The 57,671-nt window shown below is 35.3% G+C and carries 53 protein-coding genes, 1 tRNA gene and 13 pseudogenes (1 of these 67 running past the window's edge); 38 read left to right on the top strand and 29 right to left on the bottom strand.

The genetic code is table 11. The features are described from left to right. The 5 genes and pseudogenes from AC3WVZ_RS33435 to AC3WVZ_RS33455 form a co-directional block, all read left to right on the top strand. Positions 1-297, top strand: a 297-nt coding sequence (locus AC3WVZ_RS33435; protein ID WP_492310919.1) for a hypothetical protein, incomplete at its 5' end; no start/stop codon positions are given. 320 nt (positions 298-617) lie between these two features. Beyond that, entirely contained in the window at positions 618-1,079 is a 462-nt protein-coding gene (locus tag AC3WVZ_RS33440) for a hypothetical protein (RefSeq protein WP_233937137.1), read from the top strand. A gap of 76 nt (positions 1,080-1,155) precedes the next feature. Then, positions 1,156-1,491 (top strand): hypothetical protein, encoded by a 336-nt coding sequence (locus tag AC3WVZ_RS33445; RefSeq protein ID WP_233937138.1) that lies wholly within the window; start codon positions 1,156-1,158, stop codon positions 1,489-1,491. Positions 1,492-1,596: 105 nt separating this feature from the next. Beyond that, positions 1,597-2,988 carry an alkaline phosphatase gene (locus AC3WVZ_RS33450; RefSeq protein WP_233937139.1) on the top strand — a complete coding sequence of 464 codons (1,392 nt, stop codon included), beginning with the start codon at positions 1,597-1,599 and terminating at the stop codon, positions 2,986-2,988. A 138-nt stretch (positions 2,989-3,126) separates the two neighbouring features. Continuing rightward, positions 3,127-3,315 (top strand): annotated as a pseudogene (locus AC3WVZ_RS33455) (helix-turn-helix domain-containing protein); the annotation flags it as partial. Between the two features lie 233 nt (positions 3,316-3,548). On the opposite strand, the gene AC3WVZ_RS33460 reads toward AC3WVZ_RS33455, so the two are convergent. Both AC3WVZ_RS33460 and AC3WVZ_RS33465 read right to left on the bottom strand, forming a co-directional pair. Next, on the bottom strand, positions 3,549-4,421 hold the full coding sequence (locus AC3WVZ_RS33460) for a tyrosine-type recombinase/integrase (RefSeq protein WP_233937140.1): 873 nt from the start codon (positions 4,419-4,421) through the stop codon (positions 3,549-3,551). Between the two features lie 136 nt (positions 4,422-4,557). Continuing rightward, positions 4,558-6,459 (bottom strand): annotated as a pseudogene (locus AC3WVZ_RS33465) (Tn3 family transposase); the annotation flags it as partial. Between the two features lie 102 nt (positions 6,460-6,561). Here AC3WVZ_RS33465 and AC3WVZ_RS33470 point away from each other — a divergent pair. Then, positions 6,562-7,170, top strand: a pseudogene (locus AC3WVZ_RS33470) (DUF6444 domain-containing protein); the annotation flags it as partial. 63 nt (positions 7,171-7,233) lie between these two features. On the opposite strand, the gene AC3WVZ_RS33475 reads toward AC3WVZ_RS33470, so the two are convergent. Then, entirely contained in the window at positions 7,234-7,941 is a 708-nt protein-coding gene (locus tag AC3WVZ_RS33475; RefSeq protein ID WP_100910607.1) for an IS6 family transposase, read from the bottom strand. 92 nt (positions 7,942-8,033) lie between these two features. On the opposite strand from AC3WVZ_RS33475, the pseudogene AC3WVZ_RS33480 reads away from it, so the two are divergent. After that, a pseudogene (locus AC3WVZ_RS33480) lies at positions 8,034-8,450 on the top strand (IS6 family transposase); the annotation flags it as partial. Here the strand turns inward: AC3WVZ_RS33480 and AC3WVZ_RS33485 are convergent. Beyond that, entirely contained in the window at positions 8,439-8,627 is a 189-nt protein-coding gene (locus AC3WVZ_RS33485) for a hypothetical protein (protein ID WP_233937142.1), read from the bottom strand. The pseudogene AC3WVZ_RS33480 and the gene AC3WVZ_RS33485 sit on opposite strands and share 12 nt — an antisense overlap. 339 nt (positions 8,628-8,966) lie before the next feature. Between AC3WVZ_RS33485 and AC3WVZ_RS33490 the strand changes: the two genes are divergently transcribed. Continuing rightward, the gene (locus tag AC3WVZ_RS33490) at positions 8,967-9,239 is read left to right on the top strand and encodes a hypothetical protein (RefSeq protein ID WP_078188157.1); all 273 of its coding nucleotides are present in this window, start codon (positions 8,967-8,969) and stop codon (positions 9,237-9,239) included. Positions 9,240-9,730: 491 nt separating this feature from the next. Next, positions 9,731-10,438, top strand: coding sequence for an IS6 family transposase (locus AC3WVZ_RS33495; RefSeq protein WP_100910607.1), 708 nt, complete (start codon positions 9,731-9,733; stop codon positions 10,436-10,438). Positions 10,439-10,499: 61 nt separating this feature from the next. Here AC3WVZ_RS33495 and AC3WVZ_RS33500 read toward each other — a convergent pair. After that, positions 10,500-10,799: pseudogene (locus AC3WVZ_RS33500) on the bottom strand (IS6 family transposase); the annotation flags it as partial. 91 nt (positions 10,800-10,890) lie between these two features. Here AC3WVZ_RS33500 and AC3WVZ_RS33505 point away from each other — a divergent pair. From AC3WVZ_RS33505 to AC3WVZ_RS33515, 3 genes and pseudogenes are all read left to right on the top strand, one after another. After that, a pseudogene (locus AC3WVZ_RS33505) lies at positions 10,891-11,142 on the top strand (hypothetical protein); the annotation flags it as partial. 116 nt (positions 11,143-11,258) lie between these two features. Next, positions 11,259-11,966: an IS6 family transposase gene (locus AC3WVZ_RS33510; RefSeq protein WP_100910607.1), complete on the top strand. Its 708-nt coding sequence runs from the start codon at positions 11,259-11,261 to the stop codon at positions 11,964-11,966. 73 nt (positions 11,967-12,039) lie between these two features. Next, positions 12,040-12,258, top strand: a complete 219-nt coding sequence (locus AC3WVZ_RS33515) for a hypothetical protein (RefSeq protein ID WP_233937164.1) — start codon at positions 12,040-12,042, stop codon at positions 12,256-12,258. A 37-nt stretch (positions 12,259-12,295) separates the two neighbouring features. Here AC3WVZ_RS33515 and AC3WVZ_RS33520 read toward each other — a convergent pair whose 3' ends face one another. Continuing rightward, positions 12,296-12,517, bottom strand: a complete 222-nt coding sequence (locus tag AC3WVZ_RS33520) for a helix-turn-helix domain-containing protein (RefSeq protein WP_085313370.1) — start codon at positions 12,515-12,517, stop codon at positions 12,296-12,298. Positions 12,518-12,836: 319 nt separating this feature from the next. Here AC3WVZ_RS33520 and AC3WVZ_RS33525 point away from each other — a divergent pair, with 319 nt between their 5' ends. Then, positions 12,837-13,379 carry a hypothetical protein gene (locus tag AC3WVZ_RS33525; RefSeq protein WP_233937144.1) on the top strand — a complete coding sequence of 181 codons (543 nt, stop codon included), beginning with the start codon at positions 12,837-12,839 and terminating at the stop codon, positions 13,377-13,379. A 53-nt stretch (positions 13,380-13,432) separates the two neighbouring features. Here AC3WVZ_RS33525 and AC3WVZ_RS33530 read toward each other — a convergent pair whose 3' ends face one another. The 4 genes from AC3WVZ_RS33530 to AC3WVZ_RS33545 all read right to left on the bottom strand — a co-directional run bounded on the left by AC3WVZ_RS33530 (position 13,433) and on the right by AC3WVZ_RS33545 (position 18,286). After that, positions 13,433-13,813 carry a hypothetical protein gene (locus tag AC3WVZ_RS33530; RefSeq protein ID WP_233937147.1) on the bottom strand — a complete coding sequence of 127 codons (381 nt, stop codon included), beginning with the start codon at positions 13,811-13,813 and terminating at the stop codon, positions 13,433-13,435. Then, positions 13,813-14,973 (bottom strand): ParM/StbA family protein, encoded by a 1,161-nt coding sequence (locus AC3WVZ_RS33535; protein WP_233937148.1) that lies wholly within the window; start codon positions 14,971-14,973, stop codon positions 13,813-13,815. Before AC3WVZ_RS33535 ends, AC3WVZ_RS33530 begins: the two co-directional genes overlap by 1 nt. Positions 14,974-15,245: 272 nt before the next feature. Beyond that, positions 15,246-16,196: a tyrosine-type recombinase/integrase gene (locus tag AC3WVZ_RS33540; protein ID WP_233937149.1), complete on the bottom strand. Its 951-nt coding sequence runs from the start codon at positions 16,194-16,196 to the stop codon at positions 15,246-15,248. 1,106 nt (positions 16,197-17,302) lie between these two features. Continuing rightward, complete coding sequence (locus AC3WVZ_RS33545) at positions 17,303-18,286, bottom strand: Replicase RepFR55 (RefSeq protein WP_233937151.1); 984 nt, start codon at positions 18,284-18,286, stop codon at positions 17,303-17,305. Between the two features lie 515 nt (positions 18,287-18,801). Between AC3WVZ_RS33545 and AC3WVZ_RS33550 the strand changes: the two genes are divergently transcribed. From AC3WVZ_RS33550 to AC3WVZ_RS33560, 3 genes are all read left to right on the top strand, one after another. Continuing rightward, positions 18,802-19,926: an AimR family lysis-lysogeny pheromone receptor gene (locus AC3WVZ_RS33550; protein ID WP_233937152.1), complete on the top strand. Its 1,125-nt coding sequence runs from the start codon at positions 18,802-18,804 to the stop codon at positions 19,924-19,926. An 18-nt stretch (positions 19,927-19,944) separates the two neighbouring features. Beyond that, complete coding sequence (locus AC3WVZ_RS33555; RefSeq protein WP_282082080.1) at positions 19,945-20,070, top strand: hypothetical protein; 126 nt, start codon at positions 19,945-19,947, stop codon at positions 20,068-20,070. A 125-nt stretch (positions 20,071-20,195) separates the two neighbouring features. After that, the gene (locus tag AC3WVZ_RS33560) at positions 20,196-20,351 is read left to right on the top strand and encodes a hypothetical protein (RefSeq protein WP_233937153.1); all 156 of its coding nucleotides are present in this window, start codon (positions 20,196-20,198) and stop codon (positions 20,349-20,351) included. A 13-nt stretch (positions 20,352-20,364) separates the two neighbouring features. Here the strand turns inward: AC3WVZ_RS33560 and AC3WVZ_RS33565 are convergent, their stop codons facing one another. Then, positions 20,365-20,709 carry a helix-turn-helix domain-containing protein gene (locus tag AC3WVZ_RS33565; protein ID WP_233937155.1) on the bottom strand — a complete coding sequence of 115 codons (345 nt, stop codon included), beginning with the start codon at positions 20,707-20,709 and terminating at the stop codon, positions 20,365-20,367. 115 nt (positions 20,710-20,824) lie between these two features. On the opposite strand from AC3WVZ_RS33565, the gene AC3WVZ_RS33570 reads away from it, so the two are divergent. The 3 genes from AC3WVZ_RS33570 to AC3WVZ_RS33580 all read left to right on the top strand — a co-directional run bounded on the left by AC3WVZ_RS33570 (position 20,825) and on the right by AC3WVZ_RS33580 (position 23,431). Continuing rightward, positions 20,825-21,055, top strand: a complete 231-nt coding sequence (locus AC3WVZ_RS33570; protein ID WP_233937156.1) for a helix-turn-helix domain-containing protein — start codon at positions 20,825-20,827, stop codon at positions 21,053-21,055. A gap of 166 nt (positions 21,056-21,221) precedes the next feature. Further along, complete coding sequence (locus tag AC3WVZ_RS33575) at positions 21,222-23,210, top strand: thioester domain-containing protein (RefSeq protein WP_233937158.1); 1,989 nt, start codon at positions 21,222-21,224, stop codon at positions 23,208-23,210. Positions 23,211-23,245: 35 nt separating this feature from the next. Further along, positions 23,246-23,431, top strand: a complete 186-nt coding sequence (locus AC3WVZ_RS33580; RefSeq protein ID WP_233937159.1) for a hypothetical protein — start codon at positions 23,246-23,248, stop codon at positions 23,429-23,431. 63 nt (positions 23,432-23,494) lie between these two features. On the opposite strand, the pseudogene AC3WVZ_RS33585 reads toward AC3WVZ_RS33580, so the two are convergent. Both AC3WVZ_RS33585 and AC3WVZ_RS33590 read right to left on the bottom strand, forming a co-directional pair. Further along, positions 23,495-23,676 (bottom strand): annotated as a pseudogene (locus AC3WVZ_RS33585) (IS6 family transposase); the annotation flags it as partial. 311 nt (positions 23,677-23,987) lie between these two features. Further along, a complete protein-coding gene (locus AC3WVZ_RS33590; protein WP_233937160.1) occupies positions 23,988-24,959 on the bottom strand; it encodes an ETX/MTX2 family pore-forming toxin in 972 nt (323 codons plus the stop codon). Between the two features lie 425 nt (positions 24,960-25,384). Between AC3WVZ_RS33590 and AC3WVZ_RS33595 the strand changes: the two genes are divergently transcribed. From AC3WVZ_RS33595 to AC3WVZ_RS33610, 4 genes and pseudogenes are all read left to right on the top strand, one after another. Beyond that, positions 25,385-25,741, top strand: a complete 357-nt coding sequence (locus tag AC3WVZ_RS33595; protein ID WP_233937161.1) for a hypothetical protein — start codon at positions 25,385-25,387, stop codon at positions 25,739-25,741. A 143-nt stretch (positions 25,742-25,884) separates the two neighbouring features. Next, positions 25,885-26,816 (top strand): annotated as a pseudogene (locus AC3WVZ_RS33600) (IS1182 family transposase); the annotation flags it as partial. Between the two features lie 3 nt (positions 26,817-26,819). Further along, positions 26,820-27,104: pseudogene (locus AC3WVZ_RS33605) on the top strand (DDE-type integrase/transposase/recombinase); the annotation flags it as partial. 189 nt (positions 27,105-27,293) lie between these two features. Next, positions 27,294-27,367, top strand: a tRNA-Ile gene (locus AC3WVZ_RS33610). A gap of 164 nt (positions 27,368-27,531) precedes the next feature. Here AC3WVZ_RS33610 and AC3WVZ_RS33615 read toward each other — a convergent pair. Continuing rightward, a complete protein-coding gene (locus AC3WVZ_RS33615; RefSeq protein ID WP_425594331.1) occupies positions 27,532-29,130 on the bottom strand; it encodes an esterase/lipase family protein in 1,599 nt (532 codons plus the stop codon). A 362-nt stretch (positions 29,131-29,492) separates the two neighbouring features. Continuing rightward, a complete protein-coding gene (locus AC3WVZ_RS33620) occupies positions 29,493-30,722 on the bottom strand; it encodes an IS110 family RNA-guided transposase (protein WP_103655522.1) in 1,230 nt (409 codons plus the stop codon). A gap of 370 nt (positions 30,723-31,092) precedes the next feature. Here AC3WVZ_RS33620 and AC3WVZ_RS33625 point away from each other — a divergent pair, with 370 nt between their 5' ends. From AC3WVZ_RS33625 to AC3WVZ_RS33635, 3 genes are all read left to right on the top strand, one after another. Then, positions 31,093-32,151 carry an endonuclease/exonuclease/phosphatase family protein gene (locus tag AC3WVZ_RS33625; RefSeq protein ID WP_233937162.1) on the top strand — a complete coding sequence of 353 codons (1,059 nt, stop codon included), beginning with the start codon at positions 31,093-31,095 and terminating at the stop codon, positions 32,149-32,151. Between the two features lie 41 nt (positions 32,152-32,192). After that, positions 32,193-33,392 (top strand): NAD(P)/FAD-dependent oxidoreductase, encoded by a 1,200-nt coding sequence (locus AC3WVZ_RS33630; protein WP_233937167.1) that lies wholly within the window; start codon positions 32,193-32,195, stop codon positions 33,390-33,392. A gap of 65 nt (positions 33,393-33,457) precedes the next feature. Next, positions 33,458-34,879 (top strand): MBL fold metallo-hydrolase, encoded by a 1,422-nt coding sequence (locus AC3WVZ_RS33635; protein WP_233937163.1) that lies wholly within the window; start codon positions 33,458-33,460, stop codon positions 34,877-34,879. 246 nt (positions 34,880-35,125) lie between these two features. Here AC3WVZ_RS33635 and AC3WVZ_RS33640 read toward each other — a convergent pair. Then, a pseudogene (locus tag AC3WVZ_RS33640) lies at positions 35,126-36,238 on the bottom strand (Tn3 family transposase); the annotation flags it as partial. A gap of 92 nt (positions 36,239-36,330) precedes the next feature. Between AC3WVZ_RS33640 and AC3WVZ_RS33645 the strand changes: the two are divergent. Next, complete coding sequence (locus AC3WVZ_RS33645) at positions 36,331-36,957, top strand: recombinase family protein (protein WP_078188074.1); 627 nt, start codon at positions 36,331-36,333, stop codon at positions 36,955-36,957. Then, the gene (locus AC3WVZ_RS33650) at positions 36,958-37,362 is read left to right on the top strand and encodes a hypothetical protein (protein WP_233937113.1); all 405 of its coding nucleotides are present in this window, start codon (positions 36,958-36,960) and stop codon (positions 37,360-37,362) included. On the opposite strand, the gene AC3WVZ_RS33655 is transcribed toward AC3WVZ_RS33650, so the two are convergent. The 5 genes and pseudogenes from AC3WVZ_RS33655 to AC3WVZ_RS33675 form a co-directional block, all read right to left on the bottom strand. Continuing rightward, positions 37,351-38,058, bottom strand: coding sequence for an IS6 family transposase (locus AC3WVZ_RS33655; RefSeq protein WP_233936150.1), 708 nt, complete (start codon positions 38,056-38,058; stop codon positions 37,351-37,353). The two genes, AC3WVZ_RS33650 and AC3WVZ_RS33655, sit on opposite strands and share 12 nt — an antisense overlap. A gap of 82 nt (positions 38,059-38,140) precedes the next feature. Further along, a pseudogene (locus AC3WVZ_RS33660) lies at positions 38,141-38,470 on the bottom strand (ATP-binding protein); the annotation flags it as partial. Positions 38,471-38,505: 35 nt separating this feature from the next. Beyond that, positions 38,506-38,733, bottom strand: a complete 228-nt coding sequence (locus AC3WVZ_RS33665; RefSeq protein WP_233937114.1) for a hypothetical protein — start codon at positions 38,731-38,733, stop codon at positions 38,506-38,508. A 70-nt stretch (positions 38,734-38,803) separates the two neighbouring features. Continuing rightward, the gene (locus AC3WVZ_RS33670; RefSeq protein WP_233937115.1) at positions 38,804-39,028 is read right to left on the bottom strand and encodes a hypothetical protein; all 225 of its coding nucleotides are present in this window, start codon (positions 39,026-39,028) and stop codon (positions 38,804-38,806) included. A 61-nt stretch (positions 39,029-39,089) separates the two neighbouring features. Further along, positions 39,090-39,626 (bottom strand): P-loop NTPase family protein, encoded by a 537-nt coding sequence (locus AC3WVZ_RS33675; RefSeq protein WP_233937116.1) that lies wholly within the window; start codon positions 39,624-39,626, stop codon positions 39,090-39,092. Positions 39,627-39,833: 207 nt separating this feature from the next. On the opposite strand from AC3WVZ_RS33675, the gene AC3WVZ_RS33680 reads away from it, so the two are divergent. From AC3WVZ_RS33680 to AC3WVZ_RS33705, 6 genes and pseudogenes are all read left to right on the top strand, one after another. Then, positions 39,834-40,541 carry an IS6 family transposase gene (locus AC3WVZ_RS33680; protein WP_100910607.1) on the top strand — a complete coding sequence of 236 codons (708 nt, stop codon included), beginning with the start codon at positions 39,834-39,836 and terminating at the stop codon, positions 40,539-40,541. Positions 40,542-40,926: 385 nt separating this feature from the next. Then, positions 40,927-41,478, top strand: coding sequence for a recombinase family protein (locus tag AC3WVZ_RS33685; protein ID WP_006923900.1), 552 nt, complete (start codon positions 40,927-40,929; stop codon positions 41,476-41,478). A 12-nt stretch (positions 41,479-41,490) separates the two neighbouring features. Then, on the top strand, positions 41,491-44,472 hold the full coding sequence (locus AC3WVZ_RS33690) for a Tn3 family transposase (protein ID WP_233936968.1): 2,982 nt from the start codon (positions 41,491-41,493) through the stop codon (positions 44,470-44,472). A gap of 999 nt (positions 44,473-45,471) precedes the next feature. Continuing rightward, positions 45,472-46,359, top strand: a complete 888-nt coding sequence (locus AC3WVZ_RS33695) for an Rpn family recombination-promoting nuclease/putative transposase (protein WP_233937118.1) — start codon at positions 45,472-45,474, stop codon at positions 46,357-46,359. Positions 46,360-46,744: 385 nt separating this feature from the next. Then, positions 46,745-47,431, top strand: coding sequence for an IS6 family transposase (locus AC3WVZ_RS33700; protein WP_233937119.1), 687 nt, complete (start codon positions 46,745-46,747; stop codon positions 47,429-47,431). Between the two features lie 65 nt (positions 47,432-47,496). Next, a pseudogene (locus tag AC3WVZ_RS33705) lies at positions 47,497-47,852 on the top strand (DDE-type integrase/transposase/recombinase); the annotation flags it as partial. 66 nt (positions 47,853-47,918) lie between these two features. Here the strand turns inward: AC3WVZ_RS33705 and AC3WVZ_RS33710 are convergent. From AC3WVZ_RS33710 to AC3WVZ_RS33735, 6 genes and pseudogenes are all read right to left on the bottom strand, one after another. Beyond that, a complete protein-coding gene (locus AC3WVZ_RS33710; protein WP_345743033.1) occupies positions 47,919-48,599 on the bottom strand; it encodes an MATE family efflux transporter in 681 nt (226 codons plus the stop codon). A gap of 69 nt (positions 48,600-48,668) precedes the next feature. Beyond that, a protein-coding gene (locus AC3WVZ_RS33715) for an IS5 family transposase (RefSeq protein WP_425594293.1) occupies positions 48,669-49,441 on the bottom strand; the annotation gives its coding sequence in 2 pieces (ribosomal slippage) (positions 48,669-49,111 and positions 49,111-49,441; 774 coding nt in all). Positions 49,442-49,494: 53 nt separating this feature from the next. Next, positions 49,495-50,121: an MATE family efflux transporter gene (locus AC3WVZ_RS33720; RefSeq protein WP_233937121.1), complete on the bottom strand. Its 627-nt coding sequence runs from the start codon at positions 50,119-50,121 to the stop codon at positions 49,495-49,497. Between the two features lie 2 nt (positions 50,122-50,123). After that, the gene (locus AC3WVZ_RS33725) at positions 50,124-51,485 is read right to left on the bottom strand and encodes a hypothetical protein (RefSeq protein ID WP_233937122.1); all 1,362 of its coding nucleotides are present in this window, start codon (positions 51,483-51,485) and stop codon (positions 50,124-50,126) included. Then, on the bottom strand, positions 51,482-52,081 hold the full coding sequence (locus tag AC3WVZ_RS33730; protein WP_233937123.1) for an ATP-grasp domain-containing protein: 600 nt from the start codon (positions 52,079-52,081) through the stop codon (positions 51,482-51,484). The genes AC3WVZ_RS33725 and AC3WVZ_RS33730 overlap by 4 nt, the downstream gene beginning before the upstream one ends. A gap of 78 nt (positions 52,082-52,159) precedes the next feature. Further along, positions 52,160-52,450 (bottom strand): annotated as a pseudogene (locus AC3WVZ_RS33735) (DDE-type integrase/transposase/recombinase); the annotation flags it as partial. Positions 52,451-52,542: 92 nt separating this feature from the next. Here AC3WVZ_RS33735 and AC3WVZ_RS33740 point away from each other — a divergent pair. Further along, the gene (locus AC3WVZ_RS33740; RefSeq protein WP_100910607.1) at positions 52,543-53,250 is read left to right on the top strand and encodes an IS6 family transposase; all 708 of its coding nucleotides are present in this window, start codon (positions 52,543-52,545) and stop codon (positions 53,248-53,250) included. A gap of 232 nt (positions 53,251-53,482) precedes the next feature. Here the strand turns inward: AC3WVZ_RS33740 and AC3WVZ_RS33745 are convergent, their stop codons facing one another. After that, entirely contained in the window at positions 53,483-53,926 is a 444-nt protein-coding gene (locus AC3WVZ_RS33745) for a hypothetical protein (RefSeq protein WP_233937124.1), read from the bottom strand. A gap of 588 nt (positions 53,927-54,514) precedes the next feature. On the opposite strand from AC3WVZ_RS33745, the gene AC3WVZ_RS33750 reads away from it, so the two are divergent. Then, positions 54,515-55,021: a nuclear transport factor 2 family protein gene (locus AC3WVZ_RS33750; RefSeq protein ID WP_425594330.1), complete on the top strand. Its 507-nt coding sequence runs from the start codon at positions 54,515-54,517 to the stop codon at positions 55,019-55,021. 141 nt (positions 55,022-55,162) lie between these two features. Here AC3WVZ_RS33750 and AC3WVZ_RS33755 read toward each other — a convergent pair whose 3' ends face one another. After that, positions 55,163-55,480 (bottom strand): hypothetical protein, encoded by a 318-nt coding sequence (locus AC3WVZ_RS33755; RefSeq protein WP_233937127.1) that lies wholly within the window; start codon positions 55,478-55,480, stop codon positions 55,163-55,165. Positions 55,481-55,728: 248 nt separating this feature from the next. On the opposite strand from AC3WVZ_RS33755, the gene AC3WVZ_RS33760 reads away from it, so the two are divergent. Both AC3WVZ_RS33760 and tnpC read left to right on the top strand, forming a co-directional pair. Further along, a complete protein-coding gene (locus tag AC3WVZ_RS33760) occupies positions 55,729-55,917 on the top strand; it encodes a DUF2187 family protein (RefSeq protein WP_098954935.1) in 189 nt (62 codons plus the stop codon). 746 nt (positions 55,918-56,663) lie between these two features. Then, on the top strand, positions 56,664-57,671 hold the 5' portion of the coding sequence (tnpC, locus tag AC3WVZ_RS33765; protein ID WP_233935200.1) for an IS66 family transposase. It continues 396 nt past the right edge of the window; the window shows 1,008 of its 1,404 coding nt (coding positions 1-1,008); the start codon lies at positions 56,664-56,666; its stop codon lies off the right edge, out of view.

Genomic DNA, 57,671 nt, shown 5'->3' on the forward strand with positions numbered 1-57,671 from the left:
GGATTGGTACATGTAACCCCCACAGATCGAACGATATTTTCAGAACCGTATTATTTAGATAACTATTCCTATTTTGGGTGGGAAGTATCCAATCAAAAAAATAGTCAGTATCCCGTACAATATGAGATTATTAAAGATGGGACAATGTTGAAAAGCGGAATGGTTCCAAAAGGTACGAGCATAAATGGAATGTTACCTAAATCGGGTAAAGGCGAATATATATTGGTTTTAAAATGTAATAAGGGGTATTCAACAGGCTGTTCTGCTACCGGTATGGTTGTGATTGCAATGGAATAAAGCGTATTCCTGCTTATCCATTAAATATGTGGAACTTTCTCAATATTTGTCGACGATAATGTGTGGTAAAATAAATGTGAATATGAAATCCTTTCCTTTGTTCATAAAATAAACGCAAAGAAGAAACGCTTTCATAAGGATTGCGTTTTTTCTTTTTGTAGCAAATTTGTTAATTAAAGTGAAATATTCTCGGTATCCCTGTTTTGTACGCAGATCATTCCGTAAGATATTTCTCAACCTATGAAATCTAGTAAAGTAGAATCCATTATTGTATGGTTGTATATGCCATATATAACACTTTATTGGAGGGGTTTTACAAGATGAAATTACGAAACAATCAATTTATTTTAATTCCTAGTATTCTTGCTTGTTGTAGTTTTATGATAGCGGCGCCCTGTTCTGCGGCAGCGTTACCGACAGGAGAAAATATCGTAGATTCTTCGAGACAAGTTGTAGATGTATCACCAAATCAACCAGGTGGCTCTACAGCGTATCAATACACAGGATCGGAATGGTTAGATATCACACAAGTCTTTCAAAAAAATAATACCGTCTATCTTCGATTAGCTCCAGAAGGAGCAATGGATGCACCAGGACCATTGATTTTACCCCAAAAAATGAGCAACCTATTCATAAAAAATACAAACAATTTAAAAGGATGGTACATGTATAAATACATGCGATATATAAAATATCCGAATATACAAGAACTTCGATTTGATTTTTATGATAAGAATCAGCAATATCAAGGAACAGCTTCCACGACCTATTGGTTACCTTAAATCACTTATCAATCAGTAGAACGAGTACTCGCGATGATATTTTAACATATACCAAAATATGAAAGGAGATTTACGTATGAAAAAAGCAATATGCAAGGTAGGTGTCATAGGCCTACTTGGAATTTCTATGATTTCTACTTCACTATTTGGTAATATCAGTGTAGCTTTTGCACAGGAACAAGAAACGACGTATGCAACTCAGTATGAATTTACAATGAATAACTTGAATCAATATAATGGTTTGAGAGTGAAAGAATTGGGAAATCCTACTATTTATTTAATTGATAATGGAACAAAAAGAGGAATTACTAGTCCGGCGGCAATGGATAAGTATAATTTTAGGTGGGACATGCCTATCATGCCAGCATGGATGGAACATACGATTCCAGATGGAACATCTATTCATTCTTAAAAAAATCAGGACATAATTTTTACAAAGCCGGGCAAAAATGCCCGGCTTTTCTGAGGACATAAAGAACAAATACGTGAAAGTCATTATATATAGGAGGACAAAATCATGCGAAATTTTGTAAAAAAGACCTGGCCATTTGCAGTTGTGGTTGTGGCGTCGTTAGTAGTTACTTCGGTAGCAACCTGGAATGTTACGCGTTCTAGTAAAGTGAATGCAGACGAAAAGAACAGTAATACGAAGATTAAAAATGTGATTGTATTAATTGGAGATGGTATGGGGCCTTCTTATATGACAGCACATCGCTATATGAAAGATAATCCTAAAACGTTTGAAATGGAATCCACTGCATTTGATACATACCTTGTAGGCACACAAAAGACTTATTCAGAAGATGAACATGAAAACATTACGGATTCTGCATCAGCAGCGACTGCAATGGCGTCGGGTGTGAAGACATATAATGCGGCAATCTCAGTTGATAATGATAAAACAGCAGTGAAAACAGTTCTTGAGCAAGCAAAAGAACACGGGAAATCAACAGGACTAGTCGCAACTGCTGAAATTACCCATGCGACACCAGCTGCTTTTGGGGCGCATGATATTCATCGCGACAATATGGATGCCATAGCAAATGATTATTTTGATGAAAAAGTGAAAGGGAAGCATAAAGTCGATGTGATGCTTGGTGGTGGCAGGAAAAACTTTGTAAGAGAAGATCGTAATCTTACAGAGGAATTTAAGAAGTCTGGTTATAGTTATGTAACTGATCGAGAACAACTATTACAGGATAAAAATGACCAAATCATTGGTTTATTTGCGCCAGGCGGATTAGATAAGATGATTGATCGTGAGGATAATACGCCGTCATTAGAAAAAATGACACAGTCAGCCATTGAACGTTTGAATAAAAATAAAAATGGATTCTTCTTAATGGTGGAAGGCAGCCAAATTGACTGGGCTGGACATGATAATGATATTGTCGGTGCCATGAGTGAGATGGAAGATTTTGAAAGAGCGTTTAAAACGGCAATTAAGTTTGCGAAAAAAGATAAGCAGACACTAGTTGTTGCAACTGCAGACCACTCTACTGGCGGTTTATCTGTAGGAGCAAATGATGCGTATAATTTTAAAGTGGAACCAATTAAGGCTGCAAAACGTACACCTGATTTTATGGCCAAAGAGATTGTAAAAGGGGCAAGTGTAGAAGAGACATTGGACACATATATTGATTTAGCATTAACATCAGAAGAAATACAGGCTATCAAGGAGGTCGCTCCATCAAAGGATGTGGTCAAGATTGATAATGCTATTGAATCCATTTTCAACAAGCGTTCCATCACGGGTTGGACGACAGGTGGACATACAGGTGAAGATGTGAATGTGTATGCATTTGGACCAGGTAAATATGTATTCTCCGGTGTTCAAGAAAATACAAATATAGCAAAACATATCTTTGCTATTGTCGGTGGTAGTGATCCAAATAAGGGAAGACAATAATTAAAAAGCGTGTGGGAACTTAGTCTTCCCTTTTGTTTCAGATAGTACTGTTGTAAATTTATTATTTTTCTGCACATTTCATTTACGAATAGCATGTACAGAATGGAACGTGTATACAAGGAGATGTCAGATAAAGTGAAAGTCTGTAAGAAACGAAAAACGGTAGTACAAACATCAGAAGCGATATGGGACGAGAAGTGTCAACAAGCAATTGTTTTATTTAATGAGGGAATAGCCTATCCAGACATCGCAAAAAAGGTTGGATGTCATGTGAGTAATCTATATAGAGAATTGAAAAAACGTGATTTGTTCCAGTTTCCAGAGTAATGTAGCATGGCGAAGACTTTGAAATCTTACGGATTAAACAAAGCATCACTTGATACATGTTAAGAGGATTCCCTTAACATGTATCGTGTCTTCTCCAAATTTTGCAAGACGTGATTTAGAATAGTAGGTGTGTGCTACAGTTTCAGTCACACTTCTTATATAATAGGGGTAGTGAGACGGTTCATGCTCTAGTCCGTCAGATGATTTACATAAAATAGAAAAAACCTACTGTTTCAAAGTAGGTTCAATTTATCTAACATTCTTGTTCGAGATGGGTTTGTATACAGTAATGTAGTGTGTATATTAGAATGACCGGCTATATGTGCCACTTCATGTACATCAAAACCATTTTCCAGTGCGTGTGAACAAAAATAATGTCTTAAATCATGTGGCTTTAAGACAATCTCTAATCCCGCTAATTTACTATATTTTTTAAACATATCATTTACAGTCATGCGGCTTAATTTTGGTCCTTTATTTGATACAAATAAATAAGGGCTCTTTTTATATTTGTGTACGTTTCGTTCTATTAAATAGTTTTTTAATGCTTGTATCACTTTTTGATTTAATAAAACAGTTCGTTGTTTATCGCCTTTCCCAGAACGAATAACTAATTCTGATGAAGAAAGATACAAGTCTTGCTGTAAATCCACTTGTAAAGCTTCGCTAATTCTACACCCTGTATGCATTAATAATATGACTAAAGCATAATCTCGTACTTTTTTTGTTTCTACAATTGCTTGTAAAAATTTATGTACTTCTTTTTCTGAAAACTGAGCTGGAGAAGCATAGTCTTGTTGAATTTTCTTTTTCATATTTTTTGAAATAACAAGTTCATTCTGAACATCAATTGTAATAAGAAACTCATTATATTTTTGAAGGGCTGCCAATTTTACATTTATAGTTTTAGCACTTCTTTTTTTTACATGTTGGAGATATTGTAAATAATCTTTCACATTTTGAGGATATAAAGCCGTTGGTTCTTTATCAAAAATATCTATAAACCAAGAAGCGTATTCTTGTATTGCTAATTTATAATTATAAATGGTGTTTTTTGTTTTTTCTTCTGATCTGAGATGTGTTACAAAACTTTCTATTAATTTCATTGCGCCTCCATCAGTTATGTTTGGTTTTATATAATAATTGTAACATATTCCGAAAAGTAATTAAACATAATTGATATTATGTTTGATTTTCAAAGGCGCAGATTATAAATACCGTAAGGTCTACATTTTTAAGTTCTTATGATACTTTCAACTTAATTGGTATTCGTTTATCCATATTTAGTTTAAATGTCCCATATGGATTAATATGTATATAAAATAAAGGTGTTAGCCCTCTAAAATCTTCTGGTATCATTTTTTTGAGCCAATATTGATCGTTATCATATAGGACTTCTTGGATCATCAAAGTGTTCATATAAATTAAACAATTTTGCAGTAACTGAAGGGATAAAGCAGATACTTCTTGATCTTCTACAGAATTAGAACGCATTTCATTATTTTTTCCGTAAAAAATAAATCCATTTCCTGCATTCCAACTTTCTACTGTATTCAACCCTTCATGAATCTCTCTACGAATTTCTTCGAAATGTAAATACTCACACAAAAAAATAGTTTTAATCGCTTTTCCTAATTCGCACAAAGCACGATATGTTGGATGTTGAGTTTCCCTAGTAAACCTTTTTAAAATAGATTCAGCTGATGCAGTTCCTAAACGTAGAGCGGTTGTATATTTAATAATCTGTTCATACTGTTGACGAATAAGGTCCCAATTAATCGGTTTACTTAAAACAGGTTGTAAATGAGGATATTCCTCATTCATTCCAGTGTCAGGACGATACAATTTTTGAGAACCAATATTTTTAAAACGAGGCATCAGTTTGAAATCAAGTATATGACAAAACGCAAATGCAACCACACTTTGTCCATGTGTATCTACGTAGTTTCGATCTACTTCCATATCCGTACAGTGACGCAGCACCCCTTCCATCATCGATGCGACTTCTGAAGAGAGACAGGATTTTAATTGAGAATAAATACAGGCAGATTTTCGATCTACGTGCCAATATATCATGACTCCATTCTTTCTGTAGCGAGGATGCCATTCTGTGAGTAGATTTTGATTCCATGCTCCCAACTGCTTGGAATCAGAAGCACAGGCAGTGGTAGCTTCTCCCCAGACTTCTTTCCTTCGATGATGCAAAATTTTATTCGTTATTTCTGCATTTGCTTTTCGTAAATTATCTTTGTGTATAAATTTTTGACGAATATACCGAAGGTCATGATAACTTTCTTGATTGCTACCTGCAGAAACCGCTTTTAATCCCGTGTTTGTTCCTAAGCCAAATATACTAAGCAGCAAACGCCGTTGTATAGTTTCACGATCTAAAATTTCTCTACCTGCTATACTCTTAAAATGCTTCGTAAAGTTTGTATGAAAATCTGTTTCTTTTAATATATCTAGTAAATTCGTATCTGGCCAATAATTATGGACAGCTTTTTTTATTTGAGGTAAATGTGGAGGTTCTAATTGTTTTTCTAATGGTGTAACTTGAATCCAGCCTTTATTCGATTTGGTAATGATTTTGATTTTTTCATTATTTTTTTCTTCAAATCCTTGATTCAATAAGGTTAAGCGATCCTTCATCGTTTGCATAATATTTGAGATAAATTGTTCTACATCAAGGGGAACATTCAATGCTTGAAAATATTCTTCTTTGCAGTCATCAAAGTCTTGTGGTAAATCCTCTTCGGGATTTCGATAGCGATCTGCCCCTACAATCCAAATTTCTTTGCATCTAAGACGAGTTCGTAAAGACTGTAAAACAGCAATTTCATAATTAATTCGATTCACCCGGTGAATGCCTTTACTGTCTGTTTCAATAATGATATCTTGCCATTTTGACCGGATTACACCCTGAACCGGGATGTTTTCATCAATCGCAAAATAACGTTGACCACTATTTGCATAATCTCGAATAAGTTCAACAGCTTCAATGATGGGTTGATGAGTAACATTATTAGACCTAAATTCCAAGTTTTCTAATATTGCAAAAAATGCTCTTCGGTAATGTCCTTGATACGAAGTATGCATTTTTGTGTAAATTCTTTCTTTATATTCTCTTTTACTTTTCTTCATTTCGTAACTACTCAGCCACCTTTCGGTGTCTTTTTTAAATTTTACTAGTTTCATATGCCTCCCATTTGTAAATACTGAGTATATCAAACAGGGGAGGTGAATCTTATGGTCGATCGAAAAATTATTTTAGATACATATAAAAAAGGACCTGAAGCTGTTATTTCTTTATTTGAAGAAACATTTTCTAAGTTAGAAAAACGTATACAAGAACTAGAAAATGCTTCAAAAAAAAACTCCAAAAATAGTCATAAGCCACCTTCTACAGATGGTTTGGGTAAGCCCGTTACAAAAAGTTTGCGCAAACCGTCTCATCGTCAAACGGGTGGCCAGTTGGGCCACAAGGGACATACTCTTGGTTTGACAGCGACTCCAGATCATACGATTACACATTCTCCTACATATTGTACTTGTTGTCATACTTCCTTGAACCACGAGCCTGTAAAAGGGTATCGCATTCGCCAAGTGTATGACTTACCACCTATTCAGATCGAAGTGACAGAACATAAAGTAGAACAGAAAGAATGCCCACATTGCCATTCTATCCAAGAAGCCCAATTTCCTTCGACAGTATCTCGTCCTGTTCAATATGGTCCAAATATAAAAAGACTGATTCCCTATTTAACGCATTATCAATGCATTTCTTTGAAGCGAACAAAAGAATTCTTTCAGGATTGTTTTGGACATTCTATAAGCGAAGGAACCCTGGTAAATCATGGTTCTGGTGCAACAATAGTGGAATGTGAAAAAAGAATAGAAGATTCCTAACGGAATGGAACTTTATGCTGTTAAACCAAAGAGTTCATTGATAAGATATATCTGCTTTTGGACAGACTTCTCCCCTTGGAGAGTTTGTCCTTTTTTGATCATATGCATAGCTTCTATTCCAGTAATCATTTTTATAGCTGTAGGGAATGATTTCAATCCTAGCATATTCCGAATCCGTTTTTTGATAAACCGATGATCTTGCTCAATGATATTGTTTAAGTATTTTTTTACACGAAGTGGTATACCGTGTGGTATACACTTTTCTTCCTTTAGTTCACGTACTGCAACAGGATAGGCTTTATCGCCATCAGCAGTTATCGAACGAGGTTTTGTGGCATGAACAGAAGCCAAGGCTTTCTTTAGAAAACGTTTGGCAGCCTTCGCATCTCTTTTACGACTTAAATAAAAATCAATCGTGTTTCCTTCAGAATCAATCGCGCGATATAAGTACATTTTCTCTCCTTTGATTTTGATGTATGTTTCATCCACACGCCAAGAATCATTGGTTGGTTTCAAATGTTTTCGAATACGCTCATTTAATTCTGGTCCATATTGATGCACCCATCGCATAATTGTTGTATGTACTAAGAATAATCCTCTTTCCTCCATCATTTCCACTAAATCACGAAGACTTAAGTTGTACCGCAGGTACCAACGTACGGTTAATACAATGATATCAGGCTGATACTGTTTCCATTTGAATATATTTTCTTTTTCCATACTGATCACACACCTTTTTTTAGTAATAGCACCAGTATTGCCAAGTTTGAAAGAGCATTTTCAAATCATTTCGCTTTTTTGCACCAGAACCTTCTGAAGGAAATACGATTGACTTCAATCTTAGTAAAACTAGAAATCATAAGGCTGCAAAGCGATTCTTTAAGAAAGCTTTGCAATCTTTTCATGCCTCAAAACCTCGTACAATTACAATTGATAAAAATCCTGCTTATCCAGTTGCTATCACCAAATTAAAGAACGAGAAAAAAGTGCCGTTAGGCACTCAAATTCGGCAGATAAAATATCTAAATAACGTAGTGGAGCAAGACCATCGCTTCATTAAAAAACGTGTACGCTCTATGTTAGGTTTTAAATCTTTTGGCACAGCTACATGTATGCTTGCGGGAGTAGAAGCCATGCACATGATAAAAAAAGAACAGGTGGATTTACAGAATCAGTCTGTTCGCAATCAAAAAGAATTTATTCATCAATTATTTGGATTAACAGCGTAAAGAATGATTCCAGTAGGAATCCTCATTATTTTTTGGGAATGTATCCTTTATTTGCACCAGAACCAAACCATTCGTTCCATATAGATTGGTTGTATCAACATGATCAAAACTAAAATATATCATGATAATCAGATCATCGATCTGCTGTTGTTCATTTTCAACTGCATTCCTCCCCATTCAAATCCCCTTTAAAGTTAACCTTGCTACGTAAAAAACTTTGATATAACTTCAGTTAACCGAAGTTATATCAAATAAAAGAATATTTCAGGTAAAAACCAAAACAGAACAAATTCAATGAAGAAATTCAAGCTGTATATACATTTGGCTTTTTTTCAAATGAAAATAATTTTTATATCATAATATACAAATGTCTTGCATATTATTGTGTACGTACGGTAATTGGTATAGAATACAAAAAAAGCATCACTCTTTTTCATTCATTTTTCAGCTTGCGCATGAGGAAGTTATTGGGTAATCATCTTCTTCTCGCAGAATACAGTAAGGGAGAGTGTTTGTATGTTTAACCAATCGCTATTTGGGGATTCTAAACCATTACTACAAGAAATCGATCTAAAAATGAGTATAATGGAGTCTATACTTCTACTTCATTCTACTTCTGACTATGCGGATACAAAAGAAGTATATAAGGTTCATCAAATCCTTTTAGAAATGTTGAACTTGTTGCTGATTTTGGAACAAGAGCCTACGATGGCATCACTTGCAAAAGAGTTAAGTCTACAACTACAAACCATCCAAGAACAGTACAATAAAATCATTGGTACAAGTTAAAAACAGCACTTTTTGAAGAAGAAATGAAAATATCCTCATTCTGATACGAATGACACGTAACTATAAAAAAAGACTTGGATACAAATCCAAGTCTTTTTGTCAGCAAGTACATATTCGTCTAGAAGGCTTAGTGACAGGGTAGCTGCTGTAGTCCGCAAGGTGGTTTCCAGTTATAGTAAAAAATATGGGTTTATCATTAACATAATTGTTTGCTTTTTTACAAAAAGGTTCATAACTCTTAAAGTTTTGAACCTAAATTTTATATGCAGGAATTACAGGGTTTCGCTCGATGTCATAACTTATGTTTATAAACAGCAAAAAATTGAATGACTTTTGATAAAATACCGTATGCTGTGTAACCCTTCATACTTTTAATATCTCCTTCAGGAGGGATTTCAAGGGTTCTGGTGCAAAAAAGCGAAATGATTTGAAAATGCTCTTTCAAACTTGGCAATACTGGTGCTATTACTAAAAAAAGGTGTGTGATCAGTATGGAAAAAGAAAATATATTCAAATGGAAACAGTATCAGCCTGATATCATTGTATTAACCGTACGTTGGTACCTGCGGTACAACTTAAGTCTTCGTGATTTAGTGGAAATGATGGAGGAAAGAGGATTATTCTTAGTACATACAACAATTATGCGATGGGTGCATCAATATGGACCAGAATTAAATGAGCGTATTCGAAAACATTTGAAACCAACCAATGATTCTTGGCGTGTGGATGAAACATACATCAAAATCAAAGGAGAGAAAATGTACTTATATCGCGCGATTGATTCTGAAGGAAACACGATTGATTTTTATTTAAGTCGTAAAAGAGATGCGAAGGCTGCCAAACGTTTTCTAAAGAAAGCCTTGGCTTCTGTTCATGCCACAAAACCTCGTTCGATAACTGCTGATGGCGATAAAGCCTATCCTGTTGCAGTACGTGAACTAAAGGAAGAAAAGTGTATACCACACGGTATACCACTTCGTGTAAAAAAATACTTAAACAATATCATTGAGCAAGATCATCGGTTTATCAAAAAACGGATTCGGAATATGCTAGGATTGAAATCATTCCCTACAGCTATAAAAATGATTACTGGAATAGAAGCTATGCATATGATCAAAAAAGGACAAACTCTCCAAGGGGAGAAGTCTGTCCAAAAGCAGATATATCTTATCAATGAACTCTTTGGTTTAACAGCATAAAGTTCCATTCCGTTAGGAATCTTCTATTCTTTTTTCACATTCCACTATTGTTGCACCAGAACCCTTCAGAATCAACCGCACGGTATAAATACATCCATTGCCCTTTTACTTTTATATACGTTTCATCCACTCGCCATGAATCATTTGTTTGTTTCAGATGACATCGGATACGTTTATCCAGTTCCGGTCCGTATTGATGGACCCAGCGCATAATCGTTGTATGTGCTAAGGATAATCCTCTTTCTTCCATCATTTCCACCAAATCTCGAAAACTTAGATTGTACCGTAGGTACCAACGTACAGTTAATAAAATTATATCTGGTTGGTAATGCTTCCATTTTAACAAATTGTCCTTTTTCATACTGATCACACACCTTTTATAGAGTAATACTATCAGTATGTCCAAGGTTTAGAGATTACTTGCAATTCCTCGAATCTTTTTGCACCAGAACCTGAATGATCATACCAGGACTTTTGAATTGTCTAAACATAGATTTGAAGAAACAATTTCATTAGAGCAAGCATATAAAATCCCTGCACATCATGCGATTATAAGCGTAAGAGCTGGTGGAGAAATGCAACCGGCATTTATTTGCCATATGGCTCCGCCAGTAAAGCAACAATATGATAATAGCTTTCTTACAAAAAGGCATTCTCGTATGTATGGCCGTTCGTGGGCAGAATTACAACAAAAGTACGGATAATTCAAATGAAGAAGGAGTTGTTTGGGTTCTGGTGCAAAAAAAGCGAAATGATTTGAAAATGCTCTTTCAAACTTGGCAATACTGGTGCTATTACTAAAAAAAGGTGTGTGATCAGTATGGAAAAAGAAAATATATTCAAATGGAAACAGTATCAGCCTGATATCATTGTATTAACCGTACGTTGGTACCTGCGGTACAACTTAAGTCTTCGTGATTTAGTGGAAATGATGGAGGAAAGAGGATTATTCTTAGTACATACAACAATTATGCGATGGGTGCATCAATATGGACCAGAATTAAATGAGCGTATTCGAAAACATTTGAAACCAACCAATGATTCTTGGCGTGTGGATGAAACATACATCAAAATCAAAGGAGAGAAAATGTACTTATATCGCGCGATTGATTCTGAAGGAAACACGATTGATTTTTATTTAAGTCGTAAAAGAGATGCGAAGGCTGCCAAACGTTTTCTAAAGAAAGCCTTGGCTTCTGTTCATGCCACAAAACCTCGTTCGATAACTGCTGATGGCGATAAAGCCTATCCTGTTGCAGTACGTGAACTAAAGGAAGAAAAGTGTATACCACACGGTATACCACTTCGTGTAAAAAAATACTTAAACAATATCATTGAGCAAGATCATCGGTTTATCAAAAAACGGATTCGGAATATGCTAGGATTGAAATCATTCCCTACAGCTATAAAAATGATTACTGGAATAGAAGCTATGCATATGATCAAAAAAGGACAAACTCTCCAAGGGGAGAAGTCTGTCCAAAAGCAGATATATCTTATCAATGAACTCTTTGGTTTAACAGCATAAAGTTCCATTCCGTTAGGAATCTTCTATTCTTTTTTCACATTCCACTATTGTTGCACCAGAACCGTTGTTTGTGATGAACGATTTAGCAAAAGAACTCAATGAAACATTTCAAAAATATCAAGTTGGTCCACATGAAATGGCATATTGGATGTATCTTACATTAGAACGTATGACAGAGGATTATAGTGAGATATATGAGCAAGAATATACAAAAGAAGAAATGAAACGATTAGAGGGTGTAACAGACGCCTTAAATAGAATTACAAATCAATGCTGGTGGTTACTAAAATAAGTAAGTAAAAGGACAAGACAAATATTTCTTGTGCTTTTTATATTTTCCAGAAATCTTGTGACTGTGCATAGGGATCAACTTTTCGAATGGCTTTTAATAATTTTTTCATTATGATTGGTGTGGGTATATACGTTTTATCACGACAAGCTTTTGTAATTGTTGGCAGAGAAATATCAGAAGCACGGGCAATTTTTTGTTGCTCTATCCCATGACGATCTAGCCATTTTTTTAAGGGTGTTTTGTTATCTTTAAAAAACATTCTCCATCTCTCCTAAACTTGTATAATTTGATTACAAGTTTGGACAAAATTTTTAAATTATATTCGATGTAGTTTAATATTTTTTTAATTATGGGTGGAATATCAAAGTTTCATAGATCAATCCGACGAACGATTTCCCTAATTTTTCACTAGGAATCTGGTATACATATATTGCAACGATTTCACGTAAATATCCGTAAGAAAATCGTTGCATATGACCATTACTAAAAAAATGTAAAGTCTTATATAAATTTCCGTAAAGAATTAGTACAATAAAACTATATTGCAAGTGTAGCATACCTATAGTGGAGGTGATTACATGGAGGAGAAACGCGATGTTGTGGGTGAAGTACATTTAAAAACAATAGATGTCTCCCATATCACTAATTTAGCTGAAAGTACTATTAGAAAGTATAGCTTAGAGTTAGAAAAACAGGGATATCGTTTCAATAAAGATGGTGACACAAGACTATATCACACTGATGATGTGACCGTGTTTAACACACTGAAAGAAATTAGAGAGAAAACTAAAGTTTCTTTAAGTCATGCTGTTGCTGTGTTGATAACGCAGCAGCCGAAGCCGTTACAGAGTGTAGCGGCTAAAGAAGTTGCTGTATCAATGGTTGAAGGGCGAGAGGAACAACACGCACTACAAATCGTATCACTAGAAATTCAAAAGCATTTTGAAAGTATGAAAGCAGAATTTATAAGTTTTCGAGAAGAGCTTGAAACGGAGCGTCATAAAAACCAAGAATTAGAGAATAAACTTGATCTTATTATGGATGAGTTGAAAAAATTAAATAGTAAAACCAATACTATTAATCAAGAACCAAAACGAAAAAAGTTATTTGGACTGTTTTAAGTTTACAAAGCAAAAAAAGGTTGCTCATATAAAGAGCAACCTTTTTTGCTGCATTATGCATAGGGATCACCGTCTAAATCATTTAGTTTATTCCATGATGTATTTTCTTCATCATGGGATTCCCCAGGATTCGTTATCTCTTGACTTGTTTTGATATGCGTTTGAGCCGAAACAGATGTATGAACAGATGTTGAATCTTCATCATGTTTGATTGTTAAAGGCTTTGTTTCGTTATCCAGTGCAAATGTATATTTCCGCGGTAAAATTTCCGCTACATCTGTATTACCAATTTGTTTATGAAGCTGTTGCGCCGCATACAAAAAGAACATTGTAAGATCACTTTGTTTGTTAATAAGATCGATCATTTCTGGTGAAATGTCTTTCTTAATATAGACATTTGCTCTATCACCAGCTTTGTATATTTTACGAGCCATTATTTTTCACCGACAGGAGCAAGCGCTTTTTCTTTTAATTCTTCAAATCTTGGAGAGCATGTGTACACAAGTAATCCGCGTGCATTTACGAAAAGTGGGTCTTTTAGGAAAATAACATTTGTTAAACGTCCTTTTTGCTCTAAAATTTGCTGTAGGCTTTCTTTTACGATTGCGGCACCGCCACCATAAATGAATACATACGGATCGTCTTTCATATCATCAATTTTATTAATAATATCAGTTGCAATTCGATTTGCTAAACCTAATAATGCGCCGCGTGATGCCTCTTTTAAACGAATATGACGAGGATGTTCAGAATCAAGATAAATTACATTAAATTCAGTAATACTGTCTACTGTCTTTTGTTTATTGTTTAAGTTCCAAACCTTGATAATATCAAGTAAAGTTTCTTTTACTCCATATGGTAAACCACGACTCATTTTATGTTTAAAGCTAACACCATGAGAAACAACTTCTTCTGTCGTACCAGCGCCAATATCGAATGATAATATTGTTTTGTCAACAAAGTCTATTTCTGTGGTTTTGCCTTCTGTAGCTTCTACTTTTCTTTTGATGGTTTTACCTTTTTCATCATAAACGATCCCCCATGAACCCGCCGCGCCTTCTGGTAAACACTTGCAAAATTCAATTTGGATATTAACTACTACTTCACGTCCGCTTGGGTGGTGGAATTTTACCGTATGATGATTCATATAACGCTCTACAAAGTCTTGTGCTGTTTGAGGCGTGATTGTTGCGACAGGTAATGCAACAGAAAGATCATAAGTAACATCAATTTTGTCTTTATTTGGTTGTTTTTTCATAGCTGTAATTGCTAAACCAGCTAATGTAACAAGTAGTACAAGATCATCTTTCGATTTATCAGATTTCTTTTCCATTTCAATACCTTTAATATTTTCATCAATCACTTTTTGACCAATGATATAACGCAAATTGTTTGCTTTTAAGGTAGGTGATGAAATTGTAACATCAATGTTATTTTCTAATTCTTCAACAGAAATATCCTCATCACTCAAAATGTTTGTTGCTTCTCCAATGTGATGTGAATAAATACTTGGTATGAATAAAGGATCAAGACCTAATACATTTAGCTTTAAACCACTATTTCCCGCGTCTGCACCAGCTTTAAGAATTGTCATATATAAAAACCTCCTAAAGATTATTTTTTATCGATTAACTTAATTCCATTATATGCTAAACGCGACAAAAAAGTCAATACAATTTCATACAAATGAATAAAAATAAATACAAATCAATACAAAATACCTGCAAAACTTCATAAAAAGCGTTAAAATACCAGCAATTTTTATATCGATAAGTGTTAACTTGTAATCATTTGTATTGACTTATATTTACTTTCCCTTGAATGATATATAAAAGCCCTGGCTTTCTTTGAACTGCACCAGGGCTTTTAAAAGTTAATTAGATTGTGTTTGTTTTGCTCTTGATTCCAGAATTGAGTGTATCTATGCAATGCTTCAACGCTTTTTAATCCTAAATAAGCTTTAATTTCAATGGGTTTCATACCGTTTTGTAAAGCATTCAAAATAAAGCGATTCCGCAACATAGTAGGCGTAACCTTAATTTCAGCCCGTTTTTCCTCTTTTTGTAACATCCGTTGAACGGCGATTCTTGTTAAGGCAGCCGGTTGATCTTTGTCATAATCCCAACGGAATGTTTGTGGAGCAAAATCGAACGCAACAAAGAAGGGATCCCCTGTCTGTTGACGTGGCCGTATGAGTTTTGGAATCTGCTTGTAATAGGATAAGGCAAGCTTTACATCTTCTTTGGATAGGGTAATAGAGCGCTTATAAGCATGCAAACCGCCTGGCGTGATAATATTGGTTCCGAAGTGGATATCATGCATAGAAAGCGTGATAATGTCCTGAATAGATAGCCCGTAATGTAGCATAAAACGAACCAATAGGAGATTGCGGTCCATAATGAACTTCCTACCAGATGCTTGGTATTCCGTCAATCCGTTATAGCTTCGCATGAATCGGAATAACTTTTCTATTTCTTGATCGGATGCAAAGTGCTTAGAAGTGATTTTTGGTGGCGCTACGTCGCTTTTTAAACTGTCTGCGGCACCGTAAAACTGTAAAAAGTTGATTACAATACCTCGTACACGTTTTACATTCGAAATTGAAGCTCCACGTTCCTCTCTAAGAACTTTTAAGTAACGCTCTAATACATTCGCATCAAAAGAACGTAAAACGTCTTCTGGAGGTAATTTGGAGCGTTTCTGAATCCAGGAGACAAAAATCGATAGATCATACCGATATTGCTTGATGGTTGAAGGCTTTCGGCCTCGTTTTAACAAATCAGTAAGGAACAAATCAAGGGAGGAATCCCATGTCATAGCTATATACTCCTTTGTCTTAAAAATTGTGTACTGCAATTATATCGGGAAACCATAAAGACATACAATAGGGGATTCTAGCTTTGATCGTTTGGTTTTTTCGCTGATCCCAGCTTTTGTCATGCCGGAGGGATTTTCTGCTGCACCGCCAAAGCGACGTATGCGAGGACAGTACGGAGACACGAGGGCCGGGCTAGACAGGAGAAGGCGCAAGAGGCAGAGACACGTGCGATAAGTGAAAGACGAATGATGTGTGGGGTATCTGAGGGAAGACACGTAGCGAATACTGGGGGCCGCCGCGCCGTGAATGTAGTTGTAGAAACTTTCTGCCTGTCAACGGAATCTGATTCATAGCTGAATCGAGATACCCTTAACAGGAGAGTTGAGCCTTCCCCCTTTATATTTGGATGTAGTAATTCCTCCAATAGTATCCATACTTGAGAATACTTTTGAACGGATGAGTAATTGATGACTGCGAACATGAATGATTCATAAGGTATTCATCAAAGTTTCATTGCTTTTTCATCACATCAATTGCTTACAAATAGAGTTTCTCTTGTAACAAATTCATGCGTATGGTTTCTTTTTAAAACTATGATCTATATAGAAAATAGACGAATAATTTTACATTGTGATTCACTGTTTGTTACATATGATACGGCATGAGATAGTAGTAACATTTTGATAATTGAATTACAAAGATAAGTGGAAATTCTAGTTATATACTTAAAAATGGGATCATGAAACGAAGAAGGAAAAATTCAAAAAATTTTATAGGATACTCTTATTTATTAAATCTTGTTTTAAAAGTATTAAAAACATTAAATATATTAGGATTTATTTTTGGACTTTTATCCCTACTCTCGCAAGGGATTAGAGATTTCTTCTTATTTAATTCTTTATTTAATTGCTGATGAAAGTCAGCTAGCATTCTATGATAAATTTCGCGTATTTTTTTGCTGAAAACGGCGTTGATATTTTGAAGTTAAATAATAAGATTAATAGATTTTAAAAATAACAGGTATGATTGCATGACAAAAAGCCTTGTCAGCTTCCATTTTTTGAACAAGGCTATCGTATCCTTATTTTGTTGTGAGAAACAGAAGTTAAGAGTTAGGATCTAGCATCTCTTTGAATTTTTTAAAGTTAATGTTTACTCTAGACTTTCTATCTTTTTTATACTTTTCCATACGTATGTTCCTATACTCGTGAAGTTTCTTTGTGTACATCTTTATGAAATGCGCAGGCGTACTTACATCTGCTTGGTTATGTTCAAACCAACGTACACACTCTTCGAAAGTCTTTTTTGCCTCCCAGTCAACATCTGGTGGCATACGTAAAGCAATTGTATAAGCATCTTTTTCAGTAATACTTGTGTCTTGCGTCAAAATGTACATGTAAAGCTTCTTTTGCGCATCGCTCATGTGTTCATCCATCTCACGAAATCTAAGTTCTAATTTTTTATCTTCGTCAGAATTCGTTTCTTGTTCCTCAACTTCTACTTCAACAGGTTCGATAGGAGTGAATAAGTCAAAACCGTGGCATGTAGAGACTGGAGGATTATCTTCTTTATTTGTTTCTTTCGTCTTTTTCTTACCAATTTTCTTGGACAAAAACGCAGTGAATGTAGAAAAAATATCGATTGTTAATGCCCATTTCTGTTTAAAGTACTCAATAATTTTCAAGTAATTATTATGTAAGCTTAAAATATAAATAGATGGCGCAATTTTACCATGACGTCTGGTTTTAATTTGATGACATACTTCCAGATCTTCTAACCAGTTCAGAATAAAGTTGATGAGTGGTACCGAAATACCCGATTTTTGGCTAATTTGTTCTTGTCTAACTTGGGAAAATCCCTCTTGAACAAGATAGGCAAGCACGGTTTCAAGTGCTTGATATCGGCGTGGAGTTTGTTCGAAGTATTCTTTTGTCGTTTTCCCTTCACATTCGAATAGGATACTATCAATATCTTTAATTACGCTTCTGACTGCTTGATTAATAGCTCCCGTTTTCCCCTTAGGAATACGATAGATTTGCTGGCTTAGTTCTCGTTTTGCGGTACTGAGTAAAAAATTAGTTAATAGCATAAAAAACCCTCCTATTTTTCCACCACAATTAAACAGGAAAAACAGAGGTTTTATATTCACATTAGATATACGTTATGGTATAATTTTAGTATCAAGTTTGATACTAAAGAAAAACACATATAACTATAGTGTGAATTAAAGCCCCTATCTCTTGGAGTTTTTAATTGGTTTGAGTTTGGCGACCTGATCCAATTAAAAACTGTGCGGTGGGGTTTTTATTTTTTTATAATTAATGTTTCAAACTAATGATTAGGCTGTTATTAAAAATACATATCGTTAAGAACTATTTTACACATACTTTTTTCAAATATCAACTAGTAATAGGTTAGAAGCAACTAATAAATGCGGCTATTATTTTCTGAATATTCAAAAAATAATATAGAAATATGCAAAATTCCATAATGGAACGAAACTTTTTCTAATCTCTGTTAAAATATATTTACAGAAAATTCTTTTAATATAATAAACTTTTTATATTTATATATTAAAAGATAAGGGAGGATGTGACAAGGGGTATGCTTTTAGAGAAGATACAGAAGGATTTAACTAATAGAAGTATTACAAATAGACAGCTTGCTGATTTGTTAGGTGTTAGTCATTCTAAAGTGAATCAATCTTTTTTGGGTAAGAGAGAATTTGACTTTTCGGTTTATGCAGAGATATTAAACATGTTATATCCCCATGATTATTCTTTTCGAAAGACAGAAGTGTTTAATTATTGTAACCAAGCTCAAAGGAAAGTTAATTTAAGAGTAGCACTTGAATATATAGACATGTGTGGCGAATTGGAGTTATTAGAATATTTAATTGATCAAGAAAAACAATCAAATAATTTGCTGAATCGTAAGTTTGCGAGAGCTTATGAATTACTGTATTTACGAAATGCCGATGAAATTAACCCGTGTGAATTTTTGAAGTTGGTAAAGGGGGAAATAGGAAAGCAAAAAAATGCAGAAGATACAAGTAAAGTTCCTATGGAGTTTGCTCTGATTTACGCCTTTTTTGATTCAAGAAGCTACAATTTAGTAAGTGCAAATATTGATGAGTTAAAGGGTGAAATTGAAAAAATAAAAAATCCCTTTTTAAAATCGTCATATGAATTAAGAACTATGGAGTTATTGGCCACATGTTTTCATAGGAATAACGAATTAGAAAGAGCTAGAGAACTATGTGATGATATGATTTCCAGAAATGGAAGAGTATCTTTACTTCCAAAGGCTACAGCATATTGTATTATGGGGGAGACATATATACTAACAGACTACGAATTGTCTAAGTATTATTTAGATAAAGGGTTAAGTTTGGTGACTTCTCCTAGTAATCAAAAAATGCGTAAAAAACAGCAAATGCTACAAACAACACTGGATTTTTTAAATATTCATTTTGAAAAAAATTTAGATCTTATAAATCCTATAAATCCAACAGAACAGGGATACTTGTATATAAAAAAAGACATGAAACAAAAAGCAGATTCTCTAATGGAAGAAACTAAAAAACAAAACGGTTTTCTTACACCACTTCAATTTTTTGTTCAAGCTCTAGCAAGAGATGATATGAACTTAATGAGGCAGGCTTTATTGGCTTTTGAACGAAATAATGATTTGTTCTATGCGGAACTTCCAAAAAATGTGTTAAAATAAATGCAGAGGTGGTTAAATATGAAGGGATGGGCAAAACGATTATATTTATTCGCCAAGATAGCGGCGTTAACAACACTTACGATGCAAGTAAGTATCACGAAAATTTTACAATATATGGTAGATCCTGGTGGAGGAGCTGGGTAATTGATGTTAAAAATGACACTACACTTGTAGTGTCATTTGTCGTTTAAGGAGTGGAACGCTTGTTTGTATGGCCTAAAATTTCGTTCCACTCGTACATAAAAAATTCGTAAAGGAGTAATTAATTTATGAAAAAGAAGAATTTATGTAAGCGAGTTGATTATGACTTTTTGGTAAGAGTATTGTCACAAACAGGTAACTATGTTGAATTGCATAGTAAATTACAGACTTATATTAAAGAAAATAGAAATTTTAAATCTAATATTAGACAAAAAGCTAATTAAAAAAGCAAAGAATTTATTTCTTTGTTTTTTTTAATTTATAACCAAGAAATTCAAGGTATTCTAAAAGTCCTTTTTCAATATCATGGCGTTCATCCTCTGGAAGATCGTCCAAGTCTTCATATAATTCTTTTGCTAAACGACTTATTTCATTTTTATTGACATCATTATCATTTCCAACTAAATAATCCACAGATACGCCAAAATAATGAGAGATTTTCACTAACATTTCATAATTGGGTTCGTATCCAGAGTTTTCCCAATTCGATATAGTTGTTTGTGCAATTCCAAGTACTTTTCCAAGCGCAGTAGCACTAATGTTTTTTTTGTTTCGTAACTCTCTTAATCTTTGTCCAAACATGGTTCCAGCTCCTTTTTAACTTTTTTTATGTTTAAATAAAAAAAAATAACTACTTTAATGTTTACTTTCGGCTTAAAGCCGAATATAATTGTAATTAAGATAGGGGGTGAGATATTTGGTATCTTTACAAGAATATAAAACTCAATTACGTCATTGCAGGGAATCACAAAGCCTTAATATTAAAGAGCTTTCGGATGCTTTAAAAGTTCCAAGGAGTACCCTATATGACGTTGAAACGGGAAGAAGAAGTCTCAATGCCCAAAAGGCGAAGTGTTTGGCAGACTCTCTAGGGGTCCCAATTGATCATTTATTCTTTCCGACGTATTATCGGGCATTGCCAATGTAAAGTAATATACATTCAATATATAGTTAATATTCATTTGATGTATATTGCAAATAAAATTAGGCTTAAAGCCGAAAAAATTATTACTAAAGTATAAATTTTTTTATAGGTAAAAGTTTCGGAATATTCTGTCTTTCATAAATTTAAAACTAATAAAGGAGCTGTAAAAATGATTTTGAAACGATCCTATCAAGCATTACTACTCGTCATGAGTATATTATTATTACTCATGAGCTTCTTCATACCGCTTAATCAAGCAAGTGCGGAGGTCATTAATCATGAAAAATACGAGATGAAGTGGGCGTACTCTCCACAGTTTGGGAAAGATATACGTACTGAACTTTTGAAAAATTCGAAGGGGCAAATTGCCTATTGTTTGGTCTATGGGTTGAAGTCTCCAAATGGTTCAGACCTTCCTGAGAGTGGAAAAACAGATGATATTGTGTACCGTGTCTTGTTAAATGGATATCCACAAAAGAGTCCACAAGAATTAGGGGTTTCCACCTGGGAACAGGCGCATTATTCAACACAGCTGGCCTTATGGAACTCATTGGGGCAAATCAGTACGGCAGAGTTACAATTTAAAGATGCAGCCGTTGAAAAAGCAACGAAAGCCATCATTCATGCAGCGAATCAGAGTCAAGATACACAAGATGTATATATGAATGTGGTTCCAACTGATAAGCAAGAGGCACAATTAAACGGTGCATACTTTGAAACAACAACGTATACAGTACAAACAAACGCGAAGAAGGGTACTTTCAAGGTGCAAATGAACAATGCACCACAAGGAACACGTGTTGTAACAGAACAAGGTGAAACAAAAGAAACATTCCAACTAGGAGAAAAGTTCCGTATACAAGTTCCAAAATCCTCTAAGAGTAATGAACTATCTTTAAAAGTCGTTTCAAATTTAACCAATTACAATACAATTGCATATAAGGGAACTGAGACAATTCAGGATGCAACGGTTTTATTAGAACGTAGTACAGAGCAAGCAAGTACAGACTTACAAGTGTACTGGAAAGCAAATGGTTCACTCAAAGTAATGAAAGTGGATGAGAACAAAAAGCCACTTCCAGGTGCAGTATTTGAAGTCTTCGACAACAACCAAAAAAGAGTGGGAACGATTACAGCTGATAAGAATGGAATTGCTGAACTCGGTAATGTAGAGATAGGAACTTACGGTGTAAAAGAAGTTAAGGCCTCTGTTGGTTATGTTTTAGATCCAACCCCTAAAATATTCGAAGTAAAGACGGGTGAAGTTGCTGTAATTGAAATGAAAAATGAACAAATTAAAGGAAATGTACAGCTTTTGAAAGTAGATCAAGATGGTAAAAAGAAATTAGAAGGCGCAGTATTTATACTTGCAGATTCTAAGGGGAATTCAATTAGTGAGCACACCACGGATAAAAATGGTGTCATCAAAGTTGAGAACTTGCCATTTGGTCAATATACATTGATTGAAAAAACTTCTCCATATGGTTATATTCTCATGAAAGAGCCAATTCCTTTTCATATTAAGGAAAACGGTAAAACAATTGAATTAATCGCTAAGAACACACAAGCAAAAGGCTCACTTGAAATCACAAAAGTGGACGTAGCAAAGGGAAATAACAAATTGCCAGGTGCAGAGTTCACAATTTACGATGAGCAAGGAAAAGAAGTAGTAAAAGGAAAAACAAATGAGCAGGGCATTGCAAAGTTCGATAAACTCCCAGTAGGAAAGTACACATATAAAGAAACGCTTGCACCCGAAGGATTTTTAATTAATGAAGAGACCTTCTCTTTCGAAATTAAAAACGATGGTGAGATTATCAAACACACCGTACAAGATAAGAAAAAAGAAATTCCACCAGCACCAGAACAACCACAACCAGAAAAGCCAGAATATCCTCAACCACAACCGGAGAAAACACCACAGGTGATTGAAAAGCCTGTACCGACACCAGAGAAAACACACATCATTGAAAAACAACCAGAACAACTCAAACAAATTAAAGAACAACCAAAGAAAGTAGAAAGTCATTTACCAACAACAGGCGGTAAAGCAGAGAATCCACATTGGTACTGGATTGGAGCTACACTTGTCGCTCTTGGCAGTGTCGCAGCAGTTTACGCGTACAGAATGCGTAAAAAAGCAAAACAAGAAATGTAAGTAATACTCTCAACTGATAGGGAGGGCGGGACACAATGTGCGTGTTTGATGTACATTATCAGATCAATGGGATCAAATACAAAAAATCGTATTTGCTAGCATTACCTGAAGATGGGTTTCAGTTGCGAAACAATATACAACATGTTCTATATCAAGATCACCAACAAGTAGTTACAATCCTTTCTACAGATTTAGAAGAGCTATATTTAAATGAATTGTAAGGAGGAAAGTAATAAGTATGTCAATACAGTATGATATCCTTCAATACGCTTTACTTACAGGGGTTCTGGTCCATATTGATGCACCCATCGCATAATTGTTGTATGTACTAAGAATAATCCTCTTTCCTCCATCATTTCCACTAAATCACGAAGACTTAAGTTTTGTACCGCAGGTACCAACGTACGGTTAATACAATGATATCAGGCTGATACTGTTTCCATTTGAATATATTTTCTTTTTCCATACTGATCACACACCTTTTTTTAGTAATAGCACCAGTATTGCCAAGTTTGAAAGAGCATTTTCAAATCATTTCGCTTTTTTGCACCAGAACCGAGTTGAGCCCATATATCACAGCTCATGTGAATCGATTTGGCAAATATGGAATTGATCCAAATAGACAGCCACCGGATTTACAGTTCGATATGCCAATTTACCAAGTAGCCAATTAATAAAAAGGGTATGTGGCGAATAAAAACTTCTTCACATACCCTTTTTTAATTGGAATATATTTGCATACGGCCCCATATTTTACTTTTGGTTGCCATACCCCATTTATTTTAATAATTGAGCACGTTTTACTGGATCTTTATAATCTTCTAATGACATTTTTACAGCTGGTTTATTTGGATCATCTGGTGTAAATGTTACTTCACCTTTTGTATGATAACCCGCTACACCAGAAAAGCTCATTGGTACCTTTACAAATACTCTTTTATTTATGTCGTCTAATTTTATATAAGATGGTAGACTAATAGATGGATCCTTAGCAAGGCCCTTCTTAATAAAATCATATAAACTCATCACACCTAATGTTGACGTTTGGTTTATCATATCAGCTTGTCCAATTCTTGATGTAACTTCGGTATACCCATCGTATGCTCCTGAATATTCTTGATTAAATATCGCAATATTCATTTCTGTTGTTCCATGTGGTGCGGCCTTTATATCTTGAGATGGGAACGTGTCTGTTGTTGTTTTAGTATATGTATTACCAGTTGTATGAGTATAAGACGTATCAACTTCCATCTTAAGTGTGACATTACCCTCTGCTACAAAAGGTATCCCTACAGATACTTTTGTCTCGGCACCAATCTTCAATGCTACACCTTCTGCATTTGTTTCTGTAAATGAATGCGTATTCGTTATTGCTTGACTATCTGTTTTTAATACTTGATCTACATCTGTAGTATTATGCAAGGTTCCCACACTTACAAATGTAGGCTTTCCATCTCCCACAGTAGTTGCGGTTAAATTAATGTCACCTGAACCTAAATTAGTATAGTTACCATCAAGATCTATGTTGCTAGCACCTGTATAAATTTGCTTGACGGGATCCGCAAGTGCAGGTGATATTTTTTCATCTAACCACTGTTTAAAACTATCTTTAGAAAATTGACTAGTTTCTTCATAATTTGTTGGTGCTGCAGCAAAAGCATTCACAGGTGCTGCAATAACTGGCGCACTAAGCATACATGCTAATGGTACAGTTGCTAATAACTTTTTATATTTAGTTATTTTCATCATACATCTCTCCCACTTGTTAAGTTTATTTGATGTTTCAACTTCTATAGTAGCAGATAAAAATAATAAAACATGTATAAAAAAGTCCTTTATAAAAGCTCTTTTTATTTGAAAAGGATGTAAAATTTCAAGACATTACGATAGCTTAAAGAAAACCAACAGTACTAGCTAATGGATACTCAAAGAATGCCTTTCTTGAGCGTTTTTGCTTTAAAATATCTCATGTATCACTTTCCCTCATGCATTTCTCCTACAGCTTAGCTTCATTTGAAAACTTTACAACAGAACCCCTTTCTCTTTAATATGGCAATACTGAACAACAGGAAACGTACATTTTGAAAAGTACATTTTTATATTTGTTAATATAAAATCACAACATATATAATCAGTATATCAACAATTTTTCTAAATATATTAGTTCAGGAGGAATGCATATGCAAATGTATAAAAAATTAGCAACTTTAGCACCAATGGCTGCGTTAGGTACATCTCTTTTATTATCCCCTTCCATGACCTTTGCTGCCGAGAAACATGAGCCAATTAAAACTGTACAAACACAAAATCAATTATCCGCAGCTGTTGAATTTGGTGGAGACACATTAGAAGTACCTCCACATAGTCAATTAACTATCACTTATAAAACAGATACCGGAATAGAACTTTCACAATTCCAATATAACAATGATACTGACTCTGCAAAATCTGTTATTACTCCAAAACAATCAGTAATGCTTCCAGATGGTGCAAAATCTGTTACACATGATGTTGTAATTAATAAAATGTAATACAAATGATTGTAAAAACCCATTGTTTTAGCAATGGGTTTTTATCAGGCTGTGGAGAAAGTCTTCTCTACAGCCTGTTTTTGTGTCTGAACCTCTTTTTATGTGTCAACACTGATAAAAAAGAGGAAAAGGAGAGAGTTTTTATGATGGGTGCTTTAAAAAATCATCGTGATGAACGTGTATCTGTTTCTGTAGAAGAGTTGGTTCCACAAGATCATTTCCTTCGTGCGATTGAAGCGACAATTAGTTTTGATTTTATTGAAGAGAAATTACGCCCTTATTACTGTGAAAACAATGGACGTCCGTCAATCCATCCTATCGTTTTATTTAAAATGATGTTTATTGGATATTTTTACGGTATTCGTTCGGAGCGTCAATTGGAAAAAGAGATTAAAACGAATATCGCCTACCGTTGGTTTTTAGGGTTTTCTCTATCAGATACTATTCCAGATCATTCTACAATCAGTTGGAATCGCCGTACCCGCTTTATTCATACAAATATTTTCGAAGAAATTTTTGATGAGATCGTGAGGCAAGCGACAGAGCACCGGATGGTGGGAGGACGTGCGCTAATGACAGATTCTACGCACATTAAGGCCAATGCCAATAAGAATAAATTTGTACATAAATATAAAAAAGAAAAAGCAAAGTTTTATATAGATGAGCTAGAAGCTGCGGTAATCGAAGATCGTAAGGTACATGGAAAAAAGAATTAAAACCTAGAGAGGAAAGTGATACCCCTACCAAAAAAACTCGTATAAGTACCACGGATCCAGATAGTGGATTTTTAATGAGAGATGGAAAACCGAACGGTTTTCATTTCTTAGACCATCGTACGACTGATGCGAAGTACAATATTATTACAGATACCTATGTAACGGCTGGAAATATGGCAGATTCCGAGCCATATTTAGCACGCCTCCAAGCTCAAATCGATAAATTCGGGTTCAAAGTAGAAGCTGTAGCTCTTGATGCAGGCTATTTTACGAGCTATATCTGTAAGAAATTATCGGAGAGAAATATATGTATGGTGATGGGGTGTATTTTAGAGTATGCGACAACGGATCGTGAAGGATAAGCCTATCCTGTTGCAGTACGTGAACTAAAGGAAGAAAAGTGTATACCACACGGTATACCACTTCGTGTAAAAAAATACTTAAACAATATCATTGAGCAAGATCATCGGTTTATCAAAAAACGGATTCGGAATATGCTAGGATTGAAATCATTCCCTACAGCTATAAAAATGATTACTGGAATAGAAGCTATGCATATGATCAAAAAAGGACAAACTCTCCAAGGGGAGAAGTCTGTCCAAAAGCAGATATATCTTATCAATGAACTCTTTGGTTTAACAGCATAAAGTTCCATTCCGTTAGGAATCTTCTATTCTTTTTTCACATTCCACTATTGTTGCACCAGAACCAAATTAAAGTGGTTATCAAGCTAAAGGAAGACACTCATGAGAGTGTTTTTCTTTTTCAAAAAAGGATGAGGGTTAAGAAAAAGATCATGTAATACATATATACTCCTTATCCATATGCTTTTCTAGGGACCTTTAGCTCAGTTGGTCAGAGCAGACGGCTCATAACCGTCCGGTCGTAGGTTCAAATCCTACAAGGTCCATCACTATTTGTATACCTTTCTTATTAGAACATGCATGGGTATGGACCATCCTAGTCCAGAAACAGTTACATGGATCATGATAAAATTGAAAATGAATACATGTAACAAACAGAAAAAGGTGCTCCTAGGGGCACCTTTTTCTGTTTATAGAATTTTAATATATATTACTTCTCAATATATATAGAACGTATAATCGTACGTGTGTATGGATGTCCGGCTTTATTTTTCCCTTTCACATCAATGGTAAAATTGTATACACCTGATTGCTCTATATGCTGTAACGTGGTAGATAACATATTTGCATCTCCTTGTTGAACGCCATCAGATTGTGAAATCAGTGTACCTGTCTGATCGACAATTCGAACCGTCATAGAAACATCCTCCGCTTCAACTGGGTTTTTATCAGCAGATTGGATTTGTAATTTTGCTTGATTTACTTTCAGCTTAGCCGGTATTTTCAAATGGAAAGGTGCTTCCTGTTGATACTGTACCATCGCTAAATAAGCATCTTTCCCTTCCGTATTCATACGTATCTTCCAGTCTCCCACTTCCATACTTTTTATTTGAAATGTATGAATAAAGGCCCCTTTAAAAAAGGTATCATCACCCGTTGTTACTACCGCATCCTGTTTGGTGTAAACCTTCCCTGATGGCGAAATAAGTTGTATCTCTACTTGTTTACTCGCAGTCAAAACCGATACAGTTCCTGCTGTCAATGTATCCACAGAAAACACAGCGCGATTTTCTTGATGTGGGATCAGCTCTCCGCCTAAAACCGTTTGGTTTTCTGTCGGTCCTAACTCTGTATAGGGCTCATTCCTAGAAGGCGCGGCAGACGGTGACCATGCTGGCCCCATTTTTTTCGTTCGTAAGTAAGGTTCTATGCGAGAAAAGACGGCACTTCCCGTTCGAATCGAATCATGATCTAATGTAACATCAGAAAAAAGGTGGGCACCGTACGGCAAAGTGGTACTCCATTCACTGACAAGGCCATCGTTATTTCCATATGGTGACAAATACAATCCTCCCATAGATAAAGCAGAAAAAGTAGGCCCCCAACTGGTTCCTGCTATCGTGTAATATTGATTGGATTTTGTGGCAGGATTACTATCAATAATCGAGCGAAATCGTGCCATTTCCCCAGTTTGTAACGCATACGTTCCTTCATCTTGTTGCCCTAGTAAAGAGGCAAGCCATCCCGCCCACCAACTATAGGATAAATCTGCTAGATGTGTCCCATAATGAGGAGATCCAAGTGTGATGACCTTATCAACAAAACGATGCGCCCCATATTGTACAAGAGCCGCTTGTGTATCAATGCCCCCTTTGCTATGCGCGATGATGTTGACTTTTTTTCCAAAATGTTGCGAAATGGCTTCTAATTTTTCAGCTAATAGTTTCCCATTTGTCCAAGGACTTACGGAACCTGTCCCAGCTGCATCATACAGTTGTACAAAAGCAGTTTGATAGCCAGCATCGTAAGCAAGGTCATACATCGTATTTTTTCCATGATAGTACGTATCTCCATACCAATCATTTGCCTTTCCGTTTTTTCCTTGCACAAATACAATCGGTGATTTGGTAGGGTCTACCTGTATAGGTGGTGCTCCCACAAACCAATCCCCTGGCCGGAATGTTTCTTTTGGTGGAAATACCTTTCCGTAATTTGGATGTGTTTCTGCAGATACAGAAGGTGCGTTATAAAAAATGAAAAATAAAAAAAGCAAAAGAAAGGATTGCAGTAGTCTTTTACAATGTTTCAAATGAATACCCCCTCATGTTTTTATCTTTACATACACTTTCAAATGAAGATTACATCTTCTCGGCCCCCTTTTGTACATATAATTTCTCATAATATTCGGTCTCCAAAAGAGAAAAACCTTTTATTCTAGCCGTTTCGAGATATTTCTCAAAATACTTCCCTTATATCCGATATATAATAGGGAGACCTGGAAGGATTGTCTAGGAACATAGAAAAAGACCTGCGGTAGTATGTCAACTGAAAAACAAAAGAACTTTTAGTTATCAAAGGCCTATTTGCTTAAAAAAGACATCACGAAACTAAACCAGTAATATATGTAATTTACTGGAAAATGATTGAAAGGTAGCGATGACAAGTTTTATGTCACACTTTCACGCACCTTTCTGGCGTAAAGAGTTGGTGACTGCGTAGTAGCGCATCCACCAATCGCACAAGTTTTCTTGCGGTTAGAACGAGTGCACGTTTGTGTTGATGTTTTGGTACTTCATTATATTTTTTTACGTAATATTCTTGATAATCAGATACATGCTTTCTTACAGAGTTGGCGGCTTCAACTAAGTAATACCGCAAGTAATGATTTCCATTACGGGATAATGAAGTGTTTTCTGCGGTGAATCGACCAGACTGGTGCGTACGCCAATATAATCCGGCATATTTTGCTACCTTGGTTTCATCATCAAATCTTTCGATTTGACCAATCTCAGCGATAATACCGGCGGCGAATACAGGGCCAATTCCGGGAATAGATTCGAGTGTTTGCGTTAATCCAGCCATGATTCGCTTAATGGACTTTTCTATTTCTTTGATTTGCTGTTGATAGGTACGAATCACCGCGATTGATGTTCCGAGAAGGACATCGATTGAGTCTTCTACGACCTTATCCAAACGATAGGAAGAGCGAACAGCCTTTTGAATAGTTGATGCGATACATGTCGGGTCACCAAATCGATTTTTCCCTTTTACTTGTAGGAACTCAACGAGTTCCTCTAAAGGCATATCAGCTAATTCTTCTAGACTGAATTTTTCAAGGAATAATTCCATCATGGCGTTACCAAATATAGAAGAATCCACTTCTTGTGAGAATGTATTACATTTATAACTTAGGTATTGTAAAAAATGTTGTTTTTCTTTTGTCAACATTCTAACGAGTTGATAACGAGATCTTGTTAATTGCTGGAGTGCCACATACTGACTCTCTTTTACGATGGACATTTGATTTCGGCCAAAGCGTAAGTAATCAGCGATGACAAAGGCATCAATCTCGTCCGTTTTATCCATGTCAGAATAGCTTTTCTTGAAGTTAGCAATTTGCTTAGGATTCATAAGAAATACCTTTGCTCCAAAGCTTTGTAAGTCTTCATCATAGTGAAGAAACATGGATGGATGAAAACTATAAACAGATGTGGATTCTAAGCCAATTTTAAAGATTTCTACCTTTTGATTGGCTATGTGCTTTAATAATCGCTCTTTGAGCGTTGTGGCACCTGGTAAATCATTATTGACTGAAAAGGAGTCTACCTTTTCTCCTTCACCATTTAGAATACAAACTTTTATATCAAACGAACTTACATCTAGACCAGCAAATAATCTCACGTAAGAGACCTCCTTTCGATTTAGAATCATTTCTTGGACGTCTCGAGATATCTCTAGTGTGTACGCCGACCAACAACCTCGTGTATGAGAGCTTGTCCTGAATCGAAAGCCGCCCTAGAGCTACTAACATCTAGGTTCGAAGGTCAGGCTGCTCAGCCTGCGCGTAGGGAGTCCCGCACGTTCACTGAGAAACACTCTTTTTATGTGGTACATCCACAGGAGAGGGAAGAATTGTCCCAAATGATCCTAAGATCATTATCTAGAAATATCTTGAGACGTCCAAGTGTTTTTTACTGGTCTCTCATTAATATAAGTGGCAAATCTAAGCTCGAGATAGAGCTTAAATACAATATACGAGGAGGGGAAGAGGATGAAAAGTGGCATCCGAATATTGGTTACTTTCTCATTGGTTTTGCTCGGACTGCCTATCATCTTTTTAGCTTTTATTACATGGAAGCATAAAAAGCCATCCGAATCTGTAAATCTTATGATAGAAAACTCGCAAGAAAACAGATTACCATCCTATACGCCATTCCAAGTTACTACCTTTAACATTGGTTACGCAGGATTAGATGCAAAACAAGATTTCTTCATGGACGGAGGAACGGGCTCACGTTCTCGTAGTAAAGAACAAACCAAACAGAATTTACAACACATGTCGTCCTTTTTAAAAGAAGATCATGCAGATTTTTTCTTGTTACAAGAAGTCGATATCAAAGCATTCCGTTCTTTTGATCAAAATGAATATCAATTTTTTCAACAGGAGTTATCCTACCACGCTTCTACATTCGGTTATAATTATAGGAATCCATGGGTTCCGGTTCCCTTTTTGCGTCCCATAGGATATGTGGAATCGGGACTCGCTACGTTTTCGACCTACTTCATACAACAAGCAACTCGTTTTCAATTACCAGGGAGAGAGCCTTGGCCTAAGCAACTCTTTGATTTAGATCGTGCGATGGTAGAACACATGATCCCGGTTGAAAATGGAAAGAACTTACGAATCGTAAATCTACATGTCTCGGCATATGATGCAGGTGGGAATATCCGCAAACAACAACTGCAATACATAAAACAGTATATGCATACACAGTATCAGAAGGGGGATTATGTGATTATAGGTGGTGACTGGAATCAGCTACTGTCAGATATTCAGTTACCAGACCCCGCATTTCTAGCCGCCTGGCCCAAATGGTTAGTGCGTTTGCCCCAAGATTTTACAGAAGGAGGATTTCAATGGGCTGTAGATTCTTCTGTGTATACGGTACGCGATAATCGTACGGCATACATCAAAGGAAAAAGTTTTGTGACCATTATTGATGGATTTGTAGTCTCACCTAATGTGGAAATCCTTCAAGTCAAGGGACACGATTTACAGTTTACACATAGTGATCATAATCCTGTGAGTGCTGTTTTTCAATTACAGTAGAACGGAAGACATACGTTCGAATAAACTTTTGGGAGACGTGAATAAACATGAAACAAGCATATACAATTGTTGTTATCGGAGCTGGTACAGCTGGGATTTCCTTGGCTGCCCATTTACTCCGTCATGCCCCTGTATTAAAAGAACAGGTGGCCATCATAGACCCTGCTCAAACACATTATTTCCAGCCACTATGGACATTTGCGGGAGCTGGGATTGTCAAAAAAGAAGCAACGATGAAAAAGCAATCCGACCTCATTCCAGAAGGTGTACATTGGATACAAAGGAAAGTTTCGGAAATAAGTCCGAAAGAAAACAGGTTGCTGCTAGAGGATGGAACTATTATTGCCTATGAAATGTTAATTGTAGCTGCGGGTATTCAAATTCATTGGGATCACATTAAAGGATTGAAAGAAGCGATTGGAAAAAATGGGGTTTGTAGTAATTACTCGTATGACTATACGGATGCAACCTGGAGAGAAATCCAACAATTTAAAGGAGGAAACGCCATCTTTACGCATCCGAATACCCCTATCAAGTGTGGCGGTGCACCTCAAAAAATTATGTATTTAGCCGAGGAATACTTTTGTCGCCAAGGTGTCCGGGAGAAAAGTAAGATTATGTTTCAAACAGCAAATCCACATATTTTTCATGTACCTCGCTATGCTTCCTCTTTAGAAAAGGTAATTCAGAGGAAACAAATTATAACGAGCTTTCATCAGAATTTAGTAGAAATTAACGCGGAAAAAAAAGAAGCGATTTTTGAAGATATACAAACAGGTAATAGAGAAAGCATACCGTATCACCTCTTACATGTTGTCCCGCCTATGGGACCACCTGATATGATCAAGAATAGTTTACTAGGAGACGAAGAAGGATGGGTAGATATAAACCCTTATACACTGCAGCATGTACGGTACCCCAATATATTTGGGATTGGGGATTGTACCAATTTGCCAACTTCTAAAACGGGGGCGGCTATTCGAAAACAAATTCCTGTTGTAAGAGAAAACCTGTTGGCATTTTTACAGGGACAGGAGGTACAAGCGACATACAATGGCTATACATCTTGCCCCATTGTCACGGGATATAAAAGTTTGATTTTAGCAGAATTTGATTATCATCAGGAAGAACAAGAAACATTTCCGTTTGATCAATCAAAAGAAAGATATAGTATGTTTTTGTTAAAGAGATATGCACTTCCTTTTCTATATTGGAGATACATGCTAAAAGGCATCGTATAAGAAATAAAACATTGTCAAAAGGAATGCTGGTTAAAAAAGAGTTTGAAATATAAGGGGGCTGATGTATGTTATTCGAATGCTTTTATCATGACAAATTGGCTCATGCGTCTTATATTGTGGGGTGTCAGAATCACGGAGTGGCCATTGTTATCGATCCAGGACGCCACATTGAACAATATATGGAATTTGCTAGAAAGCGCGGATTAAGCATCATTGCGGTAACAGAAACACATATTCATGCTGATTTTGTATCTGGTGCGAAAGAGCTTGCGTTATCTTGTAACGCAACGTTTTATGCATCAGCTGAAGGGGGAAGCACATGGAAATATCGGTATCTCAATCAAGTGCCATACCATCTCGTCAAAGGTGGTAGTGCATTTCATATTGGTACGATTCAATTTCAAGTTATTCACACGCCAGGACATACGCCTGAAAGTATTTCATTTCTAGTCATAGATACAAAACAGCATAATGAAACCAATGACAAACCGATAGGGATTTTTACAGGAGATTTTCTATTTGTTGGTGATGTAGGTAGACCAGATTTATTAGAAACCGCTGTTGGTATTCCACATCATGCGAAGAGTAGTGCCAAAGACTTATTTCATTCGATCCAAAAAATCAAAACGATGCCGATATACCTACAAATTTGGCCCTCCCATCGTGCTGGTAGCGCATGCGGAAAATCATTAGGCGCCATTCCCTCTTCTACAATGGGCTATGAGAAACTTTTTAATTGGGCCTTTCAAACAGAGGAACAAAATTCTTTTGTGATGCATGTATTAAGTGGCCAGCCGGAACCACCACCTTATTTTTCCAAAATGAAACGAATCAATCAAGATGGTCCGCCGATTCGTACACAGGGTCTCATAAAAGAAATACATTCTTTCCCTGCATGGCAACAACTAGCACATACCGACCAACAAATCATTGATACAAGAGAACCAACGTTTTTTGCATCTGGTCACGTAAAGGGGTCCCTGAATATTCCTTATAACCAGTCTTTTACAACCTGGTGTGGTTGGCTCCTAGAGGATAGCCAGGACCTTATCATCGTTATCGATCCTCTGTCTGCAAATATAAACGAGGTACGGAGAGATTTGGAAGCAATTGGACTAGATCGTACGATAGCCTATATGCCTTCAAACACACTGGAAGATATAGAGTCATTAGAGACGTATGAAGAAAGAACTGTTCAAGAATTGTTTCCTCTTATACAATCGGGAACCCATCCCGTTATTGATGTTCGAAATCAATCGGAATGGAACGAGGGACATCTTCCGCATGCCAAACATATCATGCTAGAACACTTGACAGAGCATGTACAAGACATTCCAAAAGATCGTCCGATTATTGTACAGTGTCGTTCTGGTATACGTTCCGCTATTGCAGCAAGTATATTACAGAAACATGGTGTAAAGGAAGTAATAAATGTACAAGGTGGATATTTAGCATGGCTAAAGGCGGAATTCCCTATTTGTAAATGAACAGATAAACAAATACGATCATGATATGAAAGAATGTAGGATGAAAAGAATAGTAAAAAGGGATAGAAATCTATAAAAAACCGTTACATTTTATAATGAAACAAAATATAACGGTTTTTTATGTATCATTTGAATTTGTAAATTACTCTATACGGGGTACGGCAACCATTCCTTCTTTTTGGAGCCACTCACAAATATAAAGCAAGAGAAGTGATGTTTTCATATACTCATTTCTCTTGCTTTTGATTAGCTTGCCTCTTCAGTTTCAGTAAGTGATACAGGTGTATCAAATTCAATATCTGGTGGACGTCGATTTGAATCTAATCTATATTTTCCAAATCGGTTCACATGAAATGTTACATATGGACTTAAATCAGATAACACGTCCTCATCTACCTTATTGCCCTCCTGTATATATTCATGAAGAATTTGTGTGAGTTGAAAGACATTATAAAAGATTAAGCAATTCGCTACTAAATGATTGTATTTTATAATTTTTCTTTGCCGTTCCCGATTGTTTTCTGCGATAATTCCTTCACCGCCAAAGAATAACCACTTTGCAAATCCATTAAAAGATTCACTTTTATTTGTAGCGGCTTGAATTGTGCTTCTTAGTTTTTCATCAGATAAATATTTTAATAAAAATAAAGTGCGAATGGCACTTCCTAGTTCTCGAAAAGCCTGATATAGTTTATTTTTCTTACTATATGTATTTAACTTATTTAAAATCGTAGAAGGATGGATCCGTCCCATTTTAATAGACATTACTACACGCAACATATCTTCATAATGGTTTTCAATCAAATTCCAATCTACTGATTGTGAAAATAATCCATCAATATGCATATACATAGACTCTTTATCTGGTCTTAAAAACTTTAAATCTTTCCAATTACGAATTCGAGGCATAAGTTCAATCCCTAGTAAATAGGCTAATCCAAAAACAGGTGCATTTTGTCCTTGTGTATCAGCATGAAGCGTATCAGGCTGAATATCGGATTTATTTTTCATGAGAAGGTCTAAAATATAAACTCCTTCCCAAACGCCACAAGGAATAAAATGACTAAATAAGGCGATATATGTGTCGGAGACATGATAATACCCAATTCCTCCATATCCACCATAGCGAATATGATTTTCAGACAGTAGATTCTTTTCGTATAGATCCCACATGGTTCCATCAGCTGAAGCGCTAGTTCCATTCCCCCAGTACTTAGGTAACTTAAATCGATTATATGCATTAATAATCCATTCAATGGCTTTTTGAATATTTTCTTCTGTAATATGTCTATCGTTTATCCAAGATATATGTTTTCTATCCATATTTGATAGCGAACGTGCTGTTTGGGTAGACCCTAATCATACATTGGTTAGTTATTGAAAACACTCGGTTCTAACTGTATGATTAGGGTGTATGATAATTAGTTAGAAAATGAGGTGGATCTTTAAACATGAAAATTGCTTATGCTAGAGTTTCAACTTTAGATCAAAATTTAAATAGACAAATACAAACATTAAAAGAATTTGGAGCGGAAAAAATATTCACGGAACAAAAATCTGGTGCATCTGTTCATAATAGAGAAGCATTTCAAGAGGCGTTAAAATTTGTTCGAAGTGGAGATACATTTATGGTGGAAGCAATCGACAGACTTGGGCGTAATTATGATGAAATTATTCATACTGTTAATTACCTAAAAAGAAAAGAAGTGAAGTTAATTATTACCAGCCTACCTATTATGGCAGAAGTAATTGGAAATTCTTTATTAGATAAATTTATTAAAGATTTAATCGTTCAAATCTTAGCTATGATTGCGGAACAGGAACGAACAGAAACGAAAAGGAGACAAGCACAAGGAATTTCAATAGCAAAACAGAAAGGAGTTTATAAAGGAAGACCGACTCTTTATTCTCCAAAAGCAAAGGACCCTCAAAAAAGGTTAGTATACAATCGAGTAGTTGAAATGTTAAATGATGGCGAAGCCATTTCTCATATTGCAAAAGAAAACGGTATAACTAGGCAAACTGTATATAGAATAAAGAACGCTACATCTAATTCAGACAGTTATATGGAGGTATAAATGAAAAGTTCGGATTCTCAATTAAAAAGTCGTGGAAAAATTACATTTGAAGATTTACAGCACTATAATAATCACTCAAAGCTTGAATTATTAGAAATGATTAAATCAAAAGAAGCCTATAAAAGAACTATCGCTATAAAATTACTATCAGAGAAAAAAGACTTAAATGATGATTTGATTCGTTTGTTTCTTCAAACTCTTACACAAGAAAACAAACTTTATACAAAAATTGAATTATGTGACGCACTTTCAAAAGGTAATGTTCAGTCTGCTAAGATTATGGTCGAATATTTAGGGCAGATAGGTACTAACCAACATAAAGTATTACCGGTTCTGGTGCAAAGAAAGGATACGTTCCCAAGAAATAATGAGGATTCCTATTGGAATTATTCTTTACGCTGTTAATCCAAATAATTGATGAATAAATTCTTTTTGATTTTGAACAGACTGATCCCGTAAATCAACCTGTTCTTTTTTTATCATATGCATGGCTTCTACTCCTGCAAGTATACATGTAGCGGTGCCAAAAGATTTAAATCCTAACATAGAGCGTACACGTTTTTTAATGAATCGATGGTCTTGCTCCACTACGTTATTTAGATATTTTATCTGCCGAATTTGAGTGCCTAACGGCACTTTTTTCTCGTTCTTTAATTTGGTGATAGCAACTGGATAAGCAGGATTTTTATCAATTGTAATTGTACGAGGTTTTGAGGCATGAAAAGATTGCAAAGCTTTCTTAAAGAATCGCTTTGCAGCCTTATGATTTCTAGTTTTACTAAGATTGAAGTCAATCGTATTTCCCTCAGAATCAACCGCACGGTATAAATACATCCATTGCCCTTTTACTTTTATATACGTTTCATCCACTCGCCATGAATCATTTGTTTGTTTAAGATGACATCGGATCCGTTTATCCAGTTCCGGTCCGTATTGATGGACCCAGCGCATAATCGTTGTATGTGCTAAGGATAATCCTCTTTCTTCCATCATTTCCACCAAATCTCGAAAACTTAGATTGTACCGTAGGTACCAACGTACAGTTAATAAAATTATATCTGGTTGGTAATGCTTCCATTTAAACAAATTGTCCTTTTTCATACTGATCACATCCCTTTTGCAGAGTAATCGTATCAGTATGTCCAAAATTAGAAGATTACTTGCAATTAACCTAATTTTTTTGCACCAGATTCATCATTTGTCCTAACTTTTCTGTTGTTACTTCATCCTCAATATGTGGGATCAACATGACATAGCGATACCGTTTTGTTTCAAAATATAAGTACAAGTAATGCAGAGCTATGCGGATCATTGCATATACGATTATTCCCCACAAGATCAGGCGGCATATACTAACTGTTACATCAATCACTGCCGGTACACGTTTCATGATTTCCATCACTATTTTTTCTTTGGAGAACCAGACAAAGCCCACAGCTCCTAAAACTAAGAGCACTTTCCAGTTCTTCTCAATCATATTTTCAAGTTCTTTATCAAACTTGCTGCGCGCCACTCTTTCACTTCCTTTCTATCTCATCATGACATGACTTACGCGAGTGCCAACGTCTTTTCTTGATGTTTTTGTATGCGTTGTTCTACGGCTAGTTGAATCAATATTTGAGGCTGCATCACTGCTTGGTGAGGTTGATTGATTTGTTCTAAAAGTGTTTTATATTCGAAGAGTTCTTGCTTGATTTGTTCCATATCCATTTCTCCATTTACTATAACTTGCTCTTTCCAAAATGCTTCCCAGCATTCATGACGATTATTATACATTCCCTTTCTCCTCCCTTTGTCAGGAGGGATGCTCTCAGGAAAGAACATCCTTCCTAAACCAAATTTGTTATCATTTGTGCAAATGCTTATGGAAATTGGCTTTTGGATCTATGAGTTTCATTCCTTTTTCATTACCAGCTAATGTCATCAAAAAGCTTGAAAATGCCATCCCTCTTCCTGTAATTCCATTCAATTCAGCTGAAATTTTGGAATGATTCGCACGATTCCCCCTTACCTGATCCAATCTACCGATATAAAAACCACGTTTGCTACGCATATGCTTAATTGGTTTCATCCCATTTTCTCCTTTCATCATTTCATCTTTTTATATCGCTAAATGGAAATATTGTGTGATTTTAAGACTGCTCCTCATCTAAATTATACGGTTCACCAAATTTCACTGCTAATTCTGATGGTGGTTCCTCTTGACAACTTGCAATGATTCCTATATTCAACTGCTCTAATTCTTCTAAAAATGGAAGAAACCGCTCTGGAACTTGGCGATACCATTTCATCATTTCATCTATCACAACAACCTGAGAGTGCTTGCACTGCTGTTGTTCTGATAAGGTGAGAAACACTCCTTCATGCGCAAAAGGAATCACACAAACCCGTTCGTTATACTCTTGATATTCTCCACAACCATCTAATATGGTCAATTGAACATCCTCTAGTATCATGATGTTGATTGATTGTTTCAGTAGCCATGTTTTCCCTTTGCCTACGCTTCCTCGTACCAAGATATTTCTATTCTCTTCTGCAAACACGAAATGTGGACTGATTCCTTTTCCCGCTTTCCCCGTTACCAATACATTTGACTTACTCCTGTCATAGCACTCTGGCTTGATAAAATTTGATGACTTTTCACTTCTTCCAATAAACATTCCGTTCATAAAAATCGCACCTTTCTTTTTCTTAATTTAGATTCTTTTACTACTTTTGCACAGCATTTATAATTTTTGATTTGTATAACCATAAAGCTGCACAAATGACGATTTGAGCTCTGCACGGTTCTGGTGCAAAAAAGCGAAATGATTTGAAAATGCTCTTTCAAACTTGGCAATACTGGTGCTATTACTAAAAAAAGGTGTGTGATCAGTATGGAAAAAGAAAATATATTCAAATGGAAACAGTATCAGCCTGATATCATTGTATTAACCGTACGTTGGTACCTGCGGTACAACTTAAGTCTTCGTGATTTAGTGGAAATGATGGAGGAAAGAGGATTATTCTTAGTACATACAACAATTATGCGATGGGTGCATCAATATGGACCAGAATTAAATGAGCGTATTCGAAAACATTTGAAACCAACCAATGATTCTTGGCGTGTGGATGAAACATACATCAAAATCAAAGGAGAGAAAATGTACTTATATCGCGCGATTGATTCTGAAGGAAACACGATTGATTTTTATTTAAGTCGTAAAAGAGATGCGAAGGCTGCCAAACGTTTTCTAAAGAAAGCCTTGGCTTCTGTTCATGCCACAAAACCTCGTTCGATAACTGCTGATGGCGATAAAGCCTATCCTGTTGCAGTACGTGAACTAAAGGAAGAAAAGTGTATACCACACGGTATACCACTTCGTGTAAAAAAATACTTAAACAATATCATTGAGCAAGATCATCGGTTTATCAAAAAACGGATTCGGAATATGCTAGGATTGAAATCATTCCCTACAGCTATAAAAATGATTACTGGAATAGAAGCTATGCATATGATCAAAAAAGGACAAACTCTCCAAGGGGAGAAGTCTGTCCAAAAGCAGATATATCTTATCAATGAACTCTTTGGTTTAACAGCATAAAGTTCCATTCCGTTAGGAATCTTCTATTCTTTTTTCACATTCCACTATTGTTGCACCAGAACCGTTGTTTTCTCCATCGAGATGATTTGAAATAAATAAGAACATTTACAATAAAAAATAGCAAGATAAAGAGTAGTGGCAATATAATTCCTCCTGATGAATGATATCTTCTCAATTTTTTCTTTGCTCTATAAGTATACAAGCATGTTTCAAATAACAGAAAGTTACTTCTTTTGTGTACAGAAAATTGTATATTTCTGTACACTTTATTTTTTAGTAAAAAACACTACATTTTTTCCTATTATCGTGTCCATAAACAGTGTACAATTATGTATGTTCAGATATCTATCTAAAATTAAATTATTGAACAGGGAGAGACTACAAATTGAAAATTGGTTATGTTCGTGTATCAACTGTAGATCAAAATTTGGATTTACAAATAGATGCTTTAAAGGCGTATGGATGTGATGAAATATTTGAAGACAAGTTGAGTGGCATCGCTGGAAAAAGGCCCGGCCTTGAAAAGGCTCTTCAATATGTGAGACCTGGTGATTCTTTGGTAGTCTGGCGACTCGATCGTTTAGGAAGAACGATGCATCATCTTATCCAAATTGTAAATGAATTAAATGAACAGGGCGTTAGTTTCTATAGTGTACAAGAAAATATCACGATGGATCGCTCTAGCGCTACAGGACAATTAATGTTTCACTTATTTGCTTCTTTTGCAGAATTTGAAAGAAACCTCATTCGTGAACGGACAGAGGCGGGAAGAATTGCCGCAAGGGCTCGGGGACGTTTTGGTGGAAGACCTGAAAAGTTAGGAGAAAAAGAACAACAAATGATACAAACACTCGTGTCTAAGAAAACCCCCATTAAAGATATTGCGCAAATATTAAAGATTTCTCGTACAACCGTGTATCGTTATTTACATAAATAGGAGGAAGTTCAGATGGCGACGAGAGAAGTTCTGACTCAAACGCAACGAGAATACTTTTATGAATTACCAGACCAGATGAGTGAACGAGAGCGGATACGATACTACACTTTATCGGAAGAAGATATACAAATCATCCGTCAACAACGCGGCGCAACGAATCAATTAGGTTTTGCGGTTCAATTGGCTTATTTACGATTTCCTGGTCGGCCATTCGCTTCTGAAGAAAAAATATCCGATTTTCTTGTTTCTTTGCTTGCAAAAAGATTAGGAATCGTGCCTGCAGCTATACATAAGTATGCGAAAATTCGCGATACAACAAGGCGAGAACACATCAGCAAAACTCGAAAACATTTTGGATTCCGATCTTTTACCTTACGAGAATATCGAGAGTTAGCAAATTGGCTTCTTCCAACTGTTATGGGAACCGAGAAAGGCCTGGTTTTGGTTGACCTTTTAATACAAGAAATGCGAAAAAGAAAAATCATTCTTCCTGCCATGTATGCCATAGAACATTTAGTTTGGGCGGTATGTGAACGTGCAGAAAAGCGAACGTTTAAAAAGTTAACAAAAGCGTTATCTCCACAACAACTTTTACAATTAGACCAGCTATTAACAAAGTCTGCAGACAAACATATTACAAGTTTATCCTGGTTACGAAAACCACCTGGAACGGTTTCACTTAAAAATTTTCATAAAATATTAGACCGCATTCAATTTATTCAAAAGCTCGCATTACCATTAGAAAACGGACAAGAGATTCACCAAAATAGATTACTACAATTAGCTAGGGAAGGCTCTCGGTATTCCACCCAACATTTGTCTCGGTTCCATTCTCTGAAACGTTATGCAACTTTAATGGCATTTTTAATTCATATTTATGCTTTTTTAATTGACCAAGGTTTATATGTAAATGAAAAGTTACTTGGGCGCATGTTTAAACGAGGAGAAAAAATACATAACGATTCGTTTCAAAATGACGGAAAATTAATTAATGAGAAAATCCGCTTATTTGCAAAACTGGGGAAGGTTTTAATTGAAGCAAAAGAAACCGAGCAAGACCCTTTTGTATCTTTACAAGCTGTTATACCATGGGACCAATTTGTTCATTCGGTAGAACAAGCGGAAGCGTTGACGAGGCCTGCAGAATTCGATTATTTAGAATTACTGGATACCTATTATGGACAATTTCGCAAGTTTGCCCCGCGACTTTTACAGATTTATACGTTTCAATCTTCTGGTATCACCCAAACATTATGTGAAGCACTTGAAATCTTAAAGGAACTGAATACATCCAAGAAAAGAAAAGTTCCTGAATGTGCTCCCCTGGATTTTATAAAATCCAAATGGTTGAAACATGTTTTAAAAGAAGATGGCATTGACCGTCATTACTATGAATTTAGTGTATGGACAGAATTATGTAATCACCTTCGTTCGGGAGATATATGGGTACCAGGAAGTAAACAATACAAAAACTTTGATGAGTACTTATTACCGGCACAAACCTGGGAAGAAATCAAAAGGAAACAACAAATCCCGTTGTCTATTGCTACAAATGTAGAGGAGTATATACAAAATCGATGCGGATTGATGCAAGACCAATTAACAATGGTAAATCAACTCATTCGAAACCAAGAATTATCGGATGTTTCTGTTTATGGAGGTCACATCCACATTCCATCTTTAAAAAAGGATGTTCCAGACGATGTGGCAGATCTTACAAGGGCTATTTATGATGTATTACCCCGTATTAAACTGACCGAACTATTGGTAGAAGTAGATTCTTGGACCCATTTTAGTCAACAGTTTGTACATCTTCATACGAAAACGGGGCCAAAAGATGAAACTGCATTATTTGCGGCTATTTTAGCCGAGGGGATTAATCTTGGATTAAGTAAAATGGCTGATGCATGTCCTGCTATTACCTATACACAACTTGCTTGGATAGCAGATTGGTATATCAGTGATGAAAATTACACAAAAGCTCTGGGAGTCTTATCAAATTTTCAACGGCAAAATAGGCATGCTACCTATTGGGGCACTGGAACCACTTCTTCTTCAGATGGGCAATATTTTCGGTCAAGTGGTGCTTCTAGTCCATTAGCTCAAGTGAATGCCAAACATGGAAGAGATCCTGGTCTAAACTTCTATACTCATATTTCAGATCAATATGATCCTTTTTATGCCCAAGTCATTAGTTCTTTTGAGGAAGCGCCTCATATTATAGACGGATTATTATATCATGAAGCCGATACTAGAATTGAAGAACATTATACGGATGCGGCTGGATTTGTAGACCATGTATTTGGTATGTGTCATATGTTAGGGTTTCGATTCTCTCCGAGAATTAAAAGTATAGATAAGACGAAAATTTATACAATCGATAAACCTTCCTACTATCCAGAGCTAAACTTTATGATTGGCGGCACCATACAAATAAAACATATACGAGACAACTGGGATGCATTATTAAGGTTAATTAGTTCTGTGCAAAATGGAACGGTTACTGCATCTCTTATTTTAAAAAAGTTAGCATCTTATCCACGGCAAAATAGTTTAGCGGTGGCATTACGAGAAATTGGACGTATAGAAAGAACATTATATACATTAGAATGGCTGCAAGACCCTGCACTGAGAAGGCGCGTTCAAGTGGGACTCAATAAAGGGGAAGCGAAACATTCACTTGCACGAGCCGTATGTTTTCATCGATTAGGAGAAATACGTGATCGTTCTTATGAAGATCAGTTGCATCGAGTGAATGGTCTTCAGTTATTAATTTCTGTAATTGTCATTTGGAATACAGTGTATATTGAAAAGGCGATAGAATTATTACGCTCGCAAGGAATGGAAATTCCAGAAGAATATGTGCAACACATTTCTCCATTAGGTTGGGAACATATTGCATTAACAGGTGATTATATCTGGGATGTACAGCAAAAGAAATCGATTCATCATTTAAGACCTTTACGAACAAAATATGCAAGAAATAGATACTAACACCCATTACCGATTCCCTATGTAAATACGGAATCGGTAAAAATGTGTCCAATTTGTGTCTAAACGTACAATTTTCCCGAAATGGTATCGTGAGGCCAAATAGCAAAAGATATGTATCCTGATTTGGAAAAAATGCTCCGTGATTTAGTGAAATCTTTATGCTCAATACTTGAATACTATAAAGTCTATAACAAAGAGAAAACCATCTTTTCAGGTGTCATTCACGATAATGGGGAAGCGGAGGTTACACTCAGTAAAGGTTTGGGGAAATATATTGATGCATACACCAAGAATCAAATTATCTTTGATCATGGAAAACTTATTACTGAACTTTGTACCACAATCATGGATCGGAGATCGGCAGAAGCCAAATTAAAAGGAGAACGATGGTAGAGTATCGTTCTCCTTTTATAAAAAGTTTGATTACATTGTAAGGATTAATTAGTGGCGAGTAGTTCAATGAAAATACGTGTTAGAAAAGCGTTATACATACGTAGAAAAATAGAGTACTCATGGCTCATTTGTTGTATACTAAAGAAGCTCAAGCAAGAACTATATTATGCGGTTTTAGGCATAAAAAAACGTCTTTTATCAGCACGTAAAAGACGTTTTTTTATTTGAACATTATACATATAGCATGTCTTATGAGTAGTAAGACATGCCACTTTCAGAAAATGTGCTGATTGAGAAACGTATATTATCCCTACATAGCTTGTTGCACAAACAGAATCCGCAAGTTTATCATATCATAAATCAATGATGAAAAAGCGATATATTTCACCATTCCTTGTATATATTTCTAATTAGATGTATACTAAATATGGTTTCTTTTGTAAATTTTTTAGGTGTTTTTCAAGTCAATTTATGGTCGTTATCTAATCTATTGTATGTATCTGCAGTCGGGCTCTTATGTTCATCATAAGAGCCTATTTGCATGTTCAATTTGTTTTTATGTACAATAAGAAAAAAGAGATCTTATCAGACAGGGAGAGGAAGCCCATGTCCAATCAAAAATTGGTCAATTTACGCATTGATTTTGCATTTAAACAATTATTTGGTACATCGGGAAGCGAAGAAATTCTCATTACATTTCTGAACGCGATGTTAAGAGATTCGCTAGAATCACCGATTCAATCGCTTCAATTTGAAGATCCGCATCTACATCGGGAACATGAAGAAGATAAATTATCGATTCTAGATGTATGCGCAACGTTAGACACAGGAACTAGGATTAACATAGAAATTCAGCTGAATAATCACCACGACATACTAAAACGCTCTCTCTATTATTGGAGTCGATTATATGCATCACAATTAAAAAAAGGAAAACCTTATAGTTCCCTTCATAAAACCATTACCATTAATTTATTGAATTTCGTCATGTTTAAAGAATATGAAGATTTTCATACGACGGGGAAACTGTGGAATATGCAACAGCAGCAACTTTTAAGTGACGATATCGAAATTCATGTCATAGAAATTCCTAAACTCATGCAACAATGGAGAGAAGAAAAGGTCAATCCGTGGGAAGACTCCTTTGTTCGGTGGTTATTATTATTACCAGCGAATGAAGATGAACATTTAACACATACTTTGGAGGAGATTGCGATGAATCAAGACCCGATTTTACAAAAAGCGATCGATAAATGGGAACATATGAGTCAAGATGCTTCTTTTCGTAAAGAGTATGAAGCAAGGGAAAAGGCTTTGATGGATGAAGCGGCCGGTATTGCACACGCGTTAAATAAAGGGCGTGAGCAAGGACTGCAAGAGGGAAAACGTCAAATGATTCTCGGTATGCATCGTTTACAAGTTCCGATCGAAACGATTGCACAAGCAAGTGAACTCACGATTGAAGAAGTAAAGAAAATCATAGAGCAAGTATAAAAGAGGCGGACTTTGGACCGCTTCTTTTTACGAAAAAACACAACAAAGACAGTTATGCCAGACTGTCTTTGTTGTGTTTGTGATTTTGCAAGCATTCATACGTATATATCATATCAAAATAGCTCCTACCATACAAAAGAAAAGCCTAGATATAGTGTGTTGTGAAAACACTTCTCAAAAAAAGATACAGCCACGATAATCCGTGACTGTATCTTTTCTCTGCGTAAACTCACCATATATATACTGCAACGAACCCTTACAGATTGCTCTTCATTTCACAGTATATCTTAACTTGTGGTGAAAATACATACGTTTTACACGGTTCCGTTGCAAAGTTTTTGGAGCTGAGCTAGACTGTAGAAAAATGAGATGAGGAGCATAACATATGGGATATTTTAAAGGAAAACAATTCGAGAGAGACATTATCTTGGTAGCTGTCGGCTACTATTGTCGTTTTTCTTTAAGCTATCGCGACGTATCTGAACTTTTGAGAGAGCGTGGTGTTTCAGTTCATCCTACAACTATTATGCGTTGGGTCCATGAATATGGAAATATCATTTATCAAATTTGGAAGAAGAAAAATAAATCAGCACATTCCGTATGGCATTTAGATGAAACCTATATCAAAGTCAAGGGAAAGTGGCGTTATCTTTATCGTGCAATTGATAAGGAAGGTCTCACGTTGGATATTCAACTTCGCAAAAAGCGAGATCATCAAGCAGCCTATATGTTTATGAAAAGGTTAGTGAAAGCTTTTGGAGAACCAACGGTTCTCACAACAGACAAGGATCATGCTTTACTTTGTGCATTCAAAAAACTAAAACATAATGGCTTTTATGTGCATACGAAACATTGTACTGTTAAGCATTTCAATAATCTCATCGAACAAGACCATAGACATATCAAACGACGTTTTGTTAAATCCGCAGGATTTCAAAATCTGCGCCATGCTTCACGTACATTGAAAGGAATCGAAACGGTTCATGCCATATATAAACAAAAGAGAAGTCACATTCCAGACTTCTCTTTTTCAACGTACAAGGAATTACAGCAGTTATTCAGAACTGCTTAAACTACAACCGTATTTTGTAAGCAGGTTGATGTTTTTTCAAACTTTGCAACAGAACCACCATAGGTCTAATTCAAAGAATAAATGCCAAAGCTGCTAAGTATTTTCTAAAGCAAGCTTTGGCATTTTGTCATGCAATAAAACCTCGTACAATTACGTGTGATGGAGATAAAGCTTATCCAGTTGCAATATGGAAATTAAAGACGGGCAAGCATTTATCACGATACACTTCACGTTGTGTGAAAAAATATTTAAATAACATCATTGAACAAGACCATTGGTTTATCAAAAAACGCATTATAATTGTAAAACAGTTAGAAAAATGATAGCCGAAATAGAAGCGATGCAGATTTCTTCAGGAATGATGAAATCTGTCCAAAAACAGATATATCTTATAAATGATCTTTTCAGTTTAACAGAATAAGGTTCAATTCCGTTAGGAATCTTTCGTTCTTGTTTATATCTCTATTATTTTGCACCCAAACCTTATTTAACCACTTACAGCAGCATCTTTTATCGCTATACTAGACCAATCTAGTTTCAAATACCTATAACCAAAAGAAACAAATAGTCCCACAATGTAAATATAAAATCCAACCCAAGGACCGTAAATCCCTAAATTTAATGCAAAGGTAAATATAAAAGATAATGGTATAAACACTAACCAACCTAAAATCAAAGCGACTTTCATTGTATAATAATTATCACCAATTCCTCTTAATCCCCCAGCCAATATTAACTGAAGTCCGTCAAAAATTACAAACAATGAAGCAAAACGTAATATCTCAACAGTCAAGGACAGTACCATTTCTTCTGTAGTAAATAATTTTGCGATATATTCTGCTCCTAAAAAATAAATAATTGTAAAAGGAACTATAAAATATAACCCTATTTTTACAACATCAATCCCGATTTTTTTAGCAATCAATGGACTCCCTTTTCCAATCTGTTGACCGATTAATATAGTTGCTGTTACTCCAAATCCTATTCCCGGTAAGTATGCAAGTGATATTACATTCAACACAATTTCTGTGGCAGCCAATTCTATATCACCAACTCTAGAAATGAACACAGTAAAGAGAAGCATCGCCCCGCTCATCCCAAGTTCTTCCAGACCGATTTTTAAACCTTCAAAATTTATTAATTTAAATTTTGCCTCTTTAAAACTTATTAATTTCTTTGTAGCAAACCAATTATTTTCCTTTAAATAATAAACTAGGGTGTGTCTAAAAACTGTTGTTCATTGTGTTAATCGAAAAATGGCAGCGATATACACAAAGGCTAAAAAAGAAGATGCCAGCTTATCATACCGTGTTGCGATTCTACGGAAATGCTTGATTTTATTGAAAAAACACTCCACTAAATGGCGTTCTTTATATAAATACCAATCCACATTCCAAGGAGCTTTCGCATTTGATCTGGGTGGAATGGTATAGGTTGCTTCATGATTGGTAATATAGTTACGAATCGTATGAGAACCATAGGCTTTGTCACCAAGAATATTGCTGCCCTTAATTGGTATTTCATCCAAAAGCTCGCAAACTGGAGTGCTATCAAAAATATTTCCGCCAGTCAAATGAAATAAAATGGGGTTGCCTAAACCATCAACAATTGTATGGATTTTGGTAGTTTTTCCACCGCGACTCATGCCAATATGCTGATGAAACTCATGATTTATGGCCTTTTTTTTGCACCAGCACTATGTTGATGCGCTTTGATACTGGTTGAATCTATGCTGAGATTTTCAAAATCCGGTTCAGCATTTAATTCTTGAAAAATGGTCAGTAGGACACCTTCATCACGCCATTTGCAGAAGCGAGCATACACGGTTTTCCATAAGCCGTAATGGTCCGGCAAATCACGCCAGGGAGCGCCGCTCCTAGCTATCCATAAAATAGCATTGAACATTTCACGATTACTTCTTTTAGGCGGACGACCAGTAGAATACGGTGGGAAAAAGTCTTTGATTTGTTCCCATTGTTCATTTGTAAGTTCGTAGCGGCGTGGCGTCATAGAAAATACCTCTCTCTAAATGGTTTGAGGTAATCCTACCATAGAAATAGTTTTTAGACACACCCTAGTAAGCAAGTAACCTGAACAATTTCTGAAACAATAAATGCCCAACCTGCCCCTAGCACACCTAATTTAGGGAAATATAAATAACCATTTACTAATAATAATGCTAATAACACATTTAAAGTATTACCCAATATAGAGAAATACATTGGAGTTTTTGTATTTCCAATACCTCTAAAAAAACCATTTAATACTACACGAAACATATTTAGAGAAAATGAAATTATTCTTAACCCTAAATATCCTACCCCTATCATTGTAATACTAGATGAAACTCCCATCACCTCAAAGATCCATTTAGGCGCAAAGAATGCAAATAGTATAAAGAATGGAAGCAAAGCAATAACAGAGTAGATTCCAGTATAAGTATATATAGTACATTTTTTAAATTCTTTAGCTCCATAAGATTGGGATACTAAGAAATTTACAGCAAAACCAATACCACTAAATAGAGCAAACAAATTTAATATGATTACATTTGTAATGCCTACCGCAGCAATGGCTTCATAGCCTAAATGACCAATAATTATAAGGTTTATTACTCTCATAAAGTTAGTTGAACTCATTTCAATTATGGTAGGAATTGTCATCTTTAAAATTTTCTTGTTTTTACTCATTTTCAACTCCTATAAAAAAGACATGTTACTGCTGCACCATTTCCCAAATTTACGACATCACTTTGTTCACATGGTAAACCTCTTAACATCGCTCCTGCAAATTCTCCATTGATAACATAAAGCCCCCAACACAAAATAGCCTTTTTTAATTCAATTGAATTATTTATCAAAAAAGGAATCTCCTCTTCAATTGGATATACTCTCTCTTGAACAATATATACATCATCAGCTTTTAATAAATTCAAAATTTTGTTTTCCCAATCATTTTCATTAAACTTCCATCCTAAAAGTACTTCGTTTCCCCCATATCCAATTGTAGGCTTAATAACAAGTTTATCTTTGTTTTTTATAATATAATCAATTCCATTAGCGTCCCAATTATTATCTGGAATTATAATATCTTTTAAAAATCGTGTCCACGGGATGCACCTTTCTATTACATTCAGCTCTTCTTTTGTAAATAGATGTTTATACTTTGGGTCTGAAAGAAATACAAAATTCCCTTTATTACTATAAAGCTCTGTATGAAATCCTGTTAATAATTCCAAATTCCCGGCCTGGTAAGCTTGAACAATTGGTTTTACTTCCTCAGGATTATGAAGAGCATCATCACACAAAAATACCCGATATACAATATCGATTGTATGATTTCTCACCACTAGCATATCATTTTTACATTCTACTTCTTTTTGAGAACATATCACTGCCTTATAGCCAGCTTCTATTAACCTTAATTTAATATAATTTAAAGTCCCATAATAACTATCCAAATATTCATCCCAATCCATAACAGCAATTGTTACATCACTATTTTCTTTTCCAGTTTTTATAGCTAGATCATGAATACTCTTTATTAATTTATCCATCGGATCAATATAATTCCATCTTTCAGATCCTTTTAGTGATTTGTAAAACTCATAAGAAGTCATCATTTTATTTAAATGACCTATATCCATTCCCCCGACACTACTATCCACATTTAATTCTAAAAATTTATGTCCAATATTTGTGAAATATAAATCACTACGGGCTATTAAATTATCATTCTGATATGTCGACATCATTAATTCATATTGTTTCTCTGAAAACCCTAAAGCTGTGCACATATTTAAGATATTCCCCTTAAATATGCGTTCCGTCAAAGTTACAATAATATCTAACAATGATTTAGTATCTTCACCAATAAGGTTTAATTGTAATTCATCTAAAATCCCCGGTTTAGGAATAATTTCTGTTTCCTTATCCAAATAATACTGAAGTATTCGATCTTCAACCATTTTATTTTGTAACTTTTTAAATGAATTAACTGCCAGTTGAGGCATATCTAAAACCTTTAAGTTGAAATCATCAACAAGTGCCTTCATATACTCGCTACAACTTCTTTTATAGCTTTTAATGCTATTACAGGCTGCTCGTATCCACCTTGTCCCAAATTTATAACAGCTTTATCTGAAATACGCGATACAATTCCAGCATATTCCCCTCCAAACATAAATATATCAATGCCAAACTTTTTATTTTCTTTAATAATATTTTTACCTTTACATTCCAATATCTGCACACTTGGAATTTCATTATATTCTTGGACTATCCAGTTTTCATTTTTATTATCATTTATAATCTTGGACCATGTCTCATGATTTGTGTATTTACCTAAAAATACGTTTTCTCCACGTGTAGAATTGTCTACTTTTAAAACAAAAAGATGTTTATTCTCAATAATATATTTAATTAAACTTATTACTTCTCCTTTGAAAGTGGTAGTTGTTTCTTCTAATTTCCTTGTCCATAAAATATGCTTATTAACCATTTCAATTTGTTCTTTAGATAGATATTTTTCTTGGAATTTTGAATCTGTAAGTAACGCCAAAGTCATTTTACTCTCTCCAATAAACATAGAAGAATATGAGTTAACGTTACAAACTAATCCTCGTTCGCATGCTTCTATTACATCCTTCATATCTTCATTTCCTAAGGTTCTGGTGCAACAATAGTGGAATGTGAAAAAAGAATAGAAGATTCCTAACGGAATGGAACTTTATGCTGTTAAACCAAAGAGTTCATTGATAAGATATATCTGCTTTTGGACAGACTTCTCCCCTTGGAGAGTTTGTCCTTTTTTGATCATATGCATAGCTTCTATTCCAGTAATCATTTTTATAGCTGTAGGGAATGATTTCAATCCTAGCATATTCCGAATCCGTTTTTTGATAAACCGATGATCTTGCTCAATGATATTGTTTAAGTATTTTTTTACACGAAGTGGTATACCGTGTGGTATACACTTTTCTTCCTTTAGTTCACGTACTGCAACAGGATAGGCTTTATCGGGTTCTGGTGCAAAAAAGCGAAATGATTTGAAAATGCTCTTTCAAACTTGGCAATACTGGTGCTATTACTAAAAAAAGGTGTGTGATCAGTATGGAAAAAGAAAATATATTCAAATGGAAACAGTATCAGCCTGATATCATTGTATTAACCGTACGTTGGTACCTGCGGTACAACTTAAGTCTTCGTGATTTAGTGGAAATGATGGAGGAAAGAGGATTATTCTTAGTACATACAACAATTATGCGATGGGTGCATCAATATGGACCAGAATTAAATGAGCGTATTCGAAAACATTTGAAACCAACCAATGATTCTTGGCGTGTGGATGAAACATACATCAAAATCAAAGGAGAGAAAATGTACTTATATCGCGCGATTGATTCTGAAGGAAACACGATTGATTTTTATTTAAGTCGTAAAAGAGATGCGAAGGCTGCCAAACGTTTTCTAAAGAAAGCCTTGGCTTCTGTTCATGCCACAAAACCTCGTTCGATAACTGCTGATGGCGATAAAGCCTATCCTGTTGCAGTACGTGAACTAAAGGAAGAAAAGTGTATACCACACGGTATACCACTTCGTGTAAAAAAATACTTAAACAATATCATTGAGCAAGATCATCGGTTTATCAAAAAACGGATTCGGAATATGCTAGGATTGAAATCATTCCCTACAGCTATAAAAATGATTACTGGAATAGAAGCTATGCATATGATCAAAAAAGGACAAACTCTCCAAGGGGAGAAGTCTGTCCAAAAGCAGATATATCTTATCAATGAACTCTTTGGTTTAACAGCATAAAGTTCCATTCCGTTAGGAATCTTCTATTCTTTTTTCACATTCCACTATTGTTGCACCAGAACCTTTAATTTTAATAACATCTCTTAATCTACTGACAAATATACATAAAAACCCTATCTAGATTTATTCTATCATATGTACCCAACATGTTTGTTGAGAAAATAATCACGCGTACTATGATTTCATATATACACAGCCGATATATGTGATTGGTGTAGGAATATACTGTGAATTATTCAGGTAACATTTCAAAAGTGACAAACTCTTTAAGGTATTGTAACGTATCCTGAAATTCATTTTTATCAAAGGATGCACAGCGCCCTCTCACTTGTATCACTTGCCCCTTTTTATATTGAGGTTCAAGATATGTGATTACAAATATATCTACATTACGATCTGGAAAACAGTAAAAAATTACTTTTTTTCCGGACCAAGCTAATGGATAAATGGTTTTTAATTTTGCTCTTGTTACTTCATCTCCAAGGTGCGGTGCAGTATCTATGGTTTGCCCTACAAAATCAGTTCTTTGTTGATGAACAGTTTGTAATAATGCCTGATTCACATCTGTAAAAACATAGTCCCCTTCGTTTTTTTGGAACATAAAATACATACATGAATGATGTTTTTCATAGTCTTGCAGCAATTCTTCTAATAATGAACATAAAACCATTTTCATCTCTTTTTAATCCCTTCTGTGAGAATGATAGAATATAGGTTTATTTTAATTCAAATGTTGAGAAAAAAACAAATTAAAAATTCTGAATTTTAAAGTTGTTTTTATTACCCTCGAATATCTACTGGTCTGTAATTACATTGCTCCTAAAACGTTTATCCCTTCGGAATATGCATGATCTTACCCATTCATTTTAAGCGCCATGCACCCTATATGTAATAAAAAGTTGTTACATATAGATTGCAAGACATATTTATTTTTCAATCATTTAGCTATAGGGACAACATGGTTTTTCTTATACAATAAACTTGGTTCATTTCATACAAATTATAAATAAAGGAGGTTTTTTGTAAAAACATCTAAACTAACGATTATAAAGGCAATCAAGATGGTAATAAAAAGAAGGTGATAGAAATCGATGTATTCTATTGTAACTATTTCTGAAAGCCAATGAGCCTCCATTTATGAAAAGCTTCATTAAAAAGCAGAGAACCATCATCATCTCTTTGATACATTTGATGAAGTAAGATTAGATAGTATTATTCCCTTTTGAAATGCATGGACAAACGAAATGTGGAAGGAGTGATCGTGTTGAATAAAGAACAAGCTTATACATTTCTAAAACAAGTGTATCAAGATGTTATCTTAAATTTGAAATTAGATAAAATATCAGATTATTTTAGTGACCAATATATGCAAGTTACAGATGGTACAGAGGTGAATATACAAGGGTTTCGTACTCACATGGAAACTTTAAAAAGTATAGTAGAAACACTGGTATTATCACCTTTTTATGACTTTTTATTTGATGAAGAGAAGCAAACAGCAACGCTAAGATATGAGATTCATGTAAAGAAGAAAAATGGGAATAGTGGTGTCGTAGAAATCATAGCGATTTTTGAATTGAAAGATGGGAAAATTTTACGTTGTAATGAACTAACTCGTTCCTTACAACCTGATGATGAATTTAATACCATTGGAAAAATTAATAAAAAAATAATACCTAAGTTTGCATGCACATCATATGTTGCGAAGCCAAAACCTAAGCTCAGGTTTTGGCTTCGTTTGGCTAGCATACGGCTTATGTTCATTGTATAAAAACAAATTTACTTCCTTCCATACATACTAGCATGTATCTCAATAAGAACTGGCAGATGAGAAAAAATACCGCATGCTAACATCGCAAGCTTTTTATGCACTTTTAAATACCATCCATATTCTTATAACATCGTTGATACATCATTCATATAGTCCACGCTTTTTCAAATGCTCACGTAAACTACTGGCGCGACATTTTAACCGTTTTGCAATTTCCACATATCCCATTCCTGTATTCCGTAACTGAACCGTATCCTCACACAATTGATCCCATTTCCATTCTGCATTCTTTGCTCTCACATTTTCCTCGCCAGACAAATGCTTTCCTAACTGGTATACTTCTTTCCCCCATTTACAATTTGCAATGCAATGTTGATAGGAGCCGAATAGATATTCACATCCACGGCAATGCTGTTCTTGTATATTTATAATTTGAAGTCTCGTTTCTTTTGCATTCATCTTCCATTCTCCCCTATGTTTCTTTTTCCTTATGATAACAAAAGAAACATATTTTGTTTATAAAACTTATTCCTGCATCTAAAATAGCTTGTTTTACAATTTTCGACACAAATAACTCATAGGGCATCTTATTCTTTTGTAACATGTATCCAAATTTTAATTGAGAAAATTCGGATTGTGTTTACAAGAGGAGAGACTCAATTTATTATATGCACATATATAAATTGAAACTTTAAAGGAGGTTTGTTATGCAAGCGAAAATAGGAGAAACAATCGTATTTGAAAGAGATGGTATGGAGATTACTGGTATCGTGATCAAAAAGTATGAACGATTCATATTAATTGAAATTGTAACCGCTATGGGTGGCGACTTTCCATATGATAGAACCGTTGTGAATCATAAAAAATATCGACTTTGTATAGACAAGACTAAATAACGGGGAGACTTTTTATGTATAAACATAAGCGAGTTTCATTTTAAAAAATAATAATTCTCAATGGTATTGATGTTTCTTGTTTCATGATATGGAACTTGATTACGAACCGCTATGTCTAATTAGTATGAATCGTAATACAAGATTTTAGAAATATAAATTGGTAAGGTCACTGAAGATAGAGCGATACAAAGGTAACCCCCTTCCGCTGATTCAGAGGATAATCAATCGAAATAAGGAGCATACAGTGTATATGGAGTTGTATTTCACCTACGAAAAACACTTATTGTATTTAAAGGTATCTAAAACCTTTATAAACGGTTAGTAATCGATTTATTCGTTTTGCTATTCAACTTAATTTAAAACGCCTTACAATAGAATATCAGCGTCACAAATGAACTGACAGCGAGAGTGTTTGGTCGTTATAACCAATTCATATGAATTATTGGTTATAACGACAGGTGCTTTTTCTGCAGGTACACACAATAAATTAGATGCATTGACTTGAGAAACGCCTACTACCTCTACAAAAGGAACCAAAACAATTCAGTCCATCTATCAACATGACCTATTTTTTCTCGTTTATTAAGTCCAATGCAATGAAACTACAGTATCAAAAATGTGCAATGCAATATTCCTTTTTATTAGTAACTACTCAGCCACCTTTCGGTGTCTTTTTTAAATTTTACTAGTTTCATATGCCTCCCATTTGTAAATACTGAGTATATCAAACAGGGGAGGTGAATCTTATGGTCGATCGAAAAATTATTTTAGATACATATAAAAAAGGACCTGAAGCTGTTATTTCTTTATTTGAAGAAACATTTTCTAAGTTAGAAAAACGTATACAAGAACTAGAAAATGCTTCAAAAAAAAACTCCAAAAATAGTCATAAGCCACCTTCTACAGATGGTTTGGGTAAGCCCGTTACAAAAAGTTTGCGCAAACCGTCTCATCGTCAAACGGGTGGCCAGTTGGGCCACAAGGGACATACTCTTGGTTTGACAGCGACTCCAGATCATACGATTACACATTCTCCTACATATTGTACTTGTTGTCATACTTCCTTGAACCACGAGCCTGTAAAAGGGTATCGCATTCGCCAAGTGTATGACTTACCACCTATTCAGATCGAAGTGACAGAACATAAAGTAGAACAGAAAGAATGCCCACATTGCCATTCTATCCAAGAAGCCCAATTTCCTTCGACAGTATCTCGTCCTGTTCAATATGGTCCAAATATAAAAAGACTGATTCCCTATTTAACGCATTATCAATGCATTTCTTTGAAGCGAACAAAAGAATTCTTTCAGGATTGTTTTGGACATTCTATAAGCGAAGGAACCCTGGTAAATCATACACAGGCTTTCGCTTCTCAATTGCAGCCATTCATAAAAGAAGTAAAGGAAAAGATTCTGCAGTCTCCTGTTGTCCATTTTGATGAAACTGGTATGCGTGTAGAAAACAAAACACAATGGTTACATACTGCCAGTACACCGGAGGTGACATTGCAACATATTCATCAAAAACGTGGAAAAGAAGCAATGGATGCTGGAGAAATCTTGCCATCTTTTTCTGGAATTGCGATGCATGATGGTTGGAAATCGTATGATGCGTATACAGATTGTCGTCACGTTTTATGTAATGCCCATCTCTTACGAGATTTACAAGGAATTATAGATAGTACTGGAGAACAATGGGCACAACAGATGCAGAAATTTCTAACGCAAGCGTTGACGATGAAAAAGCAATCCGAA

The organism is Bacillus sp. CPT56D-587-MTF, assembly GCF_058792335.1.

Coding starts and splice junctions, on each gene's coding strand:
- AC3WVZ_RS33575 (WP_233937158.1), top strand. CDS start 21,222: ATGATTTTGAAACGATCCTATCAAGCATTACTACTCGTCATGAGTATA.
- AC3WVZ_RS33725 (WP_233937122.1), bottom strand. CDS start 51,485: ATGAAGGCACTTGTTGATGATTTCAACTTAAAGGTTTTAGATATGCCT.
- AC3WVZ_RS33440 (WP_233937137.1), top strand. CDS start 618: ATGAAATTACGAAACAATCAATTTATTTTAATTCCTAGTATTCTTGCT.
- AC3WVZ_RS33540 (WP_233937149.1), bottom strand. CDS start 16,196: ATGACATGGGATTCCTCCCTTGATTTGTTCCTTACTGATTTGTTAAAA.
- AC3WVZ_RS33695 (WP_233937118.1), top strand. CDS start 45,472: ATGTCCAATCAAAAATTGGTCAATTTACGCATTGATTTTGCATTTAAA.
- AC3WVZ_RS33535 (WP_233937148.1), bottom strand. CDS start 14,973: ATGACAATTCTTAAAGCTGGTGCAGACGCGGGAAATAGTGGTTTAAAG.
- AC3WVZ_RS33740 (WP_100910607.1), top strand. CDS start 52,543: ATGGAAAAAGAAAATATATTCAAATGGAAACAGTATCAGCCTGATATC.
- AC3WVZ_RS33645 (WP_078188074.1), top strand. CDS start 36,331: ATGAAAATTGCTTATGCTAGAGTTTCAACTTTAGATCAAAATTTAAAT.
- AC3WVZ_RS33745 (WP_233937124.1), bottom strand. CDS start 53,926: ATGAAAATGGTTTTATGTTCATTATTAGAAGAATTGCTGCAAGACTAT.
- AC3WVZ_RS33635 (WP_233937163.1), top strand. CDS start 33,458: ATGTTATTCGAATGCTTTTATCATGACAAATTGGCTCATGCGTCTTAT.
- AC3WVZ_RS33560 (WP_233937153.1), top strand. CDS start 20,196: ATGAAAAAGAAGAATTTATGTAAGCGAGTTGATTATGACTTTTTGGTA.
- AC3WVZ_RS33590 (WP_233937160.1), bottom strand. CDS start 24,959: ATGATGAAAATAACTAAATATAAAAAGTTATTAGCAACTGTACCATTA.
- AC3WVZ_RS33760 (WP_098954935.1), top strand. CDS start 55,729: ATGCAAGCGAAAATAGGAGAAACAATCGTATTTGAAAGAGATGGTATG.
- AC3WVZ_RS33675 (WP_233937116.1), bottom strand. CDS start 39,626: ATGAACGGAATGTTTATTGGAAGAAGTGAAAAGTCATCAAATTTTATC.
- AC3WVZ_RS33680 (WP_100910607.1), top strand. CDS start 39,834: ATGGAAAAAGAAAATATATTCAAATGGAAACAGTATCAGCCTGATATC.
- AC3WVZ_RS33665 (WP_233937114.1), bottom strand. CDS start 38,733: ATGTATAATAATCGTCATGAATGCTGGGAAGCATTTTGGAAAGAGCAA.
- AC3WVZ_RS33495 (WP_100910607.1), top strand. CDS start 9,731: ATGGAAAAAGAAAATATATTCAAATGGAAACAGTATCAGCCTGATATC.
- AC3WVZ_RS33460 (WP_233937140.1), bottom strand. CDS start 4,421: ATGAAATTAATAGAAAGTTTTGTAACACATCTCAGATCAGAAGAAAAA.
- AC3WVZ_RS33580 (WP_233937159.1), top strand. CDS start 23,246: ATGTGCGTGTTTGATGTACATTATCAGATCAATGGGATCAAATACAAA.
- AC3WVZ_RS33720 (WP_233937121.1), bottom strand. CDS start 50,121: ATGAGTAAAAACAAGAAAATTTTAAAGATGACAATTCCTACCATAATT.
- AC3WVZ_RS33650 (WP_233937113.1), top strand. CDS start 36,958: ATGAAAAGTTCGGATTCTCAATTAAAAAGTCGTGGAAAAATTACATTT.
- AC3WVZ_RS33485 (WP_233937142.1), bottom strand. CDS start 8,627: ATGGGGAGGAATGCAGTTGAAAATGAACAACAGCAGATCGATGATCTG.
- AC3WVZ_RS33550 (WP_233937152.1), top strand. CDS start 18,802: ATGCTTTTAGAGAAGATACAGAAGGATTTAACTAATAGAAGTATTACA.
- AC3WVZ_RS33625 (WP_233937162.1), top strand. CDS start 31,093: ATGAAAAGTGGCATCCGAATATTGGTTACTTTCTCATTGGTTTTGCTC.
- AC3WVZ_RS33510 (WP_100910607.1), top strand. CDS start 11,259: ATGGAAAAAGAAAATATATTCAAATGGAAACAGTATCAGCCTGATATC.
- AC3WVZ_RS33515 (WP_233937164.1), top strand. CDS start 12,040: ATGAACGATTTAGCAAAAGAACTCAATGAAACATTTCAAAAATATCAA.
- AC3WVZ_RS33475 (WP_100910607.1), bottom strand. CDS start 7,941: ATGGAAAAAGAAAATATATTCAAATGGAAACAGTATCAGCCTGATATC.
- AC3WVZ_RS33700 (WP_233937119.1), top strand. CDS start 46,745: ATGGGATATTTTAAAGGAAAACAATTCGAGAGAGACATTATCTTGGTA.
- AC3WVZ_RS33690 (WP_233936968.1), top strand. CDS start 41,491: ATGGCGACGAGAGAAGTTCTGACTCAAACGCAACGAGAATACTTTTAT.
- AC3WVZ_RS33565 (WP_233937155.1), bottom strand. CDS start 20,709: ATGTTTGGACAAAGATTAAGAGAGTTACGAAACAAAAAAAACATTAGT.
- AC3WVZ_RS33670 (WP_233937115.1), bottom strand. CDS start 39,028: ATGAAACCAATTAAGCATATGCGTAGCAAACGTGGTTTTTATATCGGT.
- AC3WVZ_RS33755 (WP_233937127.1), bottom strand. CDS start 55,480: ATGAATGCAAAAGAAACGAGACTTCAAATTATAAATATACAAGAACAG.
- AC3WVZ_RS33520 (WP_085313370.1), bottom strand. CDS start 12,517: ATGTTTTTTAAAGATAACAAAACACCCTTAAAAAAATGGCTAGATCGT.
- AC3WVZ_RS33525 (WP_233937144.1), top strand. CDS start 12,837: ATGGAGGAGAAACGCGATGTTGTGGGTGAAGTACATTTAAAAACAATA.
- AC3WVZ_RS33530 (WP_233937147.1), bottom strand. CDS start 13,813: ATGGCTCGTAAAATATACAAAGCTGGTGATAGAGCAAATGTCTATATT.
- AC3WVZ_RS33490 (WP_078188157.1), top strand. CDS start 8,967: ATGTTTAACCAATCGCTATTTGGGGATTCTAAACCATTACTACAAGAA.
- AC3WVZ_RS33555 (WP_282082080.1), top strand. CDS start 19,945: ATGAAGGGATGGGCAAAACGATTATATTTATTCGCCAAGATAGCGGCG.
- AC3WVZ_RS33450 (WP_233937139.1), top strand. CDS start 1,597: ATGCGAAATTTTGTAAAAAAGACCTGGCCATTTGCAGTTGTGGTTGTG.
- AC3WVZ_RS33655 (WP_233936150.1), bottom strand. CDS start 38,058: ATGAAAAAGGACAATTTGTTTAAATGGAAGCATTACCAACCAGATATA.
- AC3WVZ_RS33730 (WP_233937123.1), bottom strand. CDS start 52,081: ATGAAGGATGTAATAGAAGCATGCGAACGAGGATTAGTTTGTAACGTT.
- AC3WVZ_RS33595 (WP_233937161.1), top strand. CDS start 25,385: ATGCATATGCAAATGTATAAAAAATTAGCAACTTTAGCACCAATGGCT.
- AC3WVZ_RS33545 (WP_233937151.1), bottom strand. CDS start 18,286: ATGCTATTAACTAATTTTTTACTCAGTACCGCAAAACGAGAACTAAGC.
- AC3WVZ_RS33445 (WP_233937138.1), top strand. CDS start 1,156: ATGAAAAAAGCAATATGCAAGGTAGGTGTCATAGGCCTACTTGGAATT.